The 55,249-nt window shown below is 66.9% G+C and carries 55 protein-coding genes and 1 riboswitch (1 of these 56 cut by a window edge); of the genes, 32 read left to right on the top strand and 23 right to left on the bottom strand.

Annotated features, from left to right (window positions below; genetic code table 11):
• The first annotated feature begins 81 nt into the window (after positions 1 to 81).
• From soxB to AADJ02_RS09945, 6 genes are all read left to right on the top strand, one after another.
• Entirely contained in the window at positions 82 to 1,776 is a 1,695-nt protein-coding gene (gene soxB / locus AADJ02_RS09970; protein ID WP_341212851.1) for a thiosulfohydrolase SoxB, read from the top strand.
• A gap of 38 nt (positions 1,777 to 1,814) precedes the next feature.
• Positions 1,815 to 3,074 (top strand): sulfite dehydrogenase, encoded by a 1,260-nt coding sequence (soxC, locus tag AADJ02_RS09965; protein ID WP_341212850.1) that lies wholly within the window; start codon positions 1,815 to 1,817, stop codon positions 3,072 to 3,074.
• Complete coding sequence (locus AADJ02_RS09960) at positions 3,058 to 4,434, top strand: c-type cytochrome (RefSeq protein WP_341212849.1); 1,377 nt, start codon at positions 3,058 to 3,060, stop codon at positions 4,432 to 4,434. The genes soxC and AADJ02_RS09960 overlap by 17 nt, the downstream gene beginning before the upstream one ends.
• Positions 4,435 to 4,509: 75 nt before the next feature.
• Positions 4,510 to 4,941, top strand: coding sequence for a DUF302 domain-containing protein (locus AADJ02_RS09955; RefSeq protein ID WP_341212848.1), 432 nt, complete (start codon positions 4,510 to 4,512; stop codon positions 4,939 to 4,941).
• Between the two features lie 3 nt (positions 4,942 to 4,944).
• Complete coding sequence (gene hemA, locus AADJ02_RS09950; RefSeq protein WP_341212847.1) at positions 4,945 to 6,168, top strand: 5-aminolevulinate synthase; 1,224 nt, start codon at positions 4,945 to 4,947, stop codon at positions 6,166 to 6,168.
• 11 nt (positions 6,169 to 6,179) lie between these two features.
• Positions 6,180 to 6,770 carry a rhodanese-like domain-containing protein gene (locus AADJ02_RS09945; protein ID WP_341212846.1) on the top strand — a complete coding sequence of 197 codons (591 nt, stop codon included), beginning with the start codon at positions 6,180 to 6,182 and terminating at the stop codon, positions 6,768 to 6,770.
• A 27-nt stretch (positions 6,771 to 6,797) separates the two neighbouring features.
• On the opposite strand, the gene AADJ02_RS09940 is transcribed toward AADJ02_RS09945, so the two are convergent.
• On the bottom strand, positions 6,798 to 7,271 hold the full coding sequence (locus AADJ02_RS09940; RefSeq protein WP_341212845.1) for a DsrE family protein: 474 nt from the start codon (positions 7,269 to 7,271) through the stop codon (positions 6,798 to 6,800).
• Between the two features lie 211 nt (positions 7,272 to 7,482).
• On the opposite strand from AADJ02_RS09940, the gene AADJ02_RS09935 reads away from it, so the two are divergent.
• On the top strand, positions 7,483 to 7,935 hold the full coding sequence (locus tag AADJ02_RS09935; protein WP_341212844.1) for a sulfur transferase domain-containing protein: 453 nt from the start codon (positions 7,483 to 7,485) through the stop codon (positions 7,933 to 7,935).
• A gap of 34 nt (positions 7,936 to 7,969) precedes the next feature.
• Here AADJ02_RS09935 and AADJ02_RS09930 read toward each other — a convergent pair whose 3' ends face one another.
• Positions 7,970 to 8,281, bottom strand: coding sequence for a metalloregulator ArsR/SmtB family transcription factor (locus AADJ02_RS09930; RefSeq protein ID WP_341212843.1), 312 nt, complete (start codon positions 8,279 to 8,281; stop codon positions 7,970 to 7,972).
• Between the two features lie 95 nt (positions 8,282 to 8,376).
• Between AADJ02_RS09930 and AADJ02_RS09925 the strand changes: the two genes are divergently transcribed.
• The 4 genes from AADJ02_RS09925 to sulP all read left to right on the top strand — a co-directional run bounded on the left by AADJ02_RS09925 (position 8,377) and on the right by sulP (position 12,017).
• A complete protein-coding gene (locus AADJ02_RS09925; protein ID WP_341212842.1) occupies positions 8,377 to 8,811 on the top strand; it encodes a YeeE/YedE family protein in 435 nt (144 codons plus the stop codon).
• Between the two features lies 1 nt (position 8,812).
• Positions 8,813 to 9,256 carry a YeeE/YedE family protein gene (locus AADJ02_RS09920; RefSeq protein WP_341212841.1) on the top strand — a complete coding sequence of 148 codons (444 nt, stop codon included), beginning with the start codon at positions 8,813 to 8,815 and terminating at the stop codon, positions 9,254 to 9,256.
• Positions 9,253 to 10,170, top strand: a complete 918-nt coding sequence (locus AADJ02_RS09915) for an MBL fold metallo-hydrolase (protein ID WP_341212840.1) — start codon at positions 9,253 to 9,255, stop codon at positions 10,168 to 10,170. Before AADJ02_RS09920 ends, AADJ02_RS09915 begins: the two co-directional genes overlap by 4 nt.
• Positions 10,171 to 10,241: 71 nt before the next feature.
• Positions 10,242 to 12,017 (top strand): sulfate permease, encoded by a 1,776-nt coding sequence (gene sulP / locus AADJ02_RS09910; RefSeq protein WP_341212839.1) that lies wholly within the window; start codon positions 10,242 to 10,244, stop codon positions 12,015 to 12,017.
• Between the two features lie 183 nt (positions 12,018 to 12,200).
• Here sulP and AADJ02_RS09905 read toward each other — a convergent pair whose 3' ends face one another.
• The 3 genes from AADJ02_RS09905 to AADJ02_RS09895 form a co-directional block, all read right to left on the bottom strand.
• Positions 12,201 to 12,806, bottom strand: coding sequence for a L,D-transpeptidase (locus AADJ02_RS09905; protein WP_341212838.1), 606 nt, complete (start codon positions 12,804 to 12,806; stop codon positions 12,201 to 12,203).
• 165 nt (positions 12,807 to 12,971) lie between these two features.
• Complete coding sequence (locus AADJ02_RS09900; protein ID WP_341212837.1) at positions 12,972 to 14,363, bottom strand: ATP-binding protein; 1,392 nt, start codon at positions 14,361 to 14,363, stop codon at positions 12,972 to 12,974.
• Entirely contained in the window at positions 14,360 to 15,025 is a 666-nt protein-coding gene (locus AADJ02_RS09895) for a response regulator transcription factor (RefSeq protein ID WP_341212836.1), read from the bottom strand. The genes AADJ02_RS09900 and AADJ02_RS09895 overlap by 4 nt, the downstream gene beginning before the upstream one ends.
• A 229-nt stretch (positions 15,026 to 15,254) precedes the next feature.
• Between AADJ02_RS09895 and AADJ02_RS09890 the strand changes: the two genes are divergently transcribed.
• From AADJ02_RS09890 to AADJ02_RS09870, 5 genes are all read left to right on the top strand, one after another.
• Positions 15,255 to 15,827, top strand: a complete 573-nt coding sequence (locus tag AADJ02_RS09890; protein WP_341212835.1) for a L,D-transpeptidase — start codon at positions 15,255 to 15,257, stop codon at positions 15,825 to 15,827.
• A 100-nt stretch (positions 15,828 to 15,927) separates the two neighbouring features.
• Positions 15,928 to 16,884 carry an MBL fold metallo-hydrolase gene (locus tag AADJ02_RS09885; protein WP_341212834.1) on the top strand — a complete coding sequence of 319 codons (957 nt, stop codon included), beginning with the start codon at positions 15,928 to 15,930 and terminating at the stop codon, positions 16,882 to 16,884.
• Between the two features lie 219 nt (positions 16,885 to 17,103).
• A complete protein-coding gene (aroQ, locus tag AADJ02_RS09880; RefSeq protein WP_341212833.1) occupies positions 17,104 to 17,535 on the top strand; it encodes a type II 3-dehydroquinate dehydratase in 432 nt (143 codons plus the stop codon).
• 618 nt (positions 17,536 to 18,153) lie between these two features.
• Positions 18,154 to 18,720: an EF-hand domain-containing protein gene (locus AADJ02_RS09875; RefSeq protein ID WP_341212832.1), complete on the top strand. Its 567-nt coding sequence runs from the start codon at positions 18,154 to 18,156 to the stop codon at positions 18,718 to 18,720.
• A 561-nt stretch (positions 18,721 to 19,281) separates the two neighbouring features.
• The gene (locus tag AADJ02_RS09870; protein ID WP_341212831.1) at positions 19,282 to 20,451 is read left to right on the top strand and encodes an amidase family protein; all 1,170 of its coding nucleotides are present in this window, start codon (positions 19,282 to 19,284) and stop codon (positions 20,449 to 20,451) included.
• Positions 20,452 to 20,454: 3 nt separating this feature from the next.
• Here the strand turns inward: AADJ02_RS09870 and AADJ02_RS09865 are convergent, their stop codons facing one another.
• The 6 genes from AADJ02_RS09865 to AADJ02_RS09840 form a co-directional block, all read right to left on the bottom strand.
• Complete coding sequence (locus AADJ02_RS09865; RefSeq protein ID WP_341212830.1) at positions 20,455 to 21,297, bottom strand: amidohydrolase family protein; 843 nt, start codon at positions 21,295 to 21,297, stop codon at positions 20,455 to 20,457.
• Between the two features lie 91 nt (positions 21,298 to 21,388).
• Positions 21,389 to 23,317 (bottom strand): beta-galactosidase, encoded by a 1,929-nt coding sequence (locus tag AADJ02_RS09860; RefSeq protein ID WP_341212829.1) that lies wholly within the window; start codon positions 23,315 to 23,317, stop codon positions 21,389 to 21,391.
• A 20-nt stretch (positions 23,318 to 23,337) separates the two neighbouring features.
• Positions 23,338 to 25,422, bottom strand: a complete 2,085-nt coding sequence (locus AADJ02_RS09855; protein ID WP_341212828.1) for an alpha-galactosidase — start codon at positions 25,420 to 25,422, stop codon at positions 23,338 to 23,340.
• The gene (locus tag AADJ02_RS09850) at positions 25,419 to 26,267 is read right to left on the bottom strand and encodes a carbohydrate ABC transporter permease (protein ID WP_341212827.1); all 849 of its coding nucleotides are present in this window, start codon (positions 26,265 to 26,267) and stop codon (positions 25,419 to 25,421) included. The genes AADJ02_RS09855 and AADJ02_RS09850 overlap by 4 nt, the downstream gene beginning before the upstream one ends.
• Position 26,268: 1 nt before the next feature.
• Positions 26,269 to 27,219: a sugar ABC transporter permease gene (locus tag AADJ02_RS09845; RefSeq protein WP_341212826.1), complete on the bottom strand. Its 951-nt coding sequence runs from the start codon at positions 27,217 to 27,219 to the stop codon at positions 26,269 to 26,271.
• Positions 27,220 to 27,297: 78 nt separating this feature from the next.
• On the bottom strand, positions 27,298 to 28,563 hold the full coding sequence (locus AADJ02_RS09840; protein ID WP_341212825.1) for an ABC transporter substrate-binding protein: 1,266 nt from the start codon (positions 28,561 to 28,563) through the stop codon (positions 27,298 to 27,300).
• Positions 28,564 to 28,705: 142 nt separating this feature from the next.
• Here AADJ02_RS09840 and AADJ02_RS09835 point away from each other — a divergent pair, with 142 nt between their 5' ends.
• Positions 28,706 to 29,533, top strand: a complete 828-nt coding sequence (locus tag AADJ02_RS09835; RefSeq protein WP_341212824.1) for an IclR family transcriptional regulator — start codon at positions 28,706 to 28,708, stop codon at positions 29,531 to 29,533.
• Positions 29,526 to 30,587 carry a sn-glycerol-3-phosphate ABC transporter ATP-binding protein UgpC gene (gene ugpC, locus AADJ02_RS09830; RefSeq protein ID WP_341212823.1) on the top strand — a complete coding sequence of 354 codons (1,062 nt, stop codon included), beginning with the start codon at positions 29,526 to 29,528 and terminating at the stop codon, positions 30,585 to 30,587. Before AADJ02_RS09835 ends, ugpC begins: the two co-directional genes overlap by 8 nt.
• 25 nt (positions 30,588 to 30,612) lie before the next feature.
• On the opposite strand, the gene AADJ02_RS09825 is transcribed toward ugpC, so the two are convergent.
• The 5 genes from AADJ02_RS09825 to AADJ02_RS09805 form a co-directional block, all read right to left on the bottom strand.
• Positions 30,613 to 32,013 (bottom strand): L-serine ammonia-lyase, encoded by a 1,401-nt coding sequence (locus tag AADJ02_RS09825; protein ID WP_341212822.1) that lies wholly within the window; start codon positions 32,011 to 32,013, stop codon positions 30,613 to 30,615.
• Positions 32,014 to 32,125: 112 nt separating this feature from the next.
• Entirely contained in the window at positions 32,126 to 32,677 is a 552-nt protein-coding gene (locus AADJ02_RS09820) for a sarcosine oxidase subunit gamma family protein (protein WP_341212821.1), read from the bottom strand.
• A 14-nt stretch (positions 32,678 to 32,691) separates the two neighbouring features.
• Positions 32,692 to 35,685 (bottom strand): sarcosine oxidase subunit alpha, encoded by a 2,994-nt coding sequence (locus tag AADJ02_RS09815; protein WP_341212820.1) that lies wholly within the window; start codon positions 35,683 to 35,685, stop codon positions 32,692 to 32,694.
• A complete protein-coding gene (locus AADJ02_RS09810; RefSeq protein WP_341212819.1) occupies positions 35,682 to 35,981 on the bottom strand; it encodes a sarcosine oxidase subunit delta in 300 nt (99 codons plus the stop codon). The genes AADJ02_RS09815 and AADJ02_RS09810 overlap by 4 nt, the downstream gene beginning before the upstream one ends.
• Before the next feature lie 9 nt (positions 35,982 to 35,990).
• Positions 35,991 to 37,244 (bottom strand): sarcosine oxidase subunit beta family protein, encoded by a 1,254-nt coding sequence (locus AADJ02_RS09805; RefSeq protein WP_341212818.1) that lies wholly within the window; start codon positions 37,242 to 37,244, stop codon positions 35,991 to 35,993.
• Between the two features lie 232 nt (positions 37,245 to 37,476).
• Between AADJ02_RS09805 and AADJ02_RS09800 the strand changes: the two genes are divergently transcribed.
• Positions 37,477 to 37,965 (top strand): acyl-CoA thioesterase, encoded by a 489-nt coding sequence (locus AADJ02_RS09800; RefSeq protein ID WP_341212817.1) that lies wholly within the window; start codon positions 37,477 to 37,479, stop codon positions 37,963 to 37,965.
• A 10-nt stretch (positions 37,966 to 37,975) separates the two neighbouring features.
• Here the strand turns inward: AADJ02_RS09800 and AADJ02_RS09795 are convergent, their stop codons facing one another.
• Both AADJ02_RS09795 and uraH read right to left on the bottom strand, forming a co-directional pair.
• Positions 37,976 to 38,806 (bottom strand): bifunctional allantoicase/(S)-ureidoglycine aminohydrolase, encoded by an 831-nt coding sequence (locus AADJ02_RS09795; RefSeq protein ID WP_341212816.1) that lies wholly within the window; start codon positions 38,804 to 38,806, stop codon positions 37,976 to 37,978.
• A 62-nt stretch (positions 38,807 to 38,868) separates the two neighbouring features.
• A complete protein-coding gene (gene uraH, locus AADJ02_RS09790; RefSeq protein ID WP_341212815.1) occupies positions 38,869 to 39,222 on the bottom strand; it encodes a hydroxyisourate hydrolase in 354 nt (117 codons plus the stop codon).
• A 242-nt stretch (positions 39,223 to 39,464) separates the two neighbouring features.
• On the opposite strand from uraH, the gene pqqA reads away from it, so the two are divergent.
• The 6 genes from pqqA to AADJ02_RS09760 are packed head-to-tail and all read left to right on the top strand — an operon-like array spanning position 39,465 to position 43,684.
• Positions 39,465 to 39,545, top strand: coding sequence for a pyrroloquinoline quinone precursor peptide PqqA (gene pqqA / locus AADJ02_RS09785; protein WP_341212909.1), 81 nt, complete (start codon positions 39,465 to 39,467; stop codon positions 39,543 to 39,545).
• 40 nt (positions 39,546 to 39,585) lie between these two features.
• Complete coding sequence (gene pqqB / locus AADJ02_RS09780; protein ID WP_341212814.1) at positions 39,586 to 40,509, top strand: pyrroloquinoline quinone biosynthesis protein PqqB; 924 nt, start codon at positions 39,586 to 39,588, stop codon at positions 40,507 to 40,509.
• A 5-nt stretch (positions 40,510 to 40,514) separates the two neighbouring features.
• Entirely contained in the window at positions 40,515 to 41,279 is a 765-nt protein-coding gene (pqqC, locus tag AADJ02_RS09775; protein WP_341212908.1) for a pyrroloquinoline-quinone synthase PqqC, read from the top strand.
• Positions 41,276 to 41,581, top strand: a complete 306-nt coding sequence (pqqD, locus tag AADJ02_RS09770) for a pyrroloquinoline quinone biosynthesis peptide chaperone PqqD (RefSeq protein ID WP_341212813.1) — start codon at positions 41,276 to 41,278, stop codon at positions 41,579 to 41,581. The genes pqqC and pqqD overlap by 4 nt, the downstream gene beginning before the upstream one ends.
• Positions 41,578 to 42,768: a pyrroloquinoline quinone biosynthesis protein PqqE gene (gene pqqE, locus AADJ02_RS09765; protein WP_341212812.1), complete on the top strand. Its 1,191-nt coding sequence runs from the start codon at positions 41,578 to 41,580 to the stop codon at positions 42,766 to 42,768. The genes pqqD and pqqE overlap by 4 nt, the downstream gene beginning before the upstream one ends.
• Positions 42,761 to 43,684: an alpha/beta fold hydrolase gene (locus AADJ02_RS09760; RefSeq protein WP_341212811.1), complete on the top strand. Its 924-nt coding sequence runs from the start codon at positions 42,761 to 42,763 to the stop codon at positions 43,682 to 43,684. Before pqqE ends, AADJ02_RS09760 begins: the two co-directional genes overlap by 8 nt.
• Before the next feature lie 177 nt (positions 43,685 to 43,861).
• Here AADJ02_RS09760 and AADJ02_RS09755 read toward each other — a convergent pair whose 3' ends face one another.
• The 5 genes from AADJ02_RS09755 to AADJ02_RS09735 all read right to left on the bottom strand — a co-directional run bounded on the left by AADJ02_RS09755 (position 43,862) and on the right by AADJ02_RS09735 (position 47,422).
• A complete protein-coding gene (locus AADJ02_RS09755; RefSeq protein WP_341212810.1) occupies positions 43,862 to 43,984 on the bottom strand; it encodes a hypothetical protein in 123 nt (40 codons plus the stop codon).
• A 29-nt stretch (positions 43,985 to 44,013) separates the two neighbouring features.
• Positions 44,014 to 44,847 carry a shikimate dehydrogenase gene (locus AADJ02_RS09750; RefSeq protein WP_341212809.1) on the bottom strand — a complete coding sequence of 278 codons (834 nt, stop codon included), beginning with the start codon at positions 44,845 to 44,847 and terminating at the stop codon, positions 44,014 to 44,016.
• A 399-nt stretch (positions 44,848 to 45,246) separates the two neighbouring features.
• Complete coding sequence (locus AADJ02_RS09745) at positions 45,247 to 45,678, bottom strand: RbsD/FucU domain-containing protein (RefSeq protein WP_341212808.1); 432 nt, start codon at positions 45,676 to 45,678, stop codon at positions 45,247 to 45,249.
• Positions 45,668 to 46,714 (bottom strand): aldo/keto reductase, encoded by a 1,047-nt coding sequence (locus AADJ02_RS09740; RefSeq protein ID WP_341212807.1) that lies wholly within the window; start codon positions 46,712 to 46,714, stop codon positions 45,668 to 45,670. Before AADJ02_RS09740 ends, AADJ02_RS09745 begins: the two co-directional genes overlap by 11 nt.
• A 9-nt stretch (positions 46,715 to 46,723) precedes the next feature.
• Positions 46,724 to 47,422 (bottom strand): GntR family transcriptional regulator, encoded by a 699-nt coding sequence (locus AADJ02_RS09735; RefSeq protein WP_341212806.1) that lies wholly within the window; start codon positions 47,420 to 47,422, stop codon positions 46,724 to 46,726.
• 134 nt (positions 47,423 to 47,556) lie between these two features.
• On the opposite strand from AADJ02_RS09735, the gene AADJ02_RS09730 reads away from it, so the two are divergent.
• The 7 genes from AADJ02_RS09730 to gcvP form a co-directional block, all read left to right on the top strand.
• Positions 47,557 to 49,029 (top strand): altronate dehydratase family protein, encoded by a 1,473-nt coding sequence (locus AADJ02_RS09730; RefSeq protein ID WP_341212805.1) that lies wholly within the window; start codon positions 47,557 to 47,559, stop codon positions 49,027 to 49,029.
• Positions 49,030 to 49,096: 67 nt separating this feature from the next.
• A complete protein-coding gene (locus AADJ02_RS09725; RefSeq protein ID WP_341212804.1) occupies positions 49,097 to 50,593 on the top strand; it encodes a sugar ABC transporter ATP-binding protein in 1,497 nt (498 codons plus the stop codon).
• A 1-nt stretch (position 50,594) separates the two neighbouring features.
• Complete coding sequence (locus tag AADJ02_RS09720; protein WP_341212803.1) at positions 50,595 to 51,599, top strand: ABC transporter permease; 1,005 nt, start codon at positions 50,595 to 50,597, stop codon at positions 51,597 to 51,599.
• Between the two features lie 67 nt (positions 51,600 to 51,666).
• A complete protein-coding gene (locus AADJ02_RS09715; RefSeq protein WP_341212802.1) occupies positions 51,667 to 52,614 on the top strand; it encodes an ABC transporter substrate-binding protein in 948 nt (315 codons plus the stop codon).
• A gap of 105 nt (positions 52,615 to 52,719) precedes the next feature.
• Positions 52,720 to 52,804, top strand: a riboswitch (glycine riboswitch).
• A gap of 160 nt (positions 52,805 to 52,964) precedes the next feature.
• A complete protein-coding gene (gene gcvT / locus AADJ02_RS09710; protein WP_341212801.1) occupies positions 52,965 to 54,086 on the top strand; it encodes a glycine cleavage system aminomethyltransferase GcvT in 1,122 nt (373 codons plus the stop codon).
• Positions 54,087 to 54,103: 17 nt separating this feature from the next.
• Positions 54,104 to 54,463, top strand: coding sequence for a glycine cleavage system protein GcvH (gcvH, locus tag AADJ02_RS09705; RefSeq protein WP_341212800.1), 360 nt, complete (start codon positions 54,104 to 54,106; stop codon positions 54,461 to 54,463).
• A gap of 23 nt (positions 54,464 to 54,486) precedes the next feature.
• Positions 54,487 to 55,249: the 5' end (the start) of an aminomethyl-transferring glycine dehydrogenase gene (gene gcvP / locus AADJ02_RS09700; RefSeq protein ID WP_341212799.1), read on the top strand. 2,081 nt of this gene lie beyond the right edge of the window; the window shows 763 of its 2,844 coding nt (coding positions 1-763); it begins with the start codon at positions 54,487 to 54,489; its stop codon lies off the right edge, out of view.

Here is a 55,249-nt window from a genome sequence, read left to right as displayed (position 1 = left end):
ACCCCGCCCGGGCTTGCCCGTGGCGGGGTGATTTCGCCCAAACATATTCAAATTCTAGCATCTGATCCGAAAGGACCGCTCATGATCGCCCGCCGACACTTCCTTCAGGCCGGCCTTGCCACCTCGGCGCTCTGGGGCGCTTCCGGCTTTGGCGACTGGTCGCGGCTCGCGGCCCAGCAGCGGCTGAGCCAGGAAGACCTGATCGGCACCGGTGGCCCGGGCAACGTCACGCTGATCCATATTACCGACATCCACGCCCAGACCCAGCCGATCTGGTTCCGGGAGCCCGAGATCAACCTCGGCGTCGGCGAAGCGCGCGGCCTCGTGCCCCACGTCACCGGGGCCGCCTTTCGCAAACTTTACGGCATCGAAGACGGCTCGGCGCTCGATTACGCGCTGACCTATGACGACTTCGTCGCACTGGGGCGCGAATACGGTCGCATGGGCGGTCTCGACCGCATCGCCACCGTGCTCAAGGCGATCCGCGCCGAACGGCCCGATGCGCTGCTGCTCGATGGCGGCGACACCTGGCAGGGCTCCCTTCCCGCGCTGAAGACCCAAGGCGCCGACATGGTGCGGCTGTTCAACGCGCTCGGCACCGATGCGATGACCTCGCATTGGGAGTTCACGCTAGGCATCGACCGCGTCAACGAGATCGTCGAGAACGAGCTCGACCCTGCCTTCCTCGGCGCGAACATCTTCGACGCGACGTGGGACGAGCCGGCCTATGAACCCTACAAGATGTTCGAGCGCGGCGGCACCTCGATCGCCGTGATCGGCCAGGCGTTTCCCTACCTCCCCATCGCCAACCCCAACTGGATGTTCCCGGATCTCAGCTTCGGCGTGCGCCAGGAGCGGATGGCCGAGGTGGTGCAGGAGGCGCGCGACGCGGGCGCCGAGGTGGTCGTGGTGCTGTCGCACAACGGCTTCGACGTCGACCGCAAGATGGCTGCACAGGTGCCGGGCATCGACGTGATCCTCACGGGCCACACCCACGACGCCCTGCCCGAACCGGTGCTGATCGGCACCACGCATCTGATCGCCTCGGGCAGCCATGGCAAATTCGTCTCCCGTGTCGATCTGGACGTGCAGGACGGCGCGCTCAAGGGTCTGTCGCACCGGCTGATCCCGATCTTCTCGGACGTGATCGCGCCCGATGCGGAGATGACCGCGCTGGTCGAGGAGACCCGTGCGCCGTTCAAGGACGAGATGGCCGAGGTGCTGGGCACCACGGATTCGCTTCTCTACCGGCGCGGCAACTTCAACGGCACATGGGACGACCTCATCTGCAACGCGCTGATCGAGGAGCGCGAGGCCGAGATCGCGCTGTCGCCGGGCTTTCGGTGGGGGGCCTCCTTGATGCCCGGACAGGAGATCACCCGCGAGGACGTGTTCAACGCCACCGCCATGAGCTACCCGGCGGCCTACCGCTCGGAGATGACCGGCGAGACGCTGAAGCTGATCCTCGAGGACGTGGCCGACAACCTGTTCAACCCCGACCCCTACTATCAGCAGGGTGGTGACATGGTGCGCGTCGGTGGCATGGGCTACCGCATCGACATCGCCCAGCCTCAGGGCAGCCGGGTCACCGAGATGACGCATCTGGCTTCGGGCGAAAAGATCGACCCGTCGAAGTCCTACGTCGTCGCGGGCTGGGCCAGCGTCAACGAAGGCACCGAAGGGCCCGCGATCTGGGACGTGGTGGAAAGCCACATCCGCAAACAGGGCACCGTTTCCATAGACCCCAACAGCAGCGTCGACGTGGTGGCCGGATGAGCCGCCCGAGCGATATGGACGACAAGAGGACCCCGAGCATGAGCAACGATCCCGCCCCCTCGCGGCGCGGCTTTCTGACCGGCGCGCTTGCCGCCGGCGGTGCGGTCGCAGGCAGCCGACTGGCCGCCCAGACCGCCGATCCCGCGATCACCGAGCTTCAGCCTTGGATGCAGTACTTGGGCGACGGCGTCGATGCGCGCCCCTATGGCACGCCCTCGCAGTTCGAGTCGCACGTGATCCGCCGCAACGTCGATTGGCTGACCGCCGACCCGATCTCCTCGGTGAACTTCACGCCGCTGCACGAACTCGACGGCATCATCACCCCCAACGGGCTGTGCTTCGAGCGGCACCACGCCGGCATTGCCGAGGTCGACCCCGTGCAGCACCGGCTGATGATCAACGGTCTCGTCGACAAGCCGCTGATCTTCACCATGCAGGACCTGATGCGCTTCCCGCGCGAGAACCGGGTCTATTTCCTAGAATGCGCGGCGAACTCGGGCATGGAATGGGCGGGCGCGCAGCTCAACGGCTGCCAGTACACCCACGGCATGATCCACAACGTCATGTACACCGGCGTGCCGCTGCGGCTTCTGCTCGAAGAGGCGGGCGTGAAGACCAATGGCAAATGGATCATGCCCGAAGGTGCCGACGCAAGCGCCATGACCCGCTCGATCCCGATCGAAAAGGCGATGGACGACTGCCTTGTCGCCTTCAAGATGAACGGCGAAGCGCTGCGCCCCGAGCAGGGCTACCCGGTCCGCCTCGTCGTTCCCGGCTGGGAAGGCAACATGTGGATCAAGTGGTTGCGCCGGATCGAGGTTGGCGACGAGCCGTGGCATCACCGCGAGGAGACATCGAAATACACCGACCTTCTCGACAACGGCATCGCCCGCCGCTTCACCTGGGAGATGGACGCCAAGTCCGTGATCACCAACCCCAGCCCGCAAGCGCCGATCCTGCACTCCAAGGGGCCGACCGTGCTCACAGGCGTCGCTTGGTCCGGACGCGGCACCATCCCGCGCGTGGACGTGACGCTCGACGGCGGCAACAACTGGCACGAGGCGCGTATGTCGGGGCCGAGCTTCGACAAGTCGATGCACCGCTTCTACTTCGAGTTCGACTGGGACGGGAAGCCGCTGTTGCTGCAAAGCCGCGCGCATGATTCCACTGGCTATGTGCAGCCGACCAAGAACGACCTGCGGGCAATCCGCGGCGAGAACTCGATCTACCACAACAACGGCATCCAGACCTGGCATGTCAACGAACGCGGCGAGGCGGAAAATGTCGAAGTTTCTTAAAATCCTGGCTCCCGCCACCGCTGGCACTGCGAGTGTTCTGACGCTGGCCTATGTGCTGGCCGATCAGTTCGTCGTCGACATGCCTGCACCCGCCCGCGTGTCCTTCGTGAGCGCCGCCAACGCGCAGGAGGCAGAAGCGCCCGCCGCAGACACCGAAGCGCCCGCCGCGCCGCAGATGGCTGTCGCCGAAACCCCCGCCCCCGCCCGCGATGGCGGCTACGGGCTTGGCCGCGAGGCGCTCCCCGAAGAGATCGCCGCCTGGGACATCGATGTGCGCCCCGACGGTCAGGGCCTGCCCGAAGGGTCGGGCGATGTCTGGACCGGCGAGGAGGTCTTCGTCGAGAAATGCGCCGCCTGTCACGGCGACTTTGGCGAGGCGGTCGGCCGCTGGCCGCAGCTCGCAGGCGGCGACGGCACGCTGGAGCGCAAGGACCCGGTCAAGACCGTGGGCTCCTACTGGCCTTACCTCTCGACGGTCTACGACTACGTCCACCGCGCCATGCCGTTCGGCGACGCGCAGTCGCTGGAGCCGGACGAAGTCTACGCGCTGACGGCCTATCTGCTCTATCTCAACAACGTGGTCGAGGATGACTTCGTGCTCTCGAACGAGACGTTCGCCGAAGTCGAGATGCCAAACGAGGACGGCTTCAAGCCCGACGACCGGCCCGAGACCGAGCTGCCAAAGTTCGCGGCCGAAGCCTGCATGAGCGACTGCAAGGGTGAGGTCGAAATCACCATGCGTGCCGCTGTGCTCGACGTGACGCCCGGATCTTCCGAAGGCGACGCGGAGGTCGAGGACACGGCGATCGAAGTCGAAGATTCTACCGAGACCCAGCCCGCCGGGGCGGAGACCGCAGAAGCGGCGGTCGGCAACAACCAACCTACGGCCGAGGCAGGCGACACCCCCGCCGAGAACGCTGCCGAAGAAGCGGCTCCGGCGGGGGGGGACGCCTCTGAAGCGGCTCCCGATGCAGGAGCCCCCGCTGAGGGTGCCCCTGTCGAGGAAGCGGCTGCCCCTGACGCCAGCGCCGGGCCGGACCCCGAACTGGTCGCGGCGGGTGAACGCGTGTTCAAGAAATGCAGCGCCTGCCACCAAGTCGGCGAGAATGCCAAGAACCGCAGCGGCCCGCAGCTCAACGGCATCGTCGGTCGCACCGCAGGCACCGCCGAGGGCTTCCGCTACTCGGGTGTGATGGAAGAGGCCGGATCGGGCGGTCTTGCATGGGATCATGGCGCGCTGGCCGGCTTTCTCGCCGATCCGCGCGGCTACATGAAAGGCACCAAGATGTCCTTTGCCGGTCTCAGGAGCGACGAGGATATCGCGGCCGTGATCGCCTATCTCGAGGCGCACGGCGGCTGAGCCACTCCGGCGGCCAGGCAGATGTCCGGCCGCCGCAACCGCGCCGATACCGGCGCATCACGGGAGGAGCACGGCATGAAACGGATCGTGATGGCGGGCCTCGTGGCCTTGGGCACCGGGACGGCTACGGCGCAGGAGATGGTCACCTACCCCTTCGACGGCAGCTTCGAAGACGCGACCTTCAGCGTCGAGAGCGCCATCGTCGGAGAGGGGCTGGTGGTCGATTACGTGAGTCACGTGGGCGACATGCTCAACCGCACCGGCGAGGATGTCGGTAGCGACGTGAAGCTATTCGAAGCCGCCGACGTGTTCCTGTTCTGCTCGGCGGTGGTGTCGCGAAAGGTCATGGAGGCCGATCCGTCCAACATCGCGCATTGCCCCTACGGGATCTTCGTGACCGACAAGGAGGGCGCGGTCGAGATCGGCTACCGGACCTTTCCCGATGGCCCGATGCAGGAGGTGCAGTCGCTGCTCGACGGCATCGCGAAAGAGGCGGCGGGGCAGTAGCGGGTGACGTTCGACACATTCTTCGCAGCCGAGCTCGAGCGTTTGAAAGACGAGGGCAACTATCGCCATTTCGCGGAGCTTCAACGCCACCGCGGCGCGTTTCCCGCGGCCACGCGGCATAACGGTGAAGCGCCTACCGAGGTGACCGTTTGGTGTTCCAACGATTACCTCGGCATGGGCCAGCACCCAGGGGTGCTGGCCGCGATGCACGAGGCGATCGACGAGGTCGGGGCAGGCGCGGGCGGCACGCGCAACATCTCTGGCACCACCAGCCACCACGTGGCGCTGGAGCGCGAGTTGGCCGATCTCCACGGCAAGGAGGCGGCGCTGCTGTTCACCTCCGGCTACGTCTCGAACTGGGCCAGCCTAGGCACGCTGGCCGCGCGCATTCCGGGCTGCATCGTGCTGTCGGACGCAGGCAACCACGCAAGCATGATCGAGGGCATCCGCCACAGCCGCGCCGAAAGGTTGATCTGGAAACACAACGATCTTGCCGATCTGGAAACCAAGCTTGCCACCCTGCCCGCCAATGCGCCCAAGATCATCGCCTTCGAAAGCGTGTATTCGATGGATGGCGACATCGCGCCCATCGCGGGAATCTGCGATCTGGCCGAGCGCTATAACGCCATGACCTATCTCGACGAGGTGCATGGCGTCGGCCTTTATGGCCCACGCGGCGGCGGCATCGCCGAGCGCGAGGGGCTGATGGACCGCATCGACGTGATCGAGGGTACGCTCGGCAAAGCTTACGGCGTGATGGGCGGCTATATCGCGGCCTCTGCCGCGCTGTGCGACTTCGTGCGCAGCTTCGCCTCGGGCTTCATCTTCACCACGGCGTTGCCGCCCGCCGTGGCCGCCGGGGCCTGCGCCGCCGTGCGCCATCTCAAGACCTCGCGCGACGAGCGCTTGATGCAGGCCGAGCGGGTCACCAGCCTGCGCGCCCGGCTCGACGCCGCCGGAATTCCGCATTTGCCGAACCCAAGCCATATCGTGCCGGTGATGGTGGGCGATCCGGTGAAATGCCGCTGGCTGTCGGACCTGCTGCTTGACGAGTTCGGCATCTATATCCAGCCGATCAACTATCCCACCGTGCCGCGCGGCACCGAGCGGCTTCGCATCACGCCCTCGCCCGTTCACAGCGAGGCCGATCTCGACCGGCTCGCCTCGGCGCTGGAAACGCTCTGGGACCGCTGCCGCATCGCGCGTGTGCCACTGGCCGCGCAATAGGGAGACCCGCCATGATCCGCTATGCCACCTTTGCCGCCCTTCTCTCCCTCCTTGCAGCCCCGGCGTTGACCGAGCCGGTCGGCCTTGACGCTGACCGCATGTCGGTCACGGTCGAGACCCCGGACGGTCCGGTCGAGATCATGCGCGAACAGGACAACGAGGCGGTCCTCACCGGCGATTTCGCCAAGACCTCGCGCGCCTGCCCGCCGTTCTGCATCCAGCCTATGACCCCCGAAGAGGGCGTCACGACGATCGGCGAGCTGGAGCTTCTGGAAATGCTGGAGGACCCCGAGGCGGTGGTTATCGACAGCCGCACCCGAGAGTGGTTCGAGGGCGGCACCATTCCCGGTGCGATCCACCTGCCGTGGGATCGGATCACCGACCGGTTGGGCGAGCTCGGATGCGAGCCTGATTTCGAAGGCTGGGACTGCGCGGCGGCGCCGCGCGTGGCGCTGTTCTGCAACGGGCCATGGTGCGGCCAGTCGCCCACCGCGATCCGTGCGATGATCGGCGCGGGCTTTCCGGCGGAGAAGATCAGCTACTACCGCGGCGGCATGCAGCTTTGGCGGCTTTTGGGTCTGACCGTTGCCGGGGGGCGCTAGGCCGCCAACGGGCGGCCCAGCGATGCGTCACGGTTTCACATAGGTATAGCCCTGACCCTGCAGGTAGCTCAGCTCGGCCACGCCCGAGGGGACGATGTGATCGGAGAAGACCTCGAAGAGGTCGGTCTCGTAATTGATGTCGCGGCCCGTCAACGTGTTGTTGCACACGACGAAGACGACGTTTTGCGCGCGCAGGTTGGTCACGTCCATCTGCAACTGCTCGTTGCTCATGGCGTTCTGCAGCAGGCCGACGCCGTTGCCATGCAACACGACTTTCAGCTCGATGTTGTCGACGCCGACGGCGTTGATGTGGTTCTGCGCGTTGCGCAGCGCGCCGCGATAGGCCTTGTCGTCCTCACCACCATTGCCGTTGATATGATAGACCACCTTCTGCTCGCCATAACGTTCGCTGTCCTGCGCCGTCGCGCTCTGCACCCCCATAAGAGCAAGCGCCGCGAGGCTCGCGGCGACCAGGCCGCGCATGGTTTTCAACAAGTTCATCCCATCCTCCCAGATGTACGGACCCAGGCCCGCATCCTCCTGCGTCAGCTTGACGCATGCACATATTCATCTACGTATTTCGCGGCCTGTCCACCCCTTGCGGGTGGCACAGCGGGCCGGTGCGGCACCTGACGCGAACACGCGCCGAGGCTGTCCGACAGCACAGGCCCGCGACATCGAATATTAACAGCAATCCCGTATGGAGAGAGACATGGACAACATCGTCCCGATCGACAGCAATCACACCGTCGCCCGCTTCGCCCCTGACGAGGCCTCGCTGAAGCAAGCCGCCGAGGAGGGCTTTCGCAGCGTCGTGAACTTCCGCACGTCGGAGGAAGAGCAGGAGGTCACACCGGACGAGGAGAGACGCCTAGTCAGAGAGGCCGGTCTCACCTATCTGCACCACCCCGTGGCACCGGACGCGCTCGACGACGCGCTGGTCGACGATTTCCGCCGCAAGCTCGCGGATCTGCCGAAGCCGGTGCTGCTTCACTGCGCCTCAGGCAAGCGCGCGAGCGCGATGGCGCTGATGGCGCTGGCAGCCCAAGAGGGGCTCGATGGCGACGCGGTGATCGAGAAGGGCCGCGAAAGCGGGTTCGACCTGTCACAGGAACAGATCGGTCAGTTCGTGAAGGACTACGCCGACCGCACGTCGGGCGCGTGATCCCATGGGGGCGATGCCTCGGGTGCCGCCCCGATCACTCCGCGGCGCGTGCGCAATAAAGCGCGTGCAGCGTCTCCAGCACGGCGGCGACCTCGCGGCCCTTGACGGCGTAGTAGATCGTCTGCCCGTCGCGCCGCCCCTCGACCAGCCCGGCCTCCTTCAGCCGCTTGAGCTGCTGCGACATGGTCGGCTGCGACATTCCGCAGGCCAGCGCAAGATCGCCGACGGATCGTTCTCCATCCAGCAAACGGCACAGGATCTGCAGCCGGGCCTCGGAGGACAGCATCCCCATCAGGGCCGCAGCGCCCGCGATGTCGCCGTCGAGGAAATCGTCGGTGATTTTCATATTCGACCCATTGAATATTCTAAGAAGCAAATATATAGATGTCCTGAAACAAGGCAAGCCCGGCGGCGTTGGTCGTCGTATCACGGAGTCGAGAGATGGAAACCGAATTCACCCCATGGCTGTCGCTCGGCGGCGGCATGATGATCGGGGCCTCGGCGGTGCTGCTGATGGCTACGAATGGCCGCATCGCTGGCATCAGCGGCCTCACCTCGCGCATCTTCGCGCGCTCCACCGATGGCGAGGCGCGCGGCGTCTCGGCGCTGTTCGTTCTGGGCCTGCTGCTGGCCGCGCCGATCTGGCTTCTGGTCTCCGGCGACTGGCCGCAGCAATGGGTGCCGTCGAGCCCGGTTCTGATGGCGGTCGCCGGCCTGCTGGTGGGCTTCGGCGCGACTTATGGCAATGGCTGCACCTCGGGCCACGGCGTCTGCGGCATCTCCCGCGGCTCGATGCGTTCGATCGTGGCCACCGCAACCTTCATGACGGCGGCCTTCGTCACGGTCCTTGTCACCCGTCACGTGATCGGAGGCTGACATGAAACAGATCTTCGCCCTTCTGTCGGGCCTGATCTTCGGCTTCGGCCTGATCGTCTCCGGCATGTCCGACCCGGCCAAAGTGCTGAACTTTCTCGATGTCTTCGGCACTTGGGACCCGAGCCTCGCCTTTGTCATGGGCGGCGCCATCGCGGTGACGGCGCCGGGCTTCGCACTTCTAACCCGCAGCCGGAACCGCCCCTTCTTCGACAGCGAATTCCGCATCCCGAACCGCACCGATCTCGACCCCAAGCTCATTACCGGTGCGGTGCTCTTCGGCACTGGCTGGGGGCTTGGCGGCTTTTGCCCCGGTCCGGCGCTGACGGCGCTGCCGATCATGGCAACCGGCACGCTGATCTTCGTCCCCTTCATGCTGGGCGGCATGTGGCTCGCCCGGCACACGCCCGACCTCTCGCAACCCCTCAGCAAAGGAGCCACCTCATGACCGACCCCCTCAAGAGCCGCGTCGTGCGCCATTCGCCCTCGACGGGCGCTGGCAGCCCCGATGTCTGGGGCATCTACGAACCCGACACCGGGTCGATCCAATACATCTGTGCCGATCCCAAGACGCGTCAGGCGGCGCTGATCGATGTGGTGTGGAACTTCGACCCTAAGAATTACCGCTTCTCGACCGGCAGCATGGATCAGGTTCTCGACATAGTGCGCGACAACGACCTGAAGGTGCAGTGGGTGCTCGACACCCATCCGCATGCCGACCACGTCATGGCCTCGGCGCATCTTAAGGAGCGCACCGGTGCGCCCAACGCCATCGGCGCGCTGGTCCCCGAGATCGCCAAGATCTGGGCCGACATCTACAACCTGCCCGACGCCTTCACGCCGTCCCGCGACTTCGACCACCTGTTCGAGGAGGGCGAGACCTTCAAGATCGGTGAACTGGACGCGCGCGTGATGCTCTCGCCCGGTCACACGCTGGGCTCGATCACCTATGTCTGCGGCGACGCGGCCTTTGTGCACGATACACTGATGCAGCCCGACGCCGGCACCTCGCGCTCGGATTTTCCGGGCGGCAAGACCACCGAGTTGTGGGATTCGATACAAGCGATCCTCGCCCTGCCCGGCGAAACCCGCCTCAACGTCGGCCACGACTATGGCACCAAGGAGCGGAAGGAGCCGATGTGGGAGGCCACGGTCGACGAGCACCGCGCCCACAACATCCACGTCAAGGACGGCACCGAGCGCGAAGCCTTCATCGAGCGCCGTCAAAAGCGCGACAAGACACTGGCCCTGCCGAACCGCATCCTCGCGGCGCTGCAGATCAACCTGCGCGGCGGTCGGCTGCCGGAGGCCGAAGATGACGGCAACCACTACCTGAAGCTGCCGGTGAACCGCTTCGACTGAGCTTTCGGGCGGCCCGCTGAGCAGTCACGGGCCGCCCGCTTTCCTCCCCCTATCAGACCGGACGCCCTTGGATGACCCTGCCCCCGCTGTCGCGCTACCTGCCGATCCTCGACTGGGGTCGGCGTTACGACCGCTCCGCCTTCACCGGCGACATGGTCGCTGCCGTGATCGTGACGATAATGCTGATCCCGCAGTCTCTGGCCTACGCACTGCTCGCGGGCATGCCGCCCGAGGCCGGGATTTATGCCTCGATCGCGCCGATCCTGCTCTATGCGATTTTCGGCACCTCGCGCGCGCTGGCGGTGGGCCCGGTCGCGGTGGTGTCGCTGATGACGGCGGCGGCGGTGGGCAACATCGCCCAAAGCGGAACGGCGGGCTACGTGGCCGCCGCGCTGACGCTCGCCTTCCTGTCGGGCGCGATGCTGCTGGCGCTGGGTCTGTTTCGCCTCGGTTTTCTGGCCAACTTCCTGTCGCATCCGGTGATCGCGGGCTTCATCACCGCGTCCGGCATTCTGATCGCGGCAAGCCAGCTGCGCCACATTCTCGGCATCCAAGGCGACGGGCACACGCTGGTCGAAATCCTTGCTAGCCTCTGGGCGCACTTGGGCGAGATCAACCTCATCACCGTGGTACTTGGCGTCTCGGCCACGGCCTTTTTGTTCTGGGTGCGCGGTGGGCTGAGGCCGCTGTTGCGCCGCATCGGTCTGGGGCCGCGCATGGCCGATCTCGGGGCCAAGACCGGTCCGGTGCTGGCCATCGTCGCCACCACCTTTGCCGTCTGGCTCTTCGATCTGGGCGAGCGCGGCGTTGCCATCGTCGGCGAGGTGCCGCAAAGCCTGCCGCCGCTCACCCTGCCCTCCTTTTCGCCTGCGCTGCTGTCGCAGCTCTTCGTCCCTGCCCTGCTCATCTCGATCATCGGCTTCGTGGAGAGCATCTCCGTCGCCCAGACACTCGCCGCCAAGAAGCGCCAGCGCATCGACCCCGATCAGGAGCTGATCGGCCTCGGGGCGGCCAACATCAGCGCGGCCTTCACCGGAGGCTTTCCGGTCACGGGCGGCTTCTCGCGATCGGTGGTGAACTACGACGCGGGCGCCGAGACGCCCGCCGCCGGGGCCTTTACCGCCGCCGGTCTTGCCCTCGCCGCGCTGTTTCTGACCCCGCTGATCCACTACCTGCCGAAAGCCACTTTGGCGGCGACGATCATCGTGGCTGTCCTGAGCCTCGTCGATTTCTCGATCCTCAAACGCGCCTGGGGCTTTAGTCGGGCCGACTTTGCCGCCGTGTCGGTGACGATCCTGCTGACGCTGGTGTTCGGCGTCGAGGTCGGCGTCACCGCAGGTGTCGTCACCTCGATCCTCGTGCATCTCTACAAGACCTCGCGCCCGCATATGGCGGTGGTGGGCCGGGTGCCGGGGACCGAGCATTTCCGCAACGTGCTGCGACACGACGTCGAAACCCAGCCGCATGTGCTGACGCTGCGCATGGACGAGAGCCTCTATTTCCCCAACGCCCGCTATCTCGAAGACCAGCTCTCCGGTTATGCCGCCGACAAACCTGAGCTGACCGACGTGGTGCTGATGTTTCCGGCGGTCAACGCCATCGACCTCTCGGCACTTGAGTCGCTCGAAGCGATCAACACACGCCTCAAGGATGCGGGCGTACGGCTGCACCTCAGCGAGGTGAAGGGCCCGGTGATGGACCGGCTCAAGCGCAGCCACTTCCTTGACGAGCTGACCGGCGAGGTGTTCCTGAGCCAGCACGAGGCGGCCTGCAAACTGGCGGGATCCACGCCCGCGCAGTGCGGCCCCGAAATCGTGCCGATGCCGAAGCAATCCGGCGCCAACTGAGCCAGCGAGGGGGCAAGACCGCTGGCGGTTCGCCTTGGGGCGATGGCGCGTCCTGTCACCGATCGCGTGGCCGCAAGGGTATCAATCATACGGTATCGACAATCGTCCCCGTTGAAAGCGAAGAGGCCGCCGCGAGAGATCGCGGCGGCCTCGACACACTCAAAAGGGATGAGTTTGCGCCCCTCAGCCGTGGGAATGGCCAGACCCGACGGGTTGACCCGCCTTGGGATAGAGGAACACGGTCGTCTCCAAGGGGACTTTCTCGTAGAGTTCGATGATCTGATCATTCACCAGACGCGCGCAGCCGTTCGATACCGCCGTGCCGATCGTGCCCGGACGATTCGTGCCATGGATGCGCAGGAAGGTGTCGTAGCCGTCCTTGAACAGGTAGAGCGCCCGTGCGCCCAGCGGGTTGTCCTCGCCCCCCGGCATACCGTCGGCCCATTTGCCGTAAACTTCGGGCTCGCGCTCGAGCATGCCCGGCGTCGGGGTCCAGCTCGGCCATTCCTTTTTGGCTTGGATCACGAAGGTGCCCGCCTCATAGAGGTTGTCGCGCCCCACGCCGACGCCGTAACGGATCGCCCGGCCGCCGGGCAGGGTCCAGTAGAGCGCGAAGTCGTCGGGCATGACATGGATCTGCCCCGCCGGGATGCCCTCGGCGATGGCGACCTCGCGGGGGGGCATCGCGATGGCCTGCGCTTCCGCATCCTGCGCCCGGGCTACGCCGAGGGGCAGCGTGCCCGCGCCGAGAACCCCGAGCGTCCCCGTCAGAAAATGTCGTCTTTGCATCGTATCACCTCATCTGCTCTGTCTCCGCGCGCGTCATCGGCACTTCTGATTTTTCGCGCGGGACAACGTCGGGACCGCACCTTCTGAACGCGACCGGCGCGAACGGGTTCGTGCCAAAGCGCTAAATCCTCTGCCGGCACAGACATCCCGGAGCTTAAGGCTTCCTTACGATTTCCGCCCCGAACGTTCATCCGGCGGTACCGCGGTACGGGCGCAGGGCAAGGTGATCCGCACGATCTCGCCACCGCCCGGACGCGCCTGGAAACAGATCCGCCCACCGAGCCGCTCGAGCGCCGCCCGCGCGATCGACAGGCCGAGACCACTGCCCGCCGAAGACGCGTTCGCGCCGCGAAAGAACCGCTCGGTCACGCGCCGCCGATCGGTATCGGGGATGCCGGGGCCGCGGTCGAGCACGGACAGGGTGATGCGCCCGTCCTCCATCGCGCCTGTGATCTCGACCTCGCCACCCGGCGGGCTGGCAAGCACCGCGTTCTCGACGACGTTGCGCAGTGCGACGGCGGGCAGCACCGGGTCGGCGGCCCGGCAGACCAGTTCGGGCATCCGCCCCAAGCTGATCCGTATGCCCTTCTCCGAGGCGAGCCGTCGGGCCTCCTGCGCCACATCGGTCACGAGGCGCGTCATGTCGGTGATCTCTCCGCCCTCCCCCGGCGCGCCGTCGACCGCCGCAAGTTCGAGGAGCTGGCGCACCATTCGGTCGGTGCGGGCCACGCCGGCCTCGATCCGCGCCAGCGCCTGCCGACGCGTCGGCTCGTCCGGGGCCATGGCAGCGATCTGCGCCTGCGTCTTGATCCCGGCAAGCGGCGTCTTCAGCTCGTGCGCGGCAAAGGCGGTAAAGCTCTTTTCGCGCTCTCGCGCACCGGCCACGCGAGCGAAGAGGCCGTCGAGCGCTGCCCCCACGGGACGGATCTCGCGTGGCAACGGCCCCATCGACAAAGGACCGAGATCCTCGGCCGTGCGCGCCCCCAACGCCCGCGCCATGCGGTCGAGCGGTGCGAGACCGCGCCCGACGCTGACCCAGATCAGCGCGGCCAGCATCGGCAGGATCGCCAGTGCCGGCAGCAGCAGGCCGCGCGCCACGTCCGACACCAGCCGCTCGCGCACCGTGAGCCGATCGCCCACCATCACCCGGACGCCCAGATCCTCGTTCACCATGGTGTAGACCCGCCACGCCTCGCCGTCGACGAGGCTGTCGGCAAAGCCGGTCCGGTCGGGCGAGAGCCGCCCTGACGGCGCGCTGGCAGACGCGCCCAAAAGAGCACCATCGAGCGACCAGATCTGGCACGAGAGCTGGCGGGAATAGTCCGAACCTGTTGCTGGCACCGGCAGATCGAGCGCCAGCGGCCCCGCCAAGGCCACGTCGATGCGTCGGTCCGAAATCAGCGACGACACCATCTGTGCGGCCTCGGAAAGGCGCGCGTCCAGCACCCGTTCGACCTCCGCGCGGGTCGAGTGCTGAATCCACCAAACCGCCGAGAGCCAGACCGCCCCGGTCGCCGCCAATAGGATCACGAAGAGCCGCGCGCGGATCGACCTCATGGCCGCGGCTCCGCAAGGCGGTAGCCGACGCCGCGCACCGTCTCGATGAAGCCCGCGCCGAGTTTGGCCCGCAGCTTGTGGACATGCACCTCGACGGCGTTGCTCTCGACCCCCTCTTGCCAGCCGTAGAGACGATCTTCGAGCCGGTCCTTCTCGACAATTACGCCGGGGGTCTCGATCAGCGCCCGCAGCACCGCGAACTCGCGCCGCGAAAAGCGCAGCTCGCGCCCCGCCATCTCGCCGCTCATCCGGGCCGGGTCGAGCCGCAGCCCGTTCCATTCGAGCAGCGCGTGGGCCCGCCCCTCGGCGCGGCGGATGATCGCGCGCAGCCGGGCATTAACCTCGCCAAGATCGAAGGGCTTGCCGAGATAGTCATCCGCTCCGGCATCCAGCCCGCCGATCCGGTCGCGCACCTGATCAAGCGCCGTGAGCAGCAGCACCGGCACCCGGTCGCCATCCGCGCGCAGCCCGGCCAGCAGGTCGAGCCCCGAGCCGTCGGGCAGCATCAGGTCGAGCACCACCGCAGAAAAGCCGCCCTGCGCCAGCGCCTCGCGCGCGTCAGCGCAGTTGGTCACCAGCTCCGGGGTAAAACCCTGCAACCGCAGCCCGACGCTCAGCCCGTCGGCCAGCGTCTCGTCGTCTTCCACGATCAGAACCCGCATCGCCCCCCCCCTTCAGGTCATCGCCGCGGCTGGTGCGCGTCCATGCTTAACGGGCGCTTAAGGTTTCGCTCCTGACCCGGAGCGCAGCTTATCCCCCCGCCCCCCGACACGCCATTGCCGTGCCAAGGACACGAACCGGCGTTTCGCGGGGATCCCTTAAGGTTGGGATAAGGCGGTCGTGGTCGTCCCCGTCCCGGCCTCCCCTACAACGAGCAGGACGACAAGCAAGATGAGCACCACCTCTACCCGCCGACAGGCGCTTTTCGGCGCGGCCGCGATCGCGCTGACCACCCCTTCGCTGTTGCGCGCCCAGACCGCGCAGCCTCCCGCGCAGGCCCCCGTTCAGCGCAACGTGTCGAGCTTTCGCACCCAGAACTGGCGGGACCATTTCGATACGCTCGGCGTCGCCACCATCGTCGCCGATACCCAGTCGCGCGCGCTGCACTACTGGAACGCCGACGCCTCGGACTACCGCGTCTACCCGACCTCGATCCCGATTTCCGAGGAGCTGACCAAGCGCGGCTACACCGAGATCCTGCGCAAGAAGGTCGGCCCCGACTGGACGCCCACGCCCTCCATGGTCGAGCGCAACCCCGAACTGCGCTATATGCCCCCCGGCCCAGGCAACCCGCTGGGCACCCATGCGATGTATCTCAGCTGGCCCGCCTATCTGATCCACGGCACGCATGACACGCGCAAGATCGGGCGGCCCTCATCAGATGGCTGCATCGGGCTCTACAACCAGATGATCGCCGAGCTGTTTTCCATCACCCCCGTGGGCACGCAGGTCCGCATCATCTGAGCGCGATGCGGGTGGCAAAGGCTGGACCATTGCCGCCCGCCGCAGCATCCTCGCTCGCGGGATGCCCCGCAAACGCGCGGAGCGCAGGAGAGGACCCGCGATGAAACATATCCCCGGCCTTCTAGTCGCGCTGACGCTGCTGGCGGCCTCCGAGGCGCTGGCCGACGAGAACATCGCCGACCAATACCCGGACTCGTTGCTCTACGCCAAGCCGGTGGAATTCATCCCCGGCGTCTGGACCGCCACCGGCGCCACCGCGCCGCCGACCTACGAGAATGCCGGGCACAACAACAACCTGAGCTTCATCGTCACCGGCGATGGGGTGGTGGTGATCAACGCCGGAGCCAGCCGCGGTCTGGCCCGCGCGCTGCACGATGAGATCCGCGCCGTGACCGATCAGCCGGTGAAGCTGGTGATCGACGAGAACGGGCAGGGCCACGCGATGCTCGGCAACGGCTACTGGGTCGATCAGGGCGTGCCGGTGCTGGCGCACGCTGATGCGGCGCGGGCCTTCGAGGAAGACGGCGACGCCTCGTTTCAGGCAGGCGAGCGGCTGCTGCGCGACCGGTTCGAGACGACCCGGCTGCAAGGCCCGACCGAGACCTTCGAGGAGAGCTACACCGTGCCCTTCGGAAGCTTCCCGATTGAGGTGCTCTACCTCGGCCCGGCCCACAGCCCCGGCGACATCGTGGTCTGGCTGCCCGAACAATCGCTGGTGATCTCGGGCGACATGGCATTTCACGAGCGCATGCTGCCGGTGTTTCCCGACACCGACACGCGCGCCTGGATCGAGACATGGGAGACCGCCTTCGAGCCGCTGGAGGCCAGCTATGTCATCCCCGGCCACGGCCACCCCACCAACATGGATCAGGTACGGCTCTACACACATGACTACCTCGTCGACCTGCGCGAGAAGATCGGCGCCCATCTCGACGAAGGCGGCGATCTGGCCGAGGCCTATTACGTCGACCAAAGCGCCTATGAGCATCTCGATACCTTCGATGAGCTGGCGACCAAGAACGCGGGCCGGGTCTTCGAGCACATGGAGTTCGATTAGCGGCGGCGAGGCCGCCGCTTTTAACGCTCCACATCCCACGGGCACTTCCGCTAAGCATGTCCGCGAAGAGAGGCTGAGGATGTCGCGACCACGCGCGCGCAACGTGCCAAGACCGGGAGGGTGGTGCTGCCACCGCGGCCCCGCATGGCAACAACCGCGCGACATTTCCCGACACCCGCGCCCCGGCGCCTCGACGGCGACGATCCGACAGGAGACCCAATGAAGACCATCTACGTGCTCAACGGCCCCAACCTGAACCTTCTGGGCAAGCGCCAGCCCGAGATCTACGGCCACGAGACGCTGGAGGACGTGGCGAGGCTCTGCGAGGCGGTCGCGGGCGAAGGCTTCGAGATCCGGCTTTTGCAGTCGAACCACGAGGGCCAGATCATCGACTGGATCCACGAGGCGCGCGAGGCCGCCTGCGGCATCGTCATCAACCCCGGTGCCTTCACCCACACCTCCGTTGCGATCCTCGACGCCCTCAACGCCTTTGATCATGCCGTGATCGAGGTGCACATCAGTCAGGTTCACAAACGCGAGGCCTTCCGCCACCATTCCTATGTCTCGTTGCGCGCCGACGGGGTGATCGCGGGTCTGGGGATCGAGGGCTATGCCGCCGCCGTGCGCCGGATCGTGCAACTCGCTCAATAGGCGGGCCAAAATGGCCGACATCAGTATCGCCGGGACCGGGCTGACCGGGCAGCGTCACAAGCAGCTCCGCCAGCGCTCTTGATAAACCCCATCGCCACGGCCCTTGCAGAGGCCCTATGGATCGCTGAGGTCAGGGAAACCGCGAGAGTGCCCGTCGCGGTCGAGCGTCATCGCCACCACAACCCGCTGATCCGGAGGGCCGAGCCATTCGCCACCGTGATCCGCGGTGGGCTTGCGGCCTCGGTGCCAGCGCGCGGTAGGTTGGCGACCCTGTAGGTGATCGAGGCAGCCAAGCGAACGGCAGCAATCGGCACGCCCGCGGGTCTGCACGGCACGGCCTGAGGCCGGTTGCGATCCAGACACGTCGCTCCCGTTTCTTGTGCCTATGGCTTGCGAGGTCTCAAAAGCGCGCGCCGACGTCCCGCATAGGTCCGAATTTCCCCTCGAAATCCGCTGCGCGGGCGCCGAATTTGTCGCCGGATGCATCCGTTTGATCGGCTGCGACAACCGGCGACAAAGCCCGCGTGGCGCGGGGGTGTGATGGCTGTCACGAAGGCCCAAGTGATCGACAGGGCGCCGATGCCGGTGCCACGTCACTCAGAACAAAGGGCTGAACCCATGAAAACGACCAAGCTGATCCCGACCGCCTTCCTCGTCACCGCACTGCTCGGCGCCGGCGCCGCCGTCGCCACTGCGCAAAGCACCGCGCCGACGCCTGAGACCGCCACCACCCAGCAGGCCGCACCCGAGCGCGCCCCCGAGCGGGACCGCGGCGGCTTCATGCAGCGGATGCGCGGCGATCACGATGGCAAGCATGGCGGCAAGGGTGGCCACGGTGAGCGCGGCGGGCGTCACGGTGGCGGCATGATGATGCAGCAGATCCTGACGCAGGCCGACACCGACGGCGACGGCAGCCTGACGCAGGCCGAGATCGACGCCTTCCGCACCGCGAAGGTGAGCGGCGCCGACACCGATGCCGACGGCGCGCTGTCGATCGAGGAGTTCGAGACGCTTCACGCCGAATTCACCCGCGACCGCATGGTCGACGCGTTCCAGGAGCTCGATGCCGATGGTGACGGCGTGATCTCGGACGAGGAACTCGACGCCCGCGTTGGCGGCCTCGTCGAGCGGATGGACCGCGACGGCGACGGCGCGCTTACCCCGGCCGACCGCGGCCGCCGCTGATCCAGGCAGCGGAGGGCACGCCCCCCGGATGCCGGCTGTCGGCGCGGTGACCCCCTCCCCGGTCGTCGCGCCAGCCTGTGATATTGCCTCGACGAGGCTGTCAACGATCAACTCGCTTTCCAAGCCTTGATCGCGTGCGGGGCGTTGCCGCTCGTGGCGCTGTCCAAACCGCAGCCCCCTGCGCCGCTCGACGGCTGCGATCCAGTACCCCAAACTGCGCTGCGCCTTGACTGGTCAGGACGTCGAGACCGACCTGCGCTTCCTCGCCGTGCCGATGCGTAACGCACACGGCCTCACAGTGATGACGCTCGAAATCAGGCGCGCGGTGAACCGAGGGCATGCCAAGGCGCTGGCCCAAGCCTTTCCAACCAAGAACGCGCCGCGCGCAGGCCCGGCTGGCGCAAAAGCTATCCTGACGGGCGCACTGCCGTACCGCCGCGCTGCGGCGAATACGGGGGTTCACCCCCACTCACGTCGCCTGTATCCCTTTTCCCGACATCTCTGCCCCGACCTCACCTGCCCGCGCTTGCGGCGGGTCCCAGCCCCGAAGGAGCGCCCCCCGTGAGCGACGTCATGCCCCCGAACTTCACCCAGAGCTTCGCTGTGGCCGACGTGCCCGAGGGGCCGCTGTCGGGCCTGAAGGTCGGGATCAAGGATCTGTTCGACGTGGCGGGATACGTGACCAAGGCCGGATCGCGAGCCCGTGCGGATCAACCTGCGGCCACCTGTGACGCCGAGGTGGTGGCCCGGCTCCGCGCCGCCGGGGCGACACTGGTGGGCCACACCAACATGACCGAATTCGCCTATTCAGGCCTCGGGCTAAACCCGCATTTCGGCACGCCGCTGTCGCCCATCGTCGAGGGGGCGATCGCCGGGGGCTCGACCTCCGGCGGGGCGGCGGCGCTGGCCTGCGCGCAGATCGACATCGCGCTTGGCACCGATACCGGCGGCTCGCTGCGCATTCCAGCGGCGTTCTGCGGCGTCGTGGGGATGAAACCGACGGCGGCCATCATGCCGTCAAAAGGGGCCACCGCCCTGTCGCACACGCTCGACAGCGTCGGGGCCATGGCGCGCGACGTGGCGACCTTGCGCCGCGCGCATGAAGTGCTGGCCGACCCCGGAACGCAGGCCATCACCCCGCTGCGCCGCCTCATCGTTCCCCAAAGCTTCGGCATGACCGACCTCGACCCCGCCGTCGCCGCCGCATTCGACACCTGCCTCTCAACGCTTGCCGGTCTGGGCTTTGCCATCGAGCACCGCGATCCCGCGTTCCTAAATGCCTATGCGCGGCTGCCGATCTGGCAGTTCGCGGCGGTGGAAAGCCGCGTGCATCATGCGGGCCCTTACGAACAATCGCCCGAGTTGATCGACCCGAGGGTCAAGGCCCGCATGGACCGCGCCGACGAGGTGGACGCCGTGACCTATGCCAAGACCTTGGCGCTGCGCATCGCCATTGTGGAGGAGGCGCGCGCCGAGCTTGGAGACGCGGCCATCGTTCTGCCCACCGTGGCGATCCTGCCGCCGCAGCTCTCGGTCTTCAACGATCCCGCCGTCTTCGATCGGTTGAACCTCCTTGCGCTGCGCAACACGTCACTGGCCAATGTGATCGACGGCTGTTCGATCTCTCTGCCGATCACATCTACGCCCGGCGCGGGTCTGATGCTGACCGCGCCGGGATATCGCGACCATGCCCTTCTGGACGCCGCCGAACGGATCGCGCCGCACCTCTGAAGGTCAGAGGTGGTCGGCGGCCAAGCCGTAGACCGCCGTCGCCGTGCCGCCAAAGATCCGCGCCTGCGCCGCCTCGGGTAGGTGATCGGTCAGGGTACGGGCCGCACTCAGCCAGCCGTCGTAATCGCCGGCGAGGTCGAGCACCGGCCAATCACTGCCCCACATCAGCCGGTCGGGGCCAAAGCAGGCCAGCACATGATCGACAACCGGGCGCAGCGCCTGCGCGCTCCAGCCCGGCCCGAACTCGTTGGCGAGCCCCGAAATCTTGCAACTCGTCCGCTCATGCGCGGCGAGGCGCTCCATCCCGTCGCGCCATGCGGCCCCCGGATCGCCATCCGGGCCGAAGACGGGCTTGGCGCAATGATCGACGACGATGCGCAGCTCTGGCAGCAGGGCCGCCAGCCTGTCGATCACGGACAAATGGCGCGGCGTGATCAGCGCGTCGAACACGAGGCCCGCGCGCGCCATCGCGCGCAGTCCGGCGATGACTTCGGGACGCAAGACCCATTCCGTTTCCTCGATGTCCTGAAGCATCGGCCGCAGACCCTTGAGCCCGGGCTCCCTCGCGATCCGCGCCACCTGTCCGGGCGCGTCCGGTGCGGCGAGATCGACCCAGCCGACCACGCCTCGGATCAACGGCGTCAGATCCGCCAGATCGAGCAGGAACCGCGTCTCTGCCGTCGTCGGGGCGGCCTGCACAACCACGGTGCCCTCGATCCCGAAGCGGGCGGCCATGGGTGCGAGATCCTCGGGAAGCCGGTCGCGCCGGATCGGCTCATGCGCGTCGGTCATCCAGCCGTAGTCGCCGCGCGAGATGCGCCAGAAATGCTGGTGTGCGTCGATCATCCTCGGCCCTTCCCCTGCCTTACAGGGTGATCCTTACCACGATATTCCTTCATGATATCAGCACTTCTTCGGACCGCCCCGCCCGACGCCCTCACAGCGTCTGTCGGGTCACGGAAAGCGGGGGCAGCTCCAACCCCTCGACCTGTGTGGACTCGGTCGAATGGTTGAACCAGAACCGCTCCGCCCCGGTGTCGCGGCGGCGGACGCCTTCGGGCAGAACCAGCGTGTCGAGGCCGGCACGCTCGCACAGCGACGCGATGATCCGCCGCGCGACCTGCGCGTCGGGCCAACCGCCCATGTAGGTAATCCGCCCCTCGCGCATCACCGCCGGAGTGCCGGAGGCGGTCCGCTCGACCACTTTGGCCGTGCCTTCGAGCGCCTCGCGGTAGAGGGTGAAGGCCCCGCACTGATCGAGGGGTTCGGGGCAGTCGGGGCGCAGGCTTTCGACGTGGCTCACCGTGACATCGAGGCCAGGGATCGCCGGGGGCAGCGGCACCGGGATCGACATGTCAGCGTTGCGCGCCGCCGATCGCGGCCCGATCAGCACCTCGGCCCCGGCCCCGGTGAGTGCCTGTTTCAGCGCCTCGCTCATGTGCATAAGGCCCGGCGCCACAATCAGCCGGTATCCGGTGAAATCCCGTGTCGTGGCCGGCAGGATGTCGATCGACAGGCCCAGAGCCCGCATCGCCTTGTAAAGATCGAGCACGAGGCCGAAGTAGCTCAGACCCGCGCCATGCGGCTGCACCGTCCACGCGAAATCGGCGTCGTAGTCGAAGACGATCGCCACCTCCGACGGCGCATGGGCGACCAACGGAGCCTGCGCAATCTCGCGCGCGACCTGTGCGGCCTCCTCAAGCCCCGGTGCGGGCTGGCTATCGGGGCGCAGAAGCCCCGAGTGCAGCTGCTCCTGCGCAAAAGGAGCCTGCCGCCAGCGGAAATAGCTCACGCATTCCGCGCCATGGGCAAAGGCCTCCCAGCTCCACAGCCTGACCATGCCGGGCAGCGGTGCGGGGTTGTGCGGGGCCCAGTTCACCGGCCCCGGCTGCTGCTCCATCACCCACATCCGGCCCCGGCCCACGGCGCGGTAAAGGTCGTGGTGCAGCGCCTGAAAATCTGGATCGCCCTGACGCGCATAGGCGCGCTGCGTCTCGACACTGGCCCCGGCGCGGTCTTCGAGAAAGCCAAGAGGATAGCTGTCCCACGAGGCGAAATCGAGATCCGCACCAACGGCGAAATGGTCGAAATCGGTGATCCGGCCCATGTAGTTGTGGGTGATCGGCGCATCCGAGCGCGCGCGGATGATCTCGACCTGTCGGCGGTTGAAGGCCACGACCTGATCCGAGGAGAACCGGCGAAAGGCCAGCGCATGCGCCGGGTTCGGTTCGGTCACGGTGAGGTTGGGCAGGTCGATCTCGTCGAAATCGCGGTAGTCCATCGACCAGAAGACATTGCCCCATGCGGCGTTGAGCGCGTCGATGTCGCCATCGTTGCCCGCGCCGGGATAGCGGCGACGCAGCCAGCCGCGAAAGGCCACGCGCGCGGCCTCCGAATAGGAGATCGTGGTGTCGTGGCAGCCATATTCATTGTCGGTCTGCCACGCCGCGACGTGTTCGTTGCGCCCGTATCTTTCGGCCAGAAGCGTCACGATCCGGTCGCTCTCGGCGGCGAAGCCCTCGTGGGAAAAGCAATAGTGGCGGCGCGAGCCGAACTTGCGCGGACGGCCCATCGCGTCCACGGCCAGCATGTCGGGATGCTTGTCCAGAACCCAGCGGGGCGGCGTGGCCGTCGGCGTGCCGAGCACCACCTTCAGCCCCGCCTCGCCCAGCGTCCAAATTGCCTCGTCGAGCCAGTCGAAGCGCAGCTCGCCGGGGGCAGGCTCCAGCCGCCCCCATGCGAACTCGCCGATCCGCACCCATGTCAGACCTGTCTCGGCCATGCGGCGCGCGTCCTCGGCCCAGACCGAGCGAGGCCAGTGTTCGGGATAGTAGCAACAGCCCAGAGTGCGGGTGAGATCTGTCATGTCGGTCTGCCTGTCAGGAGTCAAAGGCGCGTGCCCTCGATCACCCAGATGGTGTCGGGAAAGGCGGCGGGAAGCTGGAGGCCGTGGCTCATCAGATGCGCGCCGGGAAGCTCGATCGGCCCGGCCTTCAGCGCGATGTCGCCGCGCGACAGCGGGCCGAGGTCCTGCGGGTTGGCCAGCTCCAGCCGGTAGAGCGCCTCGGGGTCGAGCCCGGTGAGCCGCAAGGGCCGCGGCAGGATCTGCGACGCGGTGGCCGCGCGGCCCGCGAAGACGACGAAGCGGTCGCTCGCCTCGGAAATCTGCGCCTCGGCGATGACGCTCGCGTCGGCGCTATCGAGCCGGTGGATCTCGGCGCGCATGGTCCAGTCGCGGTTGGCCTTCCACCACGCGGTGACACGTGTGAGCACCTGCGCCTCGTCTTCGCTGAGCTCGCGCGGGTCCATCTCGAAGCCCATGTGCCGCTGCGCCGCGACCCAGGCGCGCATCGGCATCGACAGCACCCGCCCCGAGGTGTGGCAGTGGCGCGGGCCGACGTGGCTGCCTGTGATCGCCGCCGGCAGAAACAGCGCCGCGTCGTGCTGGATGCGCAGCCGCTCGATGGCGTCGTTGCTGTCCGAGAGCCAGACCCGCTGCGTGCGCGCCAGTATGCCTGCGTCGATCCGCCCTCCGCCCGAGGCGCAGCTTTCGATCTCGACCTCCGGGAACGCCGCGCGCAGCCGGTCCAGAAGCTCGTAGATGCCGCGGGTCTGGGCCGCGTCGGGATAGGGCAGGAGCCGGTTGTGATCCCATTTGATGTAGTCGATCTCGTGATCGTCGAGCACAGCGCCGATGTGATCGAAGAGGTAGTCGCGCACCTCCGGGTTGGCCAAGTCGAGCACCCGCTGCTGGCGCCCCTCGATCTGGTCATGCGGCCCCAGCGCCCAGTCGGGATGGGCGCGGAAGGTGTCGCTGTCGGCGTTGATCATCTCGGGCTCGAACCAGATGCCGAAGCTCATCCCCAGATCGTGGATGTGCTCGATCAGCGGGGTCAGCCCATCGGGATATTTGCGCTCATCGATCCACCAATCGCCCAAGCTCGACGTGTCGTCGTCGCGTGTGCCGAACCAGCCGTCGTCGAGCACGAAGCGTTCAGCCCCAAGGGCCGCCGCGCGGGTCGCGATCTCCTTGAGTTCGGCGACGTCGTGGTCGAAGTAGATCGCCTCCCAGCAGTTGTAATGCACCGGACGCGGGCGGTCGGGATCGGGCCATGTCACCACGCGGTCGCGGATGTGGCGCTGAAACGCGGTGGCGCAGCCGTTGAGGCCGTTGCGCGAAAAGGTGATGAGCAGGGGCGCGGTGGCGGCATGGGTCACGGGGCCAAGCTCGGTGCCGCTCGCGTGGCCGAACTGCACCTGCCGCCGCCCGTCGGGCAGCTCTTCGGCCACCATCCGGTGGCCGCCCGACCAACCGTAGTGAAAGCCGTAGGCCTCGCCCGCCGTGTTGGTGGTGCCGCGTCCGGGCACGATGAGGCCCGGAAAATGCTCGTGCCCCGAACGGCCCGTGCGCGCCTCGCGCATCCGGATACCGGCGGACCACGGCGTGCGCTGAAGCTGGAACTCACCGATCCAGCGGCCCGAGACGTCGATCATCTCGTCCGCAAGCTGCGGCGCGGGCAGCACCGGGGCGGCGAGCCAATCGACGATCACGCCTGCATCGCTGTCGATCTCGGCCGAGAGCGTCAGGACATGGGTGGCGGGATCGATGGCAAACCGCGCGACATAGCGCAGCCCGGCGTCGGCGTCTTCGCAGGTGACGGTCAGCGCATCGCGCCCCTCATCGACATTCGAGAGCCGCAGCCGGGGACGCAGCACCTTCCCCTCCGCATTGCGCAAGGCGAGGCCCGGCTGGCCCGGAAAGCCGCGATCCGCCTCGGGGCAGATCGACAGGGCCGGGTTCGCGTCGAGCATGCCGCCGGTGACGTCGCATGCATCCGCTTGTGCGATGGCGTCGAGATCGCATCCCCTCGGCAGCGGCGCGCCCCAATAGACGACGACCGGCAGCCGAGCATCGGTGGAAGCCAGGACGAGGGTCTGAACGAAGCTGTCCAGTCGCCAGCATTGTATCATTTCACGGCTCCGAGGGTCAGTCCGGCAATGAAGTGCCGCTGCATCAGGAAGAACATCGCGACGGGCGGCAGGGCGGCGACGATGCTTCCCGCGCTCATCAGGTGGTATGCAGCGCGGTACTGCGCGTTGAACGAGGTGATGCCTGCGGTGACCGGCTGGCTCTCGGCACCTTGGGTCAGCACGACGGCCCAGAAATAGTCGTTCCAGATGAAGGTGAAGATGAGTACGGCGAGCGCCGCCAATGCGGGCTTCATCAAGGGCAGCACCACGAACCAGAAGATCCGCCATTCGGCCACGCCTTCGACCCGTGCCGCCTCGATCAGCTCAAAGGGCAGCGCACGGATGAAGTTGCGCATGAAGAGCGTGCAGAAACCGGTCTGGAACGCGATGTGAAACAGCACCAGCCCGGTCTTGGTATTATAGAGACCGAGGTCGAGGGTGAGGTCGCGCACCGGTACCATCAGGATCTGGAACGGCACGAAGTTGCCCGCGACGAAGAGAAAGAAGATCCAGAGGTTCGACCTGAACTTGTAGATACCGAGCGCGAAGCCGGTCATGCACGACAGCGCCACCGCGCCGATCACCGTGGGCACGGTGATCAGCACAGAGTTCCACAGGTAGCGCGGCATGTCGCTCTCGAGGAACACCTTGGAGTAGTTGGTGATGCCTTCGAAGGAGGAGGGCCAACCCCAGTAGTTGGCGTTGGCAAAGTCGGCGTCTGGCCGGATCGAGAACACCGCGACGGCGATCAGTGGCAGGAGCCACAGGATGAGAGCGGCGGGGATCAGCGCCTGATAGGCGAACTGGGCGGGGCGCGAGGCGCGCTCGATGGGTGCGGGAAACATGTCAGCGGCCCCTTTCGTCGCGGTACATGGACCACAGGAAGTAGGTGATGAAGACCAGCATGATGAGGAACAGCACGACCGCGATCGCGGCACCGTAACCCATGCGGAAGCCATATTCCGACAGCGCCACCTCGAACATGTAGAAGCTGAGAACCCGGCTTTGGCCAAAGGGTCCGCCTGCCGTCATGATCGAGATGAGGTCGAACGAGCGCAGTGCTCCGATGATCGTCACCACGAAGGCGATGAAGGTGGCCGGGCGCAGCTGCGGCAGGATGATGTGCCATAGCATCCGAAACCCCTTGGCGTTGTCGAGACGGCCCGCCTCGATCTGCTCGGGGTCCACGGCGTTGAGGCCAGTGAGATAGAGGATCATGCAATAGGCGGTCTGCGGCCACAGGCCTGCGGCGATGATGCCGTAGGTCACGTAACGCTCATCGCCCAGCACGTTGACCGGCCCCAAGCCGACCCAGCCCAACATCACGTTCAAGAGGCCGAAGGACGGGTCGTAGAACCAGCTGAAGACAAGTCCGACCACGACCTGTGAGATCACGAAGGGAAAGAAGAACAGGGATTTGTAGATGCGGATGCCGGTGACGGTCTGGTTCAGGAACAACGCGATCGCGAGGCCCGCCGGGATCGCCAGCAGATACAGCACCAGCCAGATCAGGTTGTTGCGCAAAGAGGTGTAGAAGGCGTCGTCCCAATACATCTCCTCGTAATTGGCAAGGCCCACGTATTCGGCCTCTCCGAGGCCGTCCCAGTGGTAGAGCGAGACATTGAAGCTCTGAAACACCGGAAACAGGACGTAGATCGCAAAGAACACGATGCCCGGCGCGAGAAACAGCCATGGCGTGATGGCGATCTGGTTGCGACGCCACCACGAGCGCGGGGCCGCGCCCGAGGCGGGTCCGGGGGCCGCTCGGGGCGCGGTGGAGGGGGGAAGCGGGGCCATGCATGAACCTCTCGGGGGGAGACCGGGGAACGCCGGAGGTGGGCGGGCCACCCCCGGCGATCGTTTCAGGCGCGAGGATCAGTAGATCCGGCCACGCGCGCGCTCGAGGCGATCGAGGATGCGGTCGAGCTCATCGGGCTTGACCATGAACTCCTGGAAGCCTTCCATCGCGACCTTGGCCATCTCGGCCGGCGCGTCGCGGTCGAAGAATTGCGCCACGCCGCCGGGGCTGTTGGACGACAGCGTCTCGAAGCCCTCTTTCAGGAACTTGTCGTCATCCACCGAGGAGCCGCTGTTGACGGGCAGCTGCCCCAGCGCATCGCCCGCGTTGATCGTGGTCTGGTTGTCGGCGGAGACCACGAACTTCAAGAAGGCCTTGGCGGCATCCTTGTTCTGCGCGCCCGACGGGATGTGGAAGGTGTCGGTCGGTGCGTCCTCGGCCAGTTCGACGTCCGGGTTGATCGCCGGGAACTGATAGTAGTCGATCTGCTCGTCGGTGAGACCCGCCTCCCGCAGCGGTGCGACGGCGAAGTTGCCCATGAGGTAAGCCCCGGCTTCGCCGTTGACCATGAAGGGCAGCGCCTCCTGCCAGCTGTAGGCGGTGTGGTTGTCGATGAACGCGCCCATGTCGATCAGTTCGCGCCAGTTGGCAAAAGTCTGGCGGACGCGCTTGTCGGTCCACTCGACCTCGCCCGCCGTCAGCGCCATGTGGAAGTCATAGCCGTTGGTGCGCATGTTGAGGTAGTCGAACCAGCCGGCGGCGGTCCACAGGAACTTGGTGCCGATGGTGAAGCACTTGATGTCGTTGTCGAGAAGCGTCTGGCAGTTCGACTTGAAGCTTTCCCAGTCGGTCGGCTCGCTGAGGCCGTATTCCTCGTAGAGATCCTTCCGATAATATACGCCCCACTGGTAGTAGGTGTAGGGCACGCCCCACTGCTTGCCGTTGAGGGTCATCGCCCCCTTGGTCGAGGCCAATTGCTCGCTCAGCTCCCCCTCCCAGAGGTCCGACACGTCCTCGAACAGGCCCGCATCCACATAGGGGGCCATGCGGTTGCCCGCGTACCAGTTCGCCACGTCCGGCGGATTGGCCGACAGGAAGTTGCGGATCTGCGTCTTGTAGGCTTCGCGGTCGATCACCGTCAGCTCGATGTTCAGATCCGGGTGCATCTCGCCGAATCGTTCGATCATCCCTTCCATCACCGCGCGGGGCGCGGGGTTGGACATGTCCGAAAAGATCTTGAGATCGCCCGAGAGCGCCATCTCGTGGCTTTCGGCAAAGGCACCGCTGGCCAGCGTGGTCGACATGGCCAGCGCGGCAAGCGCGGCCCGGTGGTAAATCTTCATGGTTTCCTCCCCATTTCGCCGCATCACCGGTCTCATTATTTGAGACTAGGTTTTGCATATTGAAATCATACGCCGGTCTGCCCTATGCTTGTCAACAGTCGAGGCGCGCATTTGCCGTCCGCGACGTTACGAAGGAGGCGGCATGACAGCGCAGCGAAGCGACCAGCAGGCAGGCGACGGGACCATCGGCAAGGCGGTGACGGTGCTCGACCTCGTGGCGGGCTTCGAACGCCCGGTGCGCTTCAACGAGCTGCGCGAGCGCTCGGACTACCCCAAGGCGACGCTCTACCGGCTGCTGCAGACACTGACGAATCAGGGGCTGCTGGCGCTCGACCCCGAGCGTCAGACCTATGCGCCGGGGCTGCGGCTGATGCGGCTGGCCCATGCCGCGTGGGAGCAATCGTCGCTGGCCCCGGTGGCGCGGCCGCATCTGGCCCGTCTCGCGGCCAAGGCCTGCGAGACGGTGCATCTGGCGCAGCTCGACGCGGGACAGGTGCTCTATGTCGACAAGCGCGTGCCCTCGCGCCCGGTCGAGATGTTCAGCCAGGCCGGCAAGGTCGGCCCCGCGCATTGCACCGGCGTCGGCAAGGCGATGCTGGCGTTTCTGGAGGCGGAGGCGCTCGACCGGGCGGTCGCGCAGCAAAGCTTCTACCGCTTCACGCCGCACACGCTCACCGATGCAGATGCCCTGCGCGCCGAGCTGGCCGAGATCCGCGCGCGTGGCTACGCCTTTGACCGCGAGGAGCACGAGCCGGGCATCATTTGCGTGGCGATGCCGATCCTGTCGGCGCGCGGCCGGGTCATCGGCGCGCTGTCGGTGACCTCGGTCACACTACGCAAGACACTGGACGATCTGGAAAAAATGGTGCCGCTGCTGCGCGAGACGGCGGCGTGCATCTCGAAGGACACGGAGGCGTGGCGCTTTCCCGACCAGGGACGGGCCCGCGACAAGGGAGAGAGCAATGTCTGACGTCACCCTGCGCAAGTTGGTGAAGCGCTACGGCGAGGTCGAGGTGATCCACGGGGTCGACCTCGACATCGCCGATGGCGAATTCGTGGTCTTCGTCGGCCCCTCGGGCTGCGGCAAATCCACGCTTCTGCGGATGATCGCGGGTCTGGAGGAGACCAGCTCGGGCGAGATCCGCATCGGAGAGGCCGATGTGACACGCGCCGATCCCGCCGACAGGGGCGTGGCGATGGTGTTCCAGACCTATGCGCTCTACCCGCACATGACGGTCGAGGAGAACATGGGCTTCGGGCTGAAGATGACCGGCCACGCCAAGCCAGAGGTCAAGGAAAAGGTCCGCGAAGCGAGCCGCATCCTCAAGCTCGACGATTACCTCAAACGCAAGCCCAAGGCGCTCTCTGGCGGCCAGCGCCAGCGCGTCGCCATCGGTCGCGCCATCGTGCGCGGCCCGGAGGTGTTTCTCTTCGACGAGCCTCTGTCGAACCTCGACGCAGAGCTTCGGGTCGACATGCGGGTAGAGATCGCGCGGCTGCACAAGGAGATCGGCGCGACGATGATCTACGTCACCCATGATCAGGTCGAAGCGATGACGCTCGCCGACAAGATCGTGGTGCTGCGGGGCGGCAACATCGAACAGGTCGGCGCGCCGATGGATCTCTACCGCGACCCCGACAACCGCTTCGTCGCGGGCTTCATCGGCTCACCGGCGATGAACTTCGTCGGCGGCTCGGTGGCCGAGGGCGGTGCGCTGGCGCCGGGCCTCGGGGCGCAGACCCTGTCGGTGGCAGCTGCCCTGCCCGCGCCTGGCACGGAGGTGATCGTCGGCGTGCGGCCCCAGCACCTCAGCCTAGCCGAGGGCGACAGCCATCTCGTCGATCTGGTCGAACGGTTGGGTGGCGTCTCCTATGCCTACCTCGTCGCGGCGACCGGCGACCGGCTGGTGGTGGAGCTGCGCGAGGACGACCCCGCACCGCGCCCGAACGACCGGGTGGGGCTACGCGTCGACGCGAGCCGCGTGATGCTGTTCGATGCCGCCACTGAGCGGCGTCTGCGCTAGGAGCGCGCGCGACCTGCCCGGGGGATCAACACTCGGGCAGATTCACCGCGATGCCGCCTGTCGAGGTCTCCTTGTACTTCGTGTTCATGTCGCGGCCCGTCTCCAGCATCACCTTGATGCAGTTGTCGAGCGGCATGAAGTGCGTGCCGTCGCCGCGCAGCGCCAAGGCCGCCGCCGAAACCGCCTTGATCGCGCCCAACGCGTTGCGCTCGATGCAGGGTACCTGAACGAGGCCCCCCGCCGGGTCGCAGGTCATGCCAAGGTGATGCTCCAGCGCGATCTCCGCGGCATTTTCGATCTGCGCGTTGGTGCCGCCCATCGCGGCGCACAGACCCGCCGCCGCCATCGCCGCCGCCGAGCCGACCTCGCCCTGACAGCCCACTTCCGCGCCTGAGATCGAAGCGTTGGTCTTGATGATGCCGCCGATGGCCGCCGCCGTAAGCAGGAAGTCGCGGCGGCGCGCGTCGGTCACCCCGTCGCAATGATCGAGCCAGTAGCGCAGCACCGCCGGCACCGTGCCTGCGGCCCCGTTGGTGGGGGCCGTGACGACGCGGCCCCCGGCGGCGTTCTCCTCGTTCACCGCCATGGCATAGACGCTCATCCATTCGTTCGCGACATGCGGGGCGGGACGGTTGTTTTGACGCTCGGACAAAAGCGCCTCGTGGATCGCACGGGCGCGGCGTTTCACCTTGAGCCCGCCGGGCAGGATGCCGTCCTGCCCGAGTCCGCGATCGATGCAGGCGTTCATTGTCTCCGACAGCGCGTCGAGATCGGCGTCGAGCGCGGTGGTGCCGCGCGCCGCCTCGTTGGCGCGCTTCATCGCGGCGATGCTGAGGTTTGAATCCGCGCCCATCTGCAGCATCTCGCGGGCGGTGCGAAACGGATAGGGCACATGCGAGGGCTCGGCTCGCTCGTCGGGGGCGTCGCGCGCCGCCAGAAGCTCGGCCTCGGTCTGCACGAAACCGCCACCGACCGAGTAATATGTGGTGGTCAGAAACGGATTGCCGGCGCGGTCGAAGGCGCGAAAGATCATGCCATTGGCGTGCAGCGGCAGCGCCGGGCCAAAGTCGAACATCAGATCGGCGCCCGGATCGAAGGCCAGCGGCGGCAGCCCGTCATGGATCAGCGTCCGGCTGTCGCGCAGCGCCTCGATCATTGCCTCGGCGGCTTCGGGGTCGAGCGTCTCGGGTCGCTGGCCCAGCAGTCCGAGGATCACCGCGCGGTCGGTCGCGTGGCCCTTGCCCGTGAAGGCAAGGCTGCCGTGCAGCGACACCCGGACCGAAGCCACCTCGCCTGCGCCGGGGATGCGCTCGGCCCCGCCGCATAGATCGTCAAGAAACCGCGCGGCGGCAACCATCGGCCCCATCGTATGTGACGACGACGGGCCGATGCCGCGTTTGAAGATCTCGAACACCGAGACGAACATTCAGAACCCTCCCGATCCGGGCATGTGGCGCGAGGCGCGAGGCGCGGACCCCGGTTTGATGCCCTCGCCGATCCGGTTGGGACCGGCCCGCCGAACAGCCACGATGGGCCGATCAGAGCCCGGCGGCAAGTTCCCTTTGGCCGATGTCCAAGAGCGCGCGAACATGGAGTGCGAAGCTGCGCCAGACGTCGAGGCGGAAGGCCTGCGCGCCGTCGCGCCACAGTACCACCTGCGCGCTGTCGAACACCGTGCGCACCCCCTGCCCCTCCTCCAGACGGTCGAGATCGCGCGGGCATGCGATGGAGAGCAGTGCCTGCGCCTGCGGTCCGGTGATGGCGTAGCTGATCTCCCGGTCCGAGATATCGACCAGCGCATGCGGCGCCGCGCCGTAGACCCCGGCCGCCGCGGCGAGGATCTCGCCCCGCGCCTCCTGTGGCGCGCAGATCAGCCATTCGTCCGGGCCGAGGCAGAGCGCCGTGCGCGACGCCTCGCGCGCCGTGCGCCCCACCCGATCCGGCAGGTCGAGCCCCAGCGCCCGGCCCAGCACCGGCGCATGCGCCGCCCGCACCCGCAGCGACAGCCGCAGGGCGGGGGCCATCTCCTCGATCCGCACCCCGTCGCCCGAAGCGGAGGTCGCGGGAAAATCATGCATCTGTCGGGTCATGCTCTCGCCTTTCGTCACAGCTTCAGCCGCTCGCCCTCGGGGTCGTAGAAGGCGGTCTGCGTAACCTTCGCCCGCACCACGCCCTCGGGCATCGGCACATGCACCACCTCGCCCATGCGCTCGGTCCCGCCCTCGATCAAAGCCATGGCGATGGAGCGACCTAGAGTGGCGCTGTGGTACGACGAGGTGACGTGGCCCACCATCTTCATCGGCTTGGGCTGATCGGGGTCGAGCACGATCTGCGCGCCCTCTTCGAGCTTTACCGCGCCGTCCTCGGTCAGAAGGCCGACGAGCTGCTTGCGCCCTGGCGCCACGAGGTCGGGCCGCGCCAGACCGCGCTTGCCGACGAAATCGGGCTTCTTCTTCCCGATCGCCCAGCCCAGCCCTGCATCCTCGGGCGTCACCGTGCCGTCGGTGTCCTGGCCGATGATGATGAAGCCCTTCTCGGCGCGCAGCACATGCATGGTCTCGGTGCCGTAGGGCGTGATGCCATGCGGCTTACCGGCCGCCATCAGCGCCTCCCACAGCGCCAGCCCGTGCCGCGCCGGCACGTTGATCTCGAAGCCCAACTCGCCGGTGAAGCTCAGCCGGAACAGCCGGGCGGGGAAGCCCGCGACGCGGCATTCGGCCACCGACATGTGCGGCATCGCCTCGGCAGAGATGTCGCAGCCCTCGACCAGCCCTTCGAGCACCTCGCGCGCCTTCGGCCCGTTCAGCGCCACGGTCGCCCATTGCTCGGTGGTCGAGGTGAGCCAGACGTCGAGATCGGGCCACTCGGTCTGGAGGTAATCCTCCATCATGTTGAGCACCCGCGGCGCGCCGCCCGTCGTCGTGGTGACGTGGAACAGGTCCGGCCCGAGCCGCCCGATCACCCCGTCGTCGCGGATGTAGCCGTCCTCGCCCAGCAGCACGCCGTAGCGGCAGCGCCCCGGCGCGAGCTTGGTCCAGGGGTTGGTGTAGATGCGGTTCATGAACTCGACCGCATCGGGCCCGGCCACCTCGATCTTGCCCAGCGTCGAGGCGTCGAAGATGCCGACCGAGGCCCGCGTGGCGAGGCATTCGCGCGCCACCGCCTGATCCATGTCCTCTCCCCTCTTCGGGAAGTACCACGCCCGCCGCCACAGCGAGACCGGCTCGAACACCGCGCCGTTCGCTTCGGCCCAAGGATCGATTGGGGTGCGCCGCGTCACCTCGAACTGCGCGCCCCGGTGGTATCCGGCAAAGGCCCCGAAGGTCGTCGGCGTATAGGGCGGGCGGAAGGTGGTAAGCCCGACCTGCGGCGGCGCCTTGCCCACCGCGTCGGCGGCGATCATCAACCCGTTCATGTTCGACATCTTGCCCTGATCGGTCGCCATGCCGTTGGTGGTGTAGCGTTTGACATGCTCGATCGAGCGCATGCCCTCGCGCACCGCGAGCCGGATGTCCTTGGCGGTCACGTCGTTCTGGAAATCGATGAAGGCGCGCACGCGGGACGACTTGCGACTCGTCGGCAGCTCCTTGTGGCTCTCGCCGGTGCCGGGGCGGTCATGCGCTACCGAAACGGCGCTCGCCTCCGTCTCCTTGCCAAGCGCCCGCGCCGCCTGCGCTCCCACCATTGCGCCATCGGCCAACGCCGCCTCGAAGCCCCAGAGCCCGCGCCCCGCGCCCGCGATGTGGCAGTCCTCGGTCATCCGGTCCGGCAGGAAGGTCTCGCTCCGCTCGTCCCACTTCAGGCTGCCCTTGGTGTGCGAGAAGAGATGCAGCGAGGGCGTCCAGCCGCCCGACATCAGCAGGCAATCGCAGAAGATCATGCGCGGATCGCCGATGCGGCCGTCCCGCACCGGGTTCACCGTGACCGAAGAGATCCGCAGCCGCCCGCGGGTCTCGGTGACGGTATGGCCCGCCAGAACCTCGATCCCGCGCACCCGCGCCTCGCGCGCCAGATCCTCGCGCGGGGTGGGCCGGGTATCGACGATGGCGCCGATGGTGGTGCCCGAGGCGGCGAGGTCGAAGGCCGCGAAATAAGCGCTGTCATGCGAGGTGACAACGACGGCGCGGTCGCCCACCCGCACGCCCCAGCGGTGCAGGTAGCTCTGCGCCGATCCCGCAAGCATCACGCCGGGCCGGTCGTTGCCGTGAAAGACGAGCGGTTTTTCCAATGCGCCCTGCGCCAGCACCACCCGGCCCGCCCGCACCCGCCACAGCCGCTCGCGCGGGGCATCCGCGGGGATCTCGTCAAGATGGTCGGTGAGCTTCTCGCACAGCCCCACCATGTTCTGATGGTAGTAGCCGATCGCCGTGGTTCTGCTCATCAGCCGCACGCCCAGGGCGGTGAGTTCGACCAGCACCGCGTCGAGCCAGTCCCATGCGGGCTGCCCGTCGATCTCGACGCCCGGATCCGACAGAAGCGCCCCGCCCAATTCCGAATTCTCATCGACCAGCGTCACCCGCAGGCCCGCCCGCGCCGCCTCCAGCGCCGCCATCAGCCCCGAGGGCCCCGCGCCCACCACCAGAAGGTCGGTGTGCAGGTAGCGCGAGGCGTAGATGTCGGGATCGACCTCGGTGGGCGGTTTGCCCAAGCCCGCGGCGCGGCGGATGACCGGCTCGTAGAGCTTGTCCCAGAAGCTGCGCGGCCACATGAAGGTCTTGTAATAGAACCCCGCCGAGAACACCGGGTGCAGCACGTCGTTCACCGCACCAAGGTCGAAGGACAGCGATCCAAGCCGGTTCTGGCTCTCGCACACCAGCCCCTCGCGCAACTCCTGCACCGTGGCGCGGGTGTTGGGCTCGAAACGGCCCGCTCCACGCGAGGTACCGATGAGCGCATTGGGCTCGGCGCTGTCCGCCGTCACCGGGCCGCGCGGACGATGGTATTTGAACGAGCGGCCCATCAGGTGGACGCCACGCGCCAAGAGCGCCGAGGCCACGGTGTCCCCGCGCAGACCGTCGTACTGCTTGCCGTCGAAGCTGAAGCGGACCGGGGCGGCGTGGTTCACCCGGCCCTTACCTTGCAAGCGGTAGTGGCTCATGCGGAGGTCTCCAGCGTCGAGAGGTCGGGGCGCGGCTCGCCCGCCTTGTAGGTAAGAAGGAACCGGTCGCTCACCGTGTCCCGCACCGCGTTGAAGAAGCGCGCGCAGCCATGCACGTGGCGCCAACGCTCGAAATGCGGCCCCTTGGGGTTGGAGCGGATGAACAGGAAGTCGCGCCATTCCTCGTCGGACATGGTCGAGGGATCCTCGGGCCGCGCGATATGCGCCTCGCCCGCATAGGCGAACTCCAGCTCGGGCAGGGTTTCGTCGCAATACGGACAATGGATCAGCAGCATTCTCTCACCTCAATGCGCGACGGCGGCGGCCGCCGCCTCGTCGATCAGCCGCCCCGTGCGGAACCGTTCCAGCCTGAAGGGGGCGTTAAGCGGATGCGGCTCGCCGGTGGCCACCGTATGCGCCAGCACATGCGCCGCCCCCGGCGTCGCCTTGAACCCGCCCGTGCCCCAGCCGCAGTTGACGAAGAGGTTCGGCACCGGCGTCTTGCCGATGATCGCCGAACGGTCGGGCGTCACGTCCACCGTGCCGCCCCATTTGCGCAGCATCCGCATCCGGGTGAAGATCGGGAAGATCTCGCAGATTGCCGCCACTGTGTGCTCGATCAGCGGCAGCCCGCCGCGTTGGCTATACGAGGTGTACTGGTCCGTGCCCGAGCCGATCACCAGCTCGCCCTTGTCGGACTGGCTGATATAGGCGTGCACCGTGTTCGACATCACCACGCAGGGAAACACTGGCTTGACCGGCTCGGAGACCAGCGCCTGCAGCGGGAAGCTTTCGAGCGGCATGCGCACATCCGCGCTCTGCATCACCACGCTCGTGTGCCCCGCCGCCGAGACGGCGACCTTCTTGGCGCCGATGAAGCCCTTGGCGGTATCCACCCCCGTCACCGTCCCGTCGGGGCCACGCCGGATCGCGATCACCGGGCAGTTCTGGATGATGTCGATGCCCCGCGCCGCCGCCGCCCGCGCATAGCCCCAGGCCACCGCGTCGTGCCGCGCCGTGCCCGCCCGCATCTGCAAGGCCGCGCCCATCACCGGGTAACGAGCATCGGGCGAGATATTGAGCGGCGGGCAGAAGTCCTTGGCCTCCTGCGGCGAAAGCCAGCGGTTGTCGACGCCGTTGAGCCGGTTGGAATGCACGTGCCGCTGAAAGCTCTGAACGTCGTGGACGTTGTGCGCCAGCATCATCACGCCGCGCCGCGAGAACATGACGTTGTAGTTCAGATCCTGTGACAGCCCGTCCCAGAGATCGAGCGCGTGGTCATAGAGCTTCGCGCTCTCGTCGTAGAGGTAGTTCGAGCGGATGATGGTGGTATTGCGCCCGGTGTTGCCACCCCCGAGCCAGCCCTTGTCGATCACCGCCACATTGGTGATGCCGTGCTCCTTGGCCAGATAATAGGCCGCCCCTAGCCCGTGCCCGCCCGCGCCGACGATGATGACGTCGTACTCCTTTTTGGGCTGCGCGTCGGGCCATTGCTCGCGCCAGCCGGTGTGACCGGTGAGCGCGTTCTTGACGACGGCGAAGGCAGAAAAACGGGTCATGGGTCGGTCCTTGGGCGGGAGCAATGCCCTGCATTGGCACGATTCCCGCGCGCGGGACGGGACGGATGCGACGCATCGCCGCCGTGATTGCGACATGGCCGCCGCGCGGTCGCGGGAACATGGGTGCCAGAGGCGAAAGTCACGCCGCCGCCGATTGGCGCGGCGCGGCAGCTGGGCTAGGCTGAACCGCCCCGGATCGGGGCCGTGGCAGACGGTGAGGAGAGATCGGACGATGGATCGCAGCGGCTTGGAGATGACGGTGCTGATGACGCCGGACATGGCGAATTTCAGCGGCAAGGTGCACGGCGGGGCGCTGCTGGCGCTGCTCGACCGCGTCGCGTTCTCCTGCGCCTCGCGCTACTCGGGCGAATATGCGGTGACGCTTTCGGTCGATCAGGTCACCTTCAAGGAGCCGATCCATGTAGGCGAACTGGTAACCTTCCGGTCGCATGTGAACCACACGGGCCGCACCTCGATGGAAATCGGCATCCGGGTCGAGGCCGAGAACATCCGGCGCGGCACCCGGCGGCACACGAACTCGTGCTACTTTACCATGGTCGCGGTCGACGAACGGGGCCGCCCGGTCCCGGTGCCGCCCTTGGAGCCGGACGATGAGGTGCAGCGCAAGCGCTGGCGCGCCGCCGAGCTGCGCCGCGAGATCCGGCGCGAGATCTCGGCCCGTCAGGAGGCCGCCTCCGCCGAAGCCTCCCAATCGGGCTGAACCGCGCGCCTCAGCGCGGCGCCGGAAAGGCGGCGTGGCGGTTCACGTCCTTGTAGAGCAGATAACGAAACGGCCCCGGCCCGCCCGCATAGCAGGCCTGCGGGCAGAAGGCGCGCAACCACATGAAGTCGCCCGCCTCGACCTCGACCCAATCGCGGTTGAGCTTGTAGACCGCCTTGCCCTCGAGCACGTAAAGCCCGTGCTCCATCACATGCGTCTCCTCGAAGGGGATCAGCCCGCCGGGTTGGAAGGTGACGATGGTGACATGCATGTCATGCCGCAGATCCGCGGGATCGACGAAGCGCGTCGTAGCCCACCGGCCTTCGGTCCCCGGCATTTCGGTGGGCGTCACGGCCGTGTCCGAGGTCACGATCGGTTCGGGACGCTCCAGCCCCTGGACCGGCTCATAGAGCTTGCGGATCCAGTGAAACCGCGCCGGTGCTTCGCCCGAGGCGCGCAGCGACCAATGCATGTCGGCGGGCAGGTAGGCATAGCCTCCCGCCCCCATCTCATGGCGCACGCCGCCGATCTCGAGCGCCAGAGCGCCCTCGGTCACGAAGATCACCCCCTCGACCCCCGCCGCCGTCTCGCCGCGCTCCGATCCGCCGCCGGGCTGCACCTCCATCACGTATTGCGAGAAGGTCTCGGCAAAGCCCGAGAGCGGCCGCGCGATGACCCAAAGGCGCGTGCCCTCCCAAAACGGCAGGAAGCTGGTGGTGATGTCGCGCATCGTGCCTTTGGGAAGCACCGCATAGGCCTCGGTGAAGACAGCGCGTCCGGTCATCAGCTCGGTCTGGGCAGGGTGGCCGCCTTGCGGCGCGAAATAGCTGGGCGTGGTCATCGCGGTCTCCATCGGGTCTTCGGTTGTCCCCCTTGGGGGCTTTAGGGGTCGAAACGGGCGGTCTAGCTGCCGCGATAGGTCGAATAGCCGAAGGGAGAAACCAGAAGCGGCACGTGGTAATGCTTGGCCTCTGACAAGCCAAAGCGCAGCGGCACGAGATCGAGAAAGCGCGGGCTGCCGCTGTCGACACCGCAGGCGTCGAGATACTCGCCCACCGCGAAGACCAGCTCGTAGGTGCCGGGGGCGAACTCGGCCTCGGGCAGGATCGGCGTGTCGGTGCGCCCGTCGGCATTGGTAATGAGGCGACGCAGCACCTCGCGGCGTTCGCCCTCGATCCGCGCCAGCTCGACCCCGAGCCCCGCCGCAGGGCAGCCCCTCGCCGTGTCCAGAACATGCGTCGTCAAATACCCGCCCATCGAAGATCCCCTTGTTGTTCGACCCGAAGCATAGCGTGCGGAGGGATCCGCGAAACCACGCAGCACGAGACGGTCCTTCAAGAATTTCGAGAGATACCCGAGGCCCGGCCCGCTCACGACCGCGCTGTCTCTACGACCTTCCGCCAATACTGGCCCCCTCGCCCCGCTGCTAGGCTCGATGTCACGGGCCATCGCCGCCCGCCGCCGGTCTCGCCGGTGGATCGCAACGCTAGGAGTGACGCATGGCCTGGAAAGCCCCCAAAATCGTCGAAGTCGAAGTCGGCATGGAAATCAACATGTACGCCTGCGCCAAGCGGACCTGACGACCGCACCCCGCCTGCCGCGCCTTTCGAAAGGACCATGATGCTGAAGATCACCGTTCTGGGCTGCGCGGCGGGCGGGGGATTCCCGCAGTGGAACTGCAATTGCGAGGGGTGCCGCGCCGCGCGCGCCGCGCCCGAAACCCACGAGGGGCAGGCCGGGATCGCGGTCAGCGCCGACGGCGCGCATTGGTTTTTGATCAACGCCTCGCCCGACATCCGCCAGCAGATCAACGCCACGCCCTGCCTGCACCCGCGCGCTGGCCGCCTGCGCGACAGCCCCATCGCGGGCGTCATCCTCACCAATGGTGAGGTCGACGCGGTGGCGGGGTTGTTGTCGCTGCGCGAAGGCTCACCCTTCACCATCCATGCCCACGCCCGCGTCCTAGGGGTGTTGGCCGAAAACAGCCTGTTCGGCGTGCTGCACCCCGATCTCGTCGCCCGCCGCGAGATCGTGCTCGATACCCCGTTCGAGCCGCGTCTGCCGGATGGCCGACCATCCGGTCTCGTGATTGAGGCCTTCGAGGTGCCGGGCAAACCCGCGTGGTATCTCGAAGGTCGGGCCGAACCCAGCGAGGAACGGCCCGGCGACACGCTGGGCCTGCGCATCGGCACCACGCAAGGCGACAGGGAGGTCTTTGTCATCGCTGCCTGCGGGCGTATCACGACGGCGCTGCGCGACCGGTTGCGCGGCGCGGCGATGGTGTTGTTCGACGGCACGCTGTGGCGCGACGATGAGCTGATCGAACAGGGCCTGCACCACAAGACCGGACGGCGCATGGGCCATGTTTCGGTTTCGGGGCCGAAGGGCGCGATTGCGGGCCTCGCGGATCTGGGCATTACGCAGAAACTCTTCGTGCACATCAACAACTCGAACCCGCTGCTGCGCCCGGATAGCGCCGAGCGGGCCGAGGCCGAGGCAGCGGGATGGCGGGTGCCCCGCGCCGGTGAGGAGATCTCCCCATGACCGACATGAGCTTTGACACCTCGTTCGCCTATACCGAGGAGCCATTGGAAAGCGCGGCGGCGCTGGAGCGGCGGCTGCGCGCCATCGGCGCGGCGCGCTATCACGACCTGCATCCGTTTCACGACATGCTGCACTGCGGACGGCTGAACCGGGGTCAGGTGCAGGCCTGGGCGCTGAACCGCTGGTATTACCAGTCCTCGATTCCGATCAAGGACGCGGTTGTGCTGTCACGGTTTCGGGACCGCGAAACCCGGATGGAGTGGCGGCACCGGATCGAGGATCACGACGGGTCGCCCGGCGACGAAGGCGGCATCGACCGCTGGCTCGTCCTCACCACCGGGCTCGGCCTCGACGAAGGCTACGTGACATCGGCACGCGGTATCCTGCCCGCAACCCGGTTCGCGGTCGACGCCTATGTCAACTTCGTCGGCACCCGCTCGCCGCTCGAAGCCATCGCCTCCTCGCTGACCGAGCTTTTCGCGCCGAGCCTGCATGAGCGACGGATTTCGGGGATGCTGGCGCATTACGACTTCATCCACCCCGGCATCATGACCTATTTCCAGCGCCGTCTGGGCCAGGCCCCGCGCGACGCAGGCTTCGCGCTCGATTACGTCAAGACCCACGCCCGTACGCCTGAGCAGCGCGCGCTCGTCTGCGAGGCGCTTGTGTTCAAGACAGACGTGCTCTGGGTGCAGCTCGACGCACTCTACCACGCCTATGTTTCGGGCTTTCCCCCGCCCGGTGCGTTCCGCCCGGAGGACATGGCATGAGCCTGATGCAAGCCTCCCTTCACGCGCAAAGCCGCCCCGCCCTGCCCCGCTTCGTAAAGCTGCGCTTCGACCGCGCGCGCGGCATCTGGGTATTGCTCGCCCCCGAGCGCGTGCTGGTGCCCGACGAGACGGCGGTCGAGGTGCTCAAGCTCTGCGACGGGGTGGCGACGCTGGGGGAGATCGCCGCGACCTTGGCGCGGATCTACGACGCGCCGGAGGCCGCGATCCTGAGCGACATCTGCACCATGCTGGACGACCTCGCGGCCAAGGGGTTTTTGCGTGATATGGCGGAGGCGTCATGAAGGACGAGCAGACCATGGGTGGGCTGTCGCCCGCCGCCACCGCGGGCTTTGGCATTCCCGTGGCGGTGCTGGCCGAGATCACCCACCGTTGCCCGCTGCAATGCCCCTACTGCTCCAACCCCGTGGAGATGGAGCGCGCCAACGCCGAGCTGTCGTGCGACGACTGGCTGCGGGTCTTGGGAGAGCTGGCGGACCTTGGCGTGCTACAGGTGCATTTCTCGGGCGGTGAGCCCCTGGCCCGGCGCGATCTCGAACACCTCGTCGCTCGCGCTGCCGAGGTCGGGCTCTATACCAATCTCATCACCTCGGCCGTAACTCTGACGAAGGCGCGCCTCGCTGCGCTGGCCGAGGCCGGTCTCGACCACGTGCAGATCAGCTTCCAATCGAGCGAGGAAACGCTTGGCAACCGCATCGGTGGCTACCGCAAGGGGCACGCCAGGAAGCTCGAAGCAGCGGCATGGGTGCGCGAGCTGGACCTGCCGCTGACGGTCAATGCGGTGATGCACCGGCAGAACCTGCACCAATTGCCCGAGATCATCGACATGGCGGTCTCGCTTGACGCGGCCCGGCTCGAGGTGGCCAACGTGCAATATTACGGCTGGGCGCTGAAGAATCGCGCCGCCCTGATGCCGACGCTGGCGCAGATCGAAGAGGCAAGCACGGTGGTCGAGGCGGCGCGCACCCGGCTCGGGGGCCGGCTTGCCATCGACTATGTCGAACCCGACTACTACGCCGCGCGGCCTAAGAAATGCATGGGCGGCTGGGGGCGGCAGTTCTTCAACATTTCGCCCTCTGGCAAGGTGCTGCCCTGCCACGCCGCCGAAACGATCACCGCGCTCGATTTCGACAGCGTGCGCGACCACTCGCTCGCTTGGATCTGGGAACATTCGGAGGCGCTCAACCTCTATCGCGGGACCGCTTGGATGCCCGAACCCTGCCGGGGCTGCGCCCACAAGGAAGAGGATTACGGCGGCTGCCGTTGTCAGGCCTTCGCGCTCACCGGTGACGCAGGCGCCACCGATCCGGCCTGCGCGCTGTCGCCGCGCCACGAGGAAATCTTCGCCGCGGCGCTGCGCGACTCGAGCGGTGGGTCGGATCGCTTCACCTATCGCAACTTCGCCGGTGGCACGCCCGAGCCTTTGACGACCTCCGGGGCCGAGCCGGTCATGGCCGATGACGATGGCTGAGCCTGACTTCGCGGGCCATGTGCCGATGAGCGACGGGCACGAGGTCTATGCGGAACTGACCGGCCCCGAAAGTTCCCCCCCGGCGGTGTTCCTGCACGGCGGCCCGGGCAGCGGCTGCCAACCCGCGCATCGCGCGCTGTTCGGCCCCAATACCCGCCTGCTGCTCTTCGATCAGCGTGGCGCGGGCCGCTCCAGGCCCCGGCGCTGTCGCGAGGCCAACACCACCGCGCATCTAGTGGCCGACATCGAGCGTCTGCGCGTGCGGTTCGGCATCGAGCGCTGGCTCGTTGTGGGCGGATCGTGGGGCGCGACGCTGGCGCTGGCCTATGCGCAGGCGCACCCGGACCGAGTGCGCGGCCTGGTGCTGCGCTCGGTGTTTCTTGGCACGCGGGCCGAACTGGAGACGGTGTTTCTCGACACGCTGCCGCGCTTTTACCCCGGCCTTTGGGCCGACTTCCTGTCGCTGCTGATGCCGCCCGAACACGCCGATCCTCTGGGTGCCTACTGGGCGCGCATCCTCGATCCCGACCCCGCGCGCTACCGTGCGGCCGCTTGGGCGTGGCACGACACCGAACGGATCTTGTCGCAGCTTCGCCCGACCGCCACCCGGCTCGACCTTGCAAGCCTCGACGACCCCGCCCGCGGCCTGCCTGCCACCCCCTTCATGGAAGCGCACTACTTTCGAAACGACTGCTTTCTCGATGCGCCGCTGCTGTCGCGGGTGGGAAGGCTGCGCGACGTTCCCGGCGTGATCGTGCAGGCGCGCTACGACCTGCTGTGCCCGCCTGCCACGTCACATATGCTCGCCCACGATTGGGGCCGCGCCCGGATTGTGGATGTGCCCGACGCGGGCCATGCGATGGGCGACGGCGGCACCGTTGAGGCCCTGCGCTCGGCAATCGCCGATCTGGCCTGAGCATCGGTTGCCGCGGTCGATGCCCCCTGCCGCCTCGGCGTCCCCAAGGAACAGACCAACATCTGATTGGTGCCTAGCCCCTGCATCAGGTCGAACTTGCGCTCGGACCAGTCGAAGGCCTTGGCGCGGCGCGCACAGGTTGGCTCTCGAAATCACGAAACGGCTGGAAGATCACGATCAGTGCTCCGTGGTCTCGGCGGGGCTACCGGCCTTGGCGATGAAACCCCGCCCGGAAATTTCGATCCAGTCGAGCCCCGCCGCCGCAACGGCCTCAGGCTTTTCGCGCAGTTTGCCGGGCACGGAAGCGCAGGCGATGGAACGGTGTATGTTCAGTCCTCCCTCAAACGGGCGCGCAGGAGATCTTCGTCAAGACAGCGACCGGTGAAGAGCCGCGAGGCATGAACACCCTGATAGAAGTAAAGCTCCCAACCCGAGATGATCTGCAGCCCCGAGGCTTTGGCTTCGGTCAGAAACTGCGTGTGCTCGGGGGTATAGACCGCGTCGAAGGCCCACGAGGCCCGAGCCATCGCCGTCTGGGGCAACGGCGTGCCGGGATAGCCCTCCATGCCGACGGGGGTGCAGTTGATCAGCCCGTCCGCGTCATGTGCCGCCAGAACCGCATCGCGGTACACCTCCACCGTTCGCCCGGGGGCAACGGCGCGCAACTCGGCTGCCAGCGTCTCGGCCTTGGCGCAATCTTGATCAACCACTCGCAGGGCGGCGGCCCCCAGTCCCGCGAGACCGAAGGCCACGGCACGGCCTACCCCGCCGGTGCCGATCATCAGCACCGTGCCGGGGGAGGTGTCACCGCGCACCCGCGCATAGGCCGCCCGGAATCCCGAATAATCGGTGTTGTGCCCCTTGGGGCCCTCCGGCTCGAACAGCACGGTGTTGACCGCACCGATGCCGTGCACCAGCGGGTCGTCCACCACCACCTTGCGCGCGGCCACTTCCTTATAGGGATAGGTCACGTTGATGCCGCGATAGTCGCGCGCGCAGTTTGCGAAAACCTCATGGAAATCCTGCCCCAACTCGGCGGGGATCAGGCTGTCGTAAGTGGTAGGCCTCCCCAGCATCTCACCCGCGAGGCGATGCAATAGCGGTGAGCGCGAGGCGTGGATGTTGTCGCCGATCAGTCCCAGTCGCAGGGTGTTGAGGTTCATGGATATATTACCTTGCATGGGTCAGATCCCATCGCCGCCGAGGTGCGAATTTGCCTTGCGAGCGCGCCTGTTGTCCCAGATCGGGGTTGGGCCAAGGAGAATGAAGAGCACCGCCAAGAAAAGCACCAGTGACAGCGCGCTGGCAAGCGTGCCGCATCGTAGGTGCCACAGATTATCCCGATCCGAACTGATCGCGCCGCGCCAGATCTTCCTGATTCTGAGAGTGTTGAAATCGATGCAAAGAACGGGCCAGCGTTAGTGGATACGGCGCACCCCCTCGACCTGTCGCAATGTCAGATCCTGCACCTCGCAAGCCTCCAGCACCTGCCCCGAACCAAAGCCGCGTTCGGCCCGTCGGCCCAGAGGTTCCGCGCCCCGAGTGCCGGACGCACCCGAAGATCAGCCGGCGATCACCCCTTTCTTGACGATGATATTGCCATAGAGCCGCGCCTCGCCGGTCTGGACCACCGCGAAGGCCCCCTTGGCGCGGGCGTAGAAGTCGAACCGCTCGAGGCTGGCGATCGGCGCGGGTGTATCGGCAACCCGGTCGATAATGCGCTGGAACGCGGTCACCACCTCCGGCACCGCCTGCGCGTCGCCCACCACCTGCATCACCAATGCCGGATCGGGTACGAAATCATCCAGCGGCATCACCGTGAGCACCGCCTCCAGAAGATCGGTGGCGCTGATCCCGTCGAGCCTGTGACAGCGCGGACCCAAGCCTTCGGCCGGAAAGTTGGCGTCGGCGATGACGATCTCGTCGCCATGCCCCATGGCCCGAAGGCTCCACAGGATGTCGGGCGACAGGATCGGGGGCAGGTTACGCAGCATGGCTCTCTCCTGGGATGGGGGCGTCGGGGCGGATCAGACCCTCGGCGCGCAGGTCGGACCACAGGGCGGCGGGCACGGGTGTTTCGAACACCGCGACATTGGCGCGCACCTCATCCGGCGTCGAAGCGCCGGGAATGACGCAACGCACCGCAGGATGCGCCAGCGGGAACTGCAAAGCCGCGGCGATAAGCGGCGTGTCATGCGCCGCGCAGACGGTCTCGATGCGTCGTACCTGCTCCATGATCGGTGCCGGCGCGGCGGCGTAATCGTAATGCGCGCCCGGTACCGCGCCGGTGGCAAGGATGCCCGAATTGTAGGGTCCGCCGAGGATGATCCCGACATCGCGCGCGACGCAAAGCGGCAGGAAGCTCTCCAGAGCCTGCTGCTCCAGCAGCGTGTAGCGCCCCGCGAGCAGGAAGGCGTCGAACTCCGCCTCGCCCAGCAGCCGCTCGCAGATCTCCCAGGCGTTCACCCCGGCGCCGATCGCCCCGACGAGGCCCGCGTCGCGAAGCTCGCTCATGGCGCGGTAGCCGCCGCCCGAGAACAGCTCGCGCAGCTTGTCCTCGCTGGCCTCGGCCCCATGCGTACCCGCGTCGATGTCATGGATGAGCAGGATTTCGGCCCGCTCGACACCAAGCCGGGCCCGGCTGTCGTCGAAGCTGCGCATCACGCCGTCATAGGTATAATCGAAGACGATCCGCTTTTGCGGCACATCGACAAAGGCCTCTGGCGTCACCTCATCAGGTGCACAATCGACCAGCACCCGGCCGATCTTGGTCGAGAGCGTCAGCCGGTCGCGGCCGAAGCGTTCGAGCGCCGGGGCAAAGCGGGTCTCGGACCGGCCCAGCCCGTATTGCGGCGCGGTGTCGAAGTATCGGATGCCCGCGTCCCACGCCGCCTGCAGCGTCGCCTGCGCGTCGGCCTCGGCGATGGGCCGGTAGAGGTTGCCCAAGGGCGCTCCGCCAAAGCCCATCCGCGTAAGCAGGATCGGCGTGGCAGCGCGGTCATTGAGCGAAACCGTATCCGTGATCTTCATGATCTCTCCTCAGGGGGCGCGGAAGTAATCGGGATGGGCGCGCTCCAGCGGCACGATACGCGAAATGAGCTGGCCCAGATGCCGCGCCATCGCGGCGCGTGCGGCGACAGGGTCGCGGTCGCGGATCGCGGCCAGAATGTCCTCGTGCTCGGCCACCGTTTCGGCCGGGCGGCCGGTCTCCGGCATCAGCAGGATCCGGGCGCGGCGCAGCTGCTGCGACATCTGCCCCACCGTGGAGGCAACGTGTGGAAACCCGGTGGCATCAAGGATCAGCCCATGAAACGCCTCGTCGGCTTCGAACAGTCCGACGTAATCGCCATCCTCGATCAACAGCGCTTGAAGCCGCAGGTTACGCGACAGTGCCGTGAGCTGCGCCGCGTTCCGGGTCTCGGCGACGCGGGCGACGGCGGCCAGTTCCACCGCCTCGCGCAGGAAGGATTCCTCGCGGATCACCGACATCGAGAAGCGCGACACCCGCGTCGCCGATTGCGGCACGATATCCACCAGCCCCTCGGCCGAAAGTCGGGCCAACGCTTCGGTCACCGGTGAGCGCGATACGCCCAAGGCCTCGCACAGTACGCCCTTGCGCAGCACCGTGCCCGGCGGAAAGGACAGGTCGAGAATGCCTTCGCGCAGCGCTTGGAACACCCGCTGTGTCAGCGAGCCCGCGCGGCCTTCGATGCTGATCCTCCGACTGGCGTGACCCATGCTTCCCCCTCAACTGACATGCTAGTTGACAGGTCGGGCAAGTCAATCCTAGGCTTCCGTCGGGGACGCAGGCTTGGGAGGGCTGGCGCTTGTACCGGAACGTCAGACACATTCGGCTGCATCCGCACGACAACGTGGTCATCGCGCTCGCCGCGCTGCCGCCCGGCGAAGACGTTTGCGACGTTGTCACTCGCGAGGAAATCCCGCGCGGCCACAAGATGGCGTTGGCGCCGATCCCGGCGGGAGGGCAGGTGATCCGCTATGGCCAGACCATCGGTCAGGCCAGCTGCAACATCGCCGCCGGCGCGCATGTCCATAGCCACAACCTCGGCATGGGGGCGCACTCGCAGGACTACGCTTTCGCTGCCGGGGCCCACGCCCTGCCCGACGCCGACGAGGCGCGGACGTTCCAAGGCTACCACCGCGCCGACGGCAGCGTCGGCACGCGCAATTACATCGGCATCCTGACCACGGTGAACTGTTCGGGATCGGTGGCCAAATTCATCGCCGAAGCGGCCGAGAAATCGGGTCTGTTGCAGGCGTTTCCGGGCATCGACGGCATCGTGCCGATCACCCATGGTACCGGTTGCGGCATGTCGGGCGAGAACGAGGGCTATGACACGCTGGCGCGCACCCTCAAGGGCTATGCGCGGCACCCCAACTTTGGCGGCATCCTGTTGATCGGGCTTGGCTGCGAGGTAATGCAGCTCTCCTCGCTGGTCGAAGGTCGCCCGATCCGGGCCGACGGCGCGCTGCGCTACATGACGATCCAGACCGAGGGCGGCACCCGTGCCACCATCGAGAAAGGCCTGCGCGAGTTGCGCGGCATCGCCGCTCAGGCGAGCCAAGCCACCCGCGCGCCCGCCCCCGTCTCGAAGATCATGGTGGGGATGCAATGCGGCGGCTCGGACGGCTATTCGGGCATCACCGCCAACCCCGCGCTGGGGGCCGCCTCGGACCTCCTGGTGCGCCACGGCGGCACCACGATCCTGAGCGAGACCTCCGAGATCTATGGCGCCGAGCATCTGCTGACGCGCCGGGCGGTCACGGCGGAGGTGGGTGAAAAGCTCGTCGCCCGGGTCCGCTGGTGGGAGGACTACTGCGCCCGCAACGGCGGCGAGATGGACAACAACCCCTCTCCCGGCAACAAGCGCGGCGGTCTGACCACGATCCTCGAGAAATCGCTCGGTGCCGTAGCCAAGAGCGGCAGCGCGCCCCTCTCGGAGGTCTATCTCTTCGGCGAAAAGATCGACCGCGCGGGCTTTGTCTTCATGGACAGCCCCGGCTTCGATCCCTGCTCGGTCACCGGCCAGATCGCATCGGGCGCGAACCTGATCGCCTTTACAACCGGGCGTGGCTCGGTCTCGGGATACATGCCGACGCCGGGCATCAAGATCGCCACCAACTCCGAGATGTATGCGCGGATGCGCGAGGACATGGACGTCAACTGCGGCGACATCGTCACCGAGGGGGTGTCGATCGAGGACAAGGGCCGCGAGATCTTCGAGCTGTTCATCCGCGTGGCCTCGGGCGAGCGCACCAAGAGCGAGGAGCTGGGCTTTGGCGGCGTGGAGTTCGTGCCGTGGCAGATCGGCGCGGTGATGTGAGGGCGGGCTGAGGCAGGCTGGCGATGCGGGTTTGGGAGGGCTCTTTCGCATGACGTATCTGGTTGAGATGAGGGGAATCGAGAAGCGGTTTCCGGGCGTTTACGCGCTCCGGGACGTGAGCTTCGATCTCAAGCCCGGTGAGGTTCATGCGCTGATGGGCGAGAACGGGGCCGGCAAATCGACCCTGATGAAGATCATGTCCGGCATTTATCCGCGCGACGGCGGCGAGATGTTCGTCGATGGCCGCCCCGTCACCCCCGAGGGGCCGCGCGCGGCCCAAGCCCTCGGGATCGGCATCATCCATCAGGAACTCAGCCTGATGAACGACCTCACCGCCGCGCAGAACGTACTCATCGGCCGCGAGCCGCGCCGTCGCTTCGGGCGTCTGGACGAAGCTGAGCTGAACCGGCGCACCGCCAAGATCTTTGCCTCGCTCAACCTCGATCTCGACCCGCGCGCCCCGGTAGGCCACCAGACCATCGCGCGGCAGCAATTGATCGAAATCGCCAAGGCGCTGTCCTACGCGCCGCGCGTTCTGATCATGGACGAGCCGACGGCCGCGCTCAACGATGCCGAGATTGCCGAGCTGTTCAGGGTGATCACCAAGCTCAAGGCCGACGGCGTGGGCGTGGTCTACATCAGCCACAAGATGGACGAGATCAAGCGCATCGCCGACCGCGTCACCATCCTGCGCGACGGCGCCTATATCGACACAGTCGATGCCGCTTCGACGCCGCTGTCGGAGATCATCCGCATGATGGTGGGCCGCGAGGTGACGCAGGCCGTGCCAGTCATCCCCGACACCGCGCATCAGCCGATGGCGCTCGAGGTGCGCGGGCTGACCCGGGGCCGAGAGGTGCGCGACGTAAGCTTTTCCCTGCGCAAGGGCGAGATCCTCGGTTTTGCCGGGTTGATGGGGGCCGGTCGCACCGAGGTGGCGCGCATCATCTTTGGCGCCGATCCGCGCGAGGCCGGCGACATCATCGTGGACGGCAAACCCTGCGACATCCGCAGCCCCAACGACGCGGTGCGCGCGGGCATCGGCTACCTGTCGGAGGACCGCAAGCACTTCGGCCTCGCCACCGACATGACGCTGCGCGCCAACATCGCGATGGCGAGCCTTGCGCGGTTCACCTCCCGCACGGGCGTGCTCGACGAGGCGGCGATGAAGCGCACGGCGCAGGACTACATCGCGCGCCTCGGCATCCGCACGCCCTCGGACACGCAGGAGGTGCGGCTGCTGTCGGGGGGCAACCAGCAAAAGGTGGTCATCGCCAAGTGGCTGCTGCGCGATTGCGACATCCTGATCTTCGACGAGCCGACGCGCGGCATCGACGTGGGCGCGAAATCCGAGATCTACGCCCTGCTCGAGGATCTCGCGGCGCAGGGCCGGGCGATCATCGTGATCTCGTCCGAACTGCCTGAGGTGATGCGGCTCAGCCACCGCATCGCGGTGATGTGCGAGGGACGGCTGACCGGCATCCTGCCGGGCGGGGCCGCGACCACTCAAGAGACGATCATGGAATTGGCGACACGGCGCGAGTCTGCGCTGGCGGAGGGATGAGATGACCACCACGACCACCAACGCCCCGAAATCGCCGCTTGCCCGGCTCATCGCCACTGGCGCGCATCAAAAGCTGCTTGCCTTCGCCAGCCTGATCTTGCTGCTGATCGGCTTTTCGATCGCCTCGCCCAACTTCATGCAGATGTCGAACATGATCGCCATCCTGCAGGCGACCTCGGTCAATGGCGTGCTCGCCGTGGCGGTGACGCTGGTGATCATCACCGGCGGCATCGATCTGTCGGTTGGTACGATGATGACCTTCTGCGCGGTGATCACCGGCGTGGTGCTGACCTATCTCGGCCTGCCGCTGCTTCTGGGCGTCGTCGCGGCGATCGGCACCGGCGCGCTGGCCGGGCTCTGCTCGGGCACCTTCGTGGCCAAGATGAAGATCCCGCCCTTTATCGCCACGCTCGGGATGATGCTGATCCTCAAGGGTCTCAGCCTCGTGATCTCGGGCACGCGGCCGATCTACTTCAACGACACACCCGGCTTTTCCGAGATTTCGCGCGGCTCGATCATCGGCGATCTGCTGCCCTTTCTGCCGATCCCCAACGGCGTGCTGATCCTGTTTCTCGTCGCCGCAGCCGCCTCCTACATCCTCGGGCGCACCGTACTCGGGCGCTACTGCTTCGCGCTGGGGTCGAACGAGGAAGCGGTTCGGCTGTCGGGTGTCAACACCGACCGCTGGAAAATGGCGATCTACGCGCTGTCCGGGGCCATCGTCGGCATCGCGGGCCTGCTGATCGCCTCGCGGCTGAACTCGGCGCAGCCCGCATTGGGTTTGGGCTACGAGCTCGAGGCCATCGCGGCGGTCGTCATCGGTGGCACCTCGCTTTCGGGCGGACGCGGCACGATCATCGGCTCGCTCATCGGGGCGCTGATCATGGCGGTGCTCACCAACGGGCTGCGCGTGCTGTCGGTCGCGCAGGAGTGGCAGACCGTCGTCACCGGCTCGATCATCATTCTCGCCGTCTATGCCGACATGATCCGGCGCAAGAGGGCCTGAAGTTAACGACCGGCGCAAACGCGCAAGGACGCCTGCGCGCCACAACATCCAAGGGAGGAGAAACCACATGCTGTCACGTCGCTCACTGGTCGCCGTACTCGGGGCCACGCTCACGCTGGGCGCGGCACCCGCCGCCTTCGCGCAGGACGAGATGTACATTCCGCTGATCTCCAAGGGCTTCCAGCACCAGTTCTGGCAGGCCGTGAAATCGGGTGCCGACAAGGCCGCCGAGGAGTTCGGCGTGCGCATCACCTTCGAGGGACCCGACAACGAGACGATGGTCGATCGCCAGATCGACATGCTCGCCGCGGCGTTGGCCAACAATCCTGCCGCCGTGGGTTTCGCCGCCCTCGACAGCCAGGCCGCGATCCCGCTTTTGCGGCAGGCCTCCGAGGCGGGCATCCCGATCGTCGCCTTCGACAGCGGCGTCGACAGCGACATCCCCGTCACCACCGCGACCACCGACAACGTCGCGGCGGCAGCCCTCGCCGCCGACAAGATGGCAGAGCTGATCGGCGGCGCGGGCAAGGTCGCCGTCGTGGCCCACGACCAGACCAGCCGCACCGGCATCGACCGGCGCGACGGATTTCTGAACCGGATGGAGAGCGAATACCCCGAAATCGAGGTGGTCTCCGTCCAATACGGCCAGGGCGATCAGCTGCAGTCCACCGAGGTCGCCAAGGCGATCCTGACCGCCAACCCCGACCTCGACGGCATGTTCGGCACCAACGAAGGCTCGGCCATCGGCGTGGTCAACGCGGTGCGCGAGATGGGAAGCGAGGGGCTGACCGTGATCGGCTACGATTCCGGCAAGGCCCAGACCGACGCGATCCGCGAAGGGCTGATGGCGGGCGCGATCACCCAGAACCCGATCGGCATCGGCTATGAGACGGTCAAGGCCGCCGTCGCCGTCACCAATGGCGAAGAGCTGCCCGAGATCATCGACACGGGCTTTTTCTACTACGACCAGTCCAACATCGACGACGAAGAGATCCAAGCCGTTCTCTACGAATGACCCTGCCCCGCCCCGGCCTCATACCGGGGCGGTCCCTTGCCGCTACGACGAGGCCGCCGACAAATCTCTTGCCGGACTCTGGTAGAGCGGTCAGAAATGATCGGAAGATCGTCGTCGGGAGAACCAGTCCGCTGGTGCCGAAGGAGCAACCGCCCCGGAAACTCTCAGGCCACCGAACCGACGCCGATACGAAAACTCTGGAGAGTGGCGCGCGAGACGTGCCCGCCGAAGGGATAGCGATCTCAGGCGCAAGGACAGAGGGGGCATCACCCGCGGAAGCATGAGCTTTCGCGTCTCAGTGATGCCGCCGGATATCCCGATATCTCGACGGCCAAGGGGATAGAGCCGCCATGCCGGAGCTGCACCAGACGCCGCTGCACGATCTGCACCTCGAACTGGGTGCCAAGATGGGCCCTTTCGCGGGATTTGCCCTGCCCCTGCATTATCCGATGGGTGTGATGCACGAGCACCTGCACACCCGCGAAAAGGCTGGGCTCTTCGATGTGAGCCACATGGGGCAGCTGATCGTCCGGGGCGCGGATGGCGCCTCGGCGGCCGAAGGCCTCGAGGCCCTGATCCCGGTCGACATCCTGGGCCTGCCGCTCAATCGGCAGCGCTACGGCTTTCTCACCAACGACAGGGGCGGCCTTCTCGACGACCTGATGCTGGCCAATCGGGGCGATCACCTGTTCGTCGTCGTCAACGCCGCCCGCAAGGCCGAGGACATTGGGCATATGCGCGCGCGAATGGGCGAGGCCGCGATCACCGAGATCACGGATCGCGCTCTTCTCGCCCTGCAGGGGCCCATGGCCGAGCGCGTTCTTTCGGCTCTCGACCCCAAGGCCGCCGAGATGCGCTTCATGGACGTCGCGACGCTGACGCTCGACGGCATCGAGGCTTGGGTCTCGCGCTCGGGCTATACCGGCGAAGACGGCTTCGAGATCTCGGTGCCCGCCGCACGGGCCACCGCGCTTGCGCGGCGTTTGCTGGAGCACGAGGAGGTGGCCCCCATCGGACTTGGTGCCCGCGACAGCCTGCGGCTCGAAGCGGGGCTTTGCCTCTACGGCCATGATATCGACGAGGACACGACCCCGGCAGAGGCGGCTTTGGCTTGGGCGATCCAAAAGGTGCGGCGCAGTGGCGGCGCGCGGGCGGGCGGGTTTCCGGGAGCCGAGGTGATCCTGGATGAGCTGACCGAAGGGGCCGCGCGCATGCGTGTCGGCCTGCGCCCCGAGGGCCGCGCGCCGATGCGCGAAGGCGTGCGCCTCTTTGCCGACCCGGATCAGGAGAGCCCGATCGGGCGGATCACCTCGGGCGGCTTTGGCCCCGCCGTCGGCGGCCCCATCGCCATGGGATATGTCCCCCGTGCCCACGCCGAGCCGGGCACCACCGTCTACGGCGAACTCAGGGGCAAGCGTCTGCCGCTGACGGTCGAGACGCTGCCCTTCACACCTGCGAAATTCAAACGCTGACCCCAAGGAGACCCCACATGAAGTACACCGAAGAGCACGAATGGCTGCGCCCCGAGGACGACCATGTCGTTGTGGGCATCACCGAACACGCCACGACCCAGCTGGGAGACATCGTCTTCGTGGAACTGCCGGAGGTCGGGGCCACCGTGAGCAAGGGCGACGAGATCGTGGTGATCGAAAGCGTCAAGGCCGCCTCCGACATCGCCGCACCGATCGACGGCGAGATCATCGAGGTCAACGAAGCGCTGGCCGAGAACCCCGCGCTTGCCAATGAGGACGCGACCGGCGCGGGGTGGTTTTTCAAGATCAAACCCTCCGATCCGTCGCAGATGCAAAGCCTGCTCGACGAGGCCGCCTACACCGCCCTGATCTCGTGATCGCCTGATCCTAGGAGCCCCGGATGACCTTCACCCCGACAGACTACCTGCCCTACGACTTCGCTAACCGGCGTCACATCGGCCCCTCTCCGGCGGAGATGGCGCAGATGCTGGAGATCGTAGGGGCCGAAAGCCTCGAGGCGCTGATCGACGACACGCTGCCGCCCAAGATCCGGCAGGCCGCCCCGCTCGATTTCGGCAAGGCCCTGTCGGAGCGCGAGCTGCTGCACCGGATGAAGGTCACGGCCTCCAAGAACAAGGTGCTGACCTCGCTCATCGGTCAGGGCTATCACGGCACGGTCACGCCGCCTGCGATCCAGCGCAACATCTTCGAGAACCCAGCGTGGTACACGGCCTATACGCCCTATCAGCCCGAGATCAGCCAAGGCCGGCTCGAAGCGCTGCTCAATTTCCAGACCATGGTGTCGGACCTGACCGGGCTCGAGATCGCCAACGCCTCGCTGCTCGACGAGGCAACCGCCTGTGCCGAGGCGATGACCATGGCGCAGCGCATCGCCAAGACCCGGCCGCGGGCCTTTTTCGTCGACGAGAATTGCCACCCCCAGAACATCGCGGTGATGCAGACCCGCGCCGCCCCTCTGGGGATCGAAATCATCGTTGGCGATCCCGAAACGCTAGACGCCGCAGCCGTGTTCGGCGCGATTTTCCAGTATCCGGGCACCTATGGCGAGCTGCGCGATTTCACCCCCCAGATCACACAGCTGCGCGAGCACAAGGCCATCGGCATCATCGCAGCCGATCCCCTGTCGCTGACCCTGCTCAAAG

The sequence above is a fragment of the uncultured Limimaricola sp. genome (assembly GCF_964022235.1).
GTDB lineage: Bacteria > Pseudomonadota > Alphaproteobacteria > Rhodobacterales > Rhodobacteraceae > Limimaricola.
The sequence above is the reverse complement of the archived record's forward strand: the minus strand, read 5'-3'. Positions and strand labels throughout refer to the sequence as shown.

Excerpts from the sequence above, each read along its gene's own strand:
- soxB (WP_341212851.1), top strand. The coding sequence starts at position 82 with ATGATCGCCCGCCGACACTTCCTTCAGGCCGGCCTTGCCACCTCGGCG.
- soxC (WP_341212850.1), top strand. The coding sequence starts at position 1,815 with ATGAGCAACGATCCCGCCCCCTCGCGGCGCGGCTTTCTGACCGGCGCG.
- AADJ02_RS09960 (WP_341212849.1), top strand. The coding sequence starts at position 3,058 with ATGTCGAAGTTTCTTAAAATCCTGGCTCCCGCCACCGCTGGCACTGCG.
- AADJ02_RS09955 (WP_341212848.1), top strand. The coding sequence starts at position 4,510 with ATGAAACGGATCGTGATGGCGGGCCTCGTGGCCTTGGGCACCGGGACG.
- AADJ02_RS09945 (WP_341212846.1), top strand. The coding sequence starts at position 6,180 with ATGATCCGCTATGCCACCTTTGCCGCCCTTCTCTCCCTCCTTGCAGCC.
- AADJ02_RS09940 (WP_341212845.1), bottom strand. The coding sequence starts at position 7,271 with ATGAACTTGTTGAAAACCATGCGCGGCCTGGTCGCCGCGAGCCTCGCG.
- AADJ02_RS09935 (WP_341212844.1), top strand. The coding sequence starts at position 7,483 with ATGGACAACATCGTCCCGATCGACAGCAATCACACCGTCGCCCGCTTC.
- AADJ02_RS09930 (WP_341212843.1), bottom strand. The coding sequence starts at position 8,281 with ATGAAAATCACCGACGATTTCCTCGACGGCGACATCGCGGGCGCTGCG.
- AADJ02_RS09925 (WP_341212842.1), top strand. The coding sequence starts at position 8,377 with ATGGAAACCGAATTCACCCCATGGCTGTCGCTCGGCGGCGGCATGATG.
- AADJ02_RS09920 (WP_341212841.1), top strand. The coding sequence starts at position 8,813 with ATGAAACAGATCTTCGCCCTTCTGTCGGGCCTGATCTTCGGCTTCGGC.
- AADJ02_RS09915 (WP_341212840.1), top strand. The coding sequence starts at position 9,253 with ATGACCGACCCCCTCAAGAGCCGCGTCGTGCGCCATTCGCCCTCGACG.
- sulP (WP_341212839.1), top strand. The coding sequence starts at position 10,242 with ATGACCCTGCCCCCGCTGTCGCGCTACCTGCCGATCCTCGACTGGGGT.
- AADJ02_RS09905 (WP_341212838.1), bottom strand. The coding sequence starts at position 12,806 with ATGCAAAGACGACATTTTCTGACGGGGACGCTCGGGGTTCTCGGCGCG.
- AADJ02_RS09900 (WP_341212837.1), bottom strand. The coding sequence starts at position 14,363 with ATGAGGTCGATCCGCGCGCGGCTCTTCGTGATCCTATTGGCGGCGACC.
- AADJ02_RS09895 (WP_341212836.1), bottom strand. The coding sequence starts at position 15,025 with ATGCGGGTTCTGATCGTGGAAGACGACGAGACGCTGGCCGACGGGCTG.
- AADJ02_RS09890 (WP_341212835.1), top strand. The coding sequence starts at position 15,255 with ATGAGCACCACCTCTACCCGCCGACAGGCGCTTTTCGGCGCGGCCGCG.
- AADJ02_RS09885 (WP_341212834.1), top strand. The coding sequence starts at position 15,928 with ATGAAACATATCCCCGGCCTTCTAGTCGCGCTGACGCTGCTGGCGGCC.
- aroQ (WP_341212833.1), top strand. The coding sequence starts at position 17,104 with ATGAAGACCATCTACGTGCTCAACGGCCCCAACCTGAACCTTCTGGGC.
- AADJ02_RS09875 (WP_341212832.1), top strand. The coding sequence starts at position 18,154 with ATGAAAACGACCAAGCTGATCCCGACCGCCTTCCTCGTCACCGCACTG.
- AADJ02_RS09865 (WP_341212830.1), bottom strand. The coding sequence starts at position 21,297 with ATGATCGACGCACACCAGCATTTCTGGCGCATCTCGCGCGGCGACTAC.
- AADJ02_RS09860 (WP_341212829.1), bottom strand. The coding sequence starts at position 23,317 with ATGACAGATCTCACCCGCACTCTGGGCTGTTGCTACTATCCCGAACAC.
- AADJ02_RS09855 (WP_341212828.1), bottom strand. The coding sequence starts at position 25,422 with ATGATACAATGCTGGCGACTGGACAGCTTCGTTCAGACCCTCGTCCTG.
- AADJ02_RS09850 (WP_341212827.1), bottom strand. The coding sequence starts at position 26,267 with ATGTTTCCCGCACCCATCGAGCGCGCCTCGCGCCCCGCCCAGTTCGCC.
- AADJ02_RS09845 (WP_341212826.1), bottom strand. The coding sequence starts at position 27,219 with ATGGCCCCGCTTCCCCCCTCCACCGCGCCCCGAGCGGCCCCCGGACCC.
- AADJ02_RS09840 (WP_341212825.1), bottom strand. The coding sequence starts at position 28,563 with ATGAAGATTTACCACCGGGCCGCGCTTGCCGCGCTGGCCATGTCGACC.
- AADJ02_RS09835 (WP_341212824.1), top strand. The coding sequence starts at position 28,706 with ATGACAGCGCAGCGAAGCGACCAGCAGGCAGGCGACGGGACCATCGGC.
- ugpC (WP_341212823.1), top strand. The coding sequence starts at position 29,526 with ATGTCTGACGTCACCCTGCGCAAGTTGGTGAAGCGCTACGGCGAGGTC.
- AADJ02_RS09825 (WP_341212822.1), bottom strand. The coding sequence starts at position 32,013 with ATGTTCGTCTCGGTGTTCGAGATCTTCAAACGCGGCATCGGCCCGTCG.
- AADJ02_RS09820 (WP_341212821.1), bottom strand. The coding sequence starts at position 32,677 with ATGACCCGACAGATGCATGATTTTCCCGCGACCTCCGCTTCGGGCGAC.
- AADJ02_RS09815 (WP_341212820.1), bottom strand. The coding sequence starts at position 35,685 with ATGAGCCACTACCGCTTGCAAGGTAAGGGCCGGGTGAACCACGCCGCC.
- AADJ02_RS09810 (WP_341212819.1), bottom strand. The coding sequence starts at position 35,981 with ATGCTGCTGATCCATTGTCCGTATTGCGACGAAACCCTGCCCGAGCTG.
- AADJ02_RS09805 (WP_341212818.1), bottom strand. The coding sequence starts at position 37,244 with ATGACCCGTTTTTCTGCCTTCGCCGTCGTCAAGAACGCGCTCACCGGT.
- AADJ02_RS09800 (WP_341212817.1), top strand. The coding sequence starts at position 37,477 with ATGGATCGCAGCGGCTTGGAGATGACGGTGCTGATGACGCCGGACATG.
- AADJ02_RS09795 (WP_341212816.1), bottom strand. The coding sequence starts at position 38,806 with ATGACCACGCCCAGCTATTTCGCGCCGCAAGGCGGCCACCCTGCCCAG.
- uraH (WP_341212815.1), bottom strand. The coding sequence starts at position 39,222 with ATGGGCGGGTATTTGACGACGCATGTTCTGGACACGGCGAGGGGCTGC.
- pqqA (WP_341212909.1), top strand. The coding sequence starts at position 39,465 with ATGGCCTGGAAAGCCCCCAAAATCGTCGAAGTCGAAGTCGGCATGGAA.
- pqqB (WP_341212814.1), top strand. The coding sequence starts at position 39,586 with ATGCTGAAGATCACCGTTCTGGGCTGCGCGGCGGGCGGGGGATTCCCG.
- pqqC (WP_341212908.1), top strand. The coding sequence starts at position 40,515 with ATGAGCTTTGACACCTCGTTCGCCTATACCGAGGAGCCATTGGAAAGC.
- pqqD (WP_341212813.1), top strand. The coding sequence starts at position 41,276 with ATGAGCCTGATGCAAGCCTCCCTTCACGCGCAAAGCCGCCCCGCCCTG.
- pqqE (WP_341212812.1), top strand. The coding sequence starts at position 41,578 with ATGAAGGACGAGCAGACCATGGGTGGGCTGTCGCCCGCCGCCACCGCG.
- AADJ02_RS09760 (WP_341212811.1), top strand. The coding sequence starts at position 42,761 with ATGGCTGAGCCTGACTTCGCGGGCCATGTGCCGATGAGCGACGGGCAC.
- AADJ02_RS09750 (WP_341212809.1), bottom strand. The coding sequence starts at position 44,847 with ATGAACCTCAACACCCTGCGACTGGGACTGATCGGCGACAACATCCAC.
- AADJ02_RS09745 (WP_341212808.1), bottom strand. The coding sequence starts at position 45,678 with ATGCTGCGTAACCTGCCCCCGATCCTGTCGCCCGACATCCTGTGGAGC.
- AADJ02_RS09740 (WP_341212807.1), bottom strand. The coding sequence starts at position 46,714 with ATGAAGATCACGGATACGGTTTCGCTCAATGACCGCGCTGCCACGCCG.
- AADJ02_RS09735 (WP_341212806.1), bottom strand. The coding sequence starts at position 47,422 with ATGGGTCACGCCAGTCGGAGGATCAGCATCGAAGGCCGCGCGGGCTCG.
- AADJ02_RS09725 (WP_341212804.1), top strand. The coding sequence starts at position 49,097 with ATGAGGGGAATCGAGAAGCGGTTTCCGGGCGTTTACGCGCTCCGGGAC.
- AADJ02_RS09720 (WP_341212803.1), top strand. The coding sequence starts at position 50,595 with ATGACCACCACGACCACCAACGCCCCGAAATCGCCGCTTGCCCGGCTC.
- AADJ02_RS09715 (WP_341212802.1), top strand. The coding sequence starts at position 51,667 with ATGCTGTCACGTCGCTCACTGGTCGCCGTACTCGGGGCCACGCTCACG.
- gcvT (WP_341212801.1), top strand. The coding sequence starts at position 52,965 with ATGCCGGAGCTGCACCAGACGCCGCTGCACGATCTGCACCTCGAACTG.
- gcvH (WP_341212800.1), top strand. The coding sequence starts at position 54,104 with ATGAAGTACACCGAAGAGCACGAATGGCTGCGCCCCGAGGACGACCAT.